The organism is uncultured Tyzzerella sp., from assembly GCF_963558545.1.
Classification (GTDB): Bacteria; Bacillota; Clostridia; order Lachnospirales; family CAG-274; genus Tyzzerella.
Map to the genome: position 1 here is coordinate 1 of NZ_CAUWHO010000014.1, position 44,373 is coordinate 44,373.

Sequence of the window (44,373 nt, forward strand, 5' to 3'; positions counted from 1 at the left end):
ACAACTATTTATTTAAGCTATTTTTAAATATTAAAATATATTGAAATATATTAATAATAATTTTATAGATTACATAAGCAACCTACATTATACACTTTATTTACATATTTTACAATATATATAATAATTTTTTGATTATTCAAAAAATAAAAATTATTATACACAAATTTTCATTTTTACTTAATTTATTATAATTATTTTTATACTGAATTTAAAATATTAGTCTTTACAGTCTTTTATAATTACATTATAATATGCTTATATAACACAATTTATTTTAGGAGAGTGATTAAATGAAATACATAGGCGTAGACCTAGGTGGTACAAATATAGTTGTTGGCCTTGTAGATAGCGAAGGTAACATTGTAAAGTCTTACACTAGACCTACATTAACTACTAGAAAAACAGAAGAAATATTTGATGATATTATTGATATGTGCCAAATAATAATAGAAGAATTTAAGCTAGATAGCACATCTTTAAAAGGCGTAGGTATGGGTATACCTGGAGAGATTGATAGTAAAAAAGGTATTATAAACTACTCTAACAATATTCCTATGAAAGATTTTAATGTTGGCTCTTATATGCAAAACCTATGTAAAAAAGTAAATATGGACATACCATTCTTTTTTGCTAACGATGCCGATTGTGCTGCTCTTGGTGAGCTTGTTGCTGGTGCTGGTAAAGGTCATAGCGACTTAATTATTCTTACATTAGGTACTGGCGTTGGTGGTGGGATAATCATTAACCATAAAATATATTCTGGTTTTTATGCTGGTGGTGCAGAGCTTGGACACCAAACTATTGTACACAATGGCGAGCCTTGTACTTGTGGAAACAAAGGTTGCCTAGAGGCTTATGCTTCTGCTTCTGCTCTTATTAGAGATGCTAAAAAAGCTGCTAAAGAAAATCCATCATCTCTTTTAAACTCTTTAACAAATAATAACCTTGAAAATATGACAGCAAAAGTTGTTTTTGATGCAAAAGACCAAAAAGATAATGTTGCTATAAAATTAGTTGATGACTATATAGAATATTTAGCAGTTGGTGTTGCTAACCTTATTAATATATTTAAGCCAGAAGTACTGCTTCTTAGTGGTGGAATATCTAAACAAGGTGAAAAATTAACAACACCTTTAAAAGAAAAAGTTTCTAAAAAAGTTTTTGGAAGCGATTTGCAAACTATTATAGACATAGCTACTCTTGGTAACGATGCTGGCTTAATAGGTGCTGCTATGCTTTCAAGATAATCATTTTCTTATACTAATTAAAAAATAGGTATTTCTTATATTATATAATATTAAGCTATACCTTTATTATAAAAATTAAAATAATTAAATTTATAAAATATTTACATTAGGAGAATTACTTATGAAAAAACAATTACCTCAATCTATGGAAAATTTACTAAAAGACGTTTATGAAAAATTAGGCAATGACGACAAATTAAAAACTATGTTTGAAAACTGCTACACAAATACATTAGATACTACTGTAAAAAAAATGGACGATGGTACTACTTATGTAATAACTGGGGATATACCTGCTATGTGGCTAAGAGATTCTGTATGTCAGTTAAGACCATACTATTTTTTAGCTGAAAAAGATGAAGAAATTGCTAATCTTATTGAAGGTTTAGTAAAACGTCAAATGAAATATATCTTATTAGACCCTTATGCTAATGCTTTTAACGAGGCAGACAATGGTAGCTGTTGGGAAAAAGATATTACAGAAATGTCTGGTTGGATTTGGGAAAGAAAATATGAGATAGATTCTCTTTGCTTCCCTCTTCAAATGTCTTATCTTCTTTGGAAAAACACAGGCAAAACATCTCACTTTGATGATACATTTAAAGAAGCTGCTTACAAAATTATTGAAGTTTGGAAAACAGAACAAAACCACGAAGAAAACTCTCCTTATTCTTTTGTTAGAAAAGATTGTTACTATACAGATACCCTTTCTAGAGATGGTAAAGGTGCTTTAGTTAAATCTAACATAGGTTTAACTTGGTCTGGATTTAGACCTAGCGATGATGCTTGTCAATATGGTTATTTAATCCCTTCTAATATGTTTGCTGTTGTAGTGTTAAAATACTTAAACGAAATAGCTTTAGAAATTCTTAAAGATGAAAAATTAGCAGAAGAAAGTATTAACCTTGCTAAAGAAATAGAAGATGCTATAGAAACTTATGGTGTAATAGAACATTATAAATACGGCAGAATGTATGCTTATGAAGTAGACGGATTTGGCCAATACAACCTTATGGACGATGCAAACTTACCTAGCTTACTTTCTATACCATACATTGGATATAGAGATGAAAATGACCAAACTTATAAAAATACAAGAGATTTTATCTTAGGTAATGGTAACCCTTACTATTATGAAGGAGAAAAAGCTAAAGGTATTGGTAGCCCTCACACTCCTATAAACTACATTTGGCATATCTCTTTAGCTATGCAAGGTTTAACAAGTAGTGATAAAGAATATAAAAAACAAATTATCGATTTAATGAAAGCTACTGATGGCAATACAAACTTAATGCACGAAGGCTTTAATGTAAATAATCCAGAAGAATTTACTAGAGAATGGTTCTCTTGGGCTAATGCTATGTTTTGTGAGCTAGTTTTAGATTATTGTGGATATACAGTAAAAAGAAAATAATAAAAATATTTACCTTTTTAATATAAAAATTAATTTATAACTTAAATAATAAATAAAAACAGGGTATAGACAAGCTATTTATCTATACCCTATTTTTATTAAATACAATTAAGATATGACTTATATTTTAAACTTTATATAAATTTTTGTAAAATCTATAAGATAGTATACCAGGAATAACAACTATTATAAAAACTCCTAAAAATATACCAACCTTTAAATTGTAATAAAACCCAGTTAAAAACATAATAATAGCTGCAGGAAAAGATAAATATCCTAAAAGTCTATGTGCATATCTCCAAGTTTCTTCATCATTAACAGTCCAAGGTAACCTAAAGCCTACATATCTGTTACAAGGTATTTTAGGGGATATATTACCAAAATATATAAAAAAAATAGTTATTATTGTTAAAACTATATTTTCAGATAGCTTATTTGAAATTTCTGTAAAACAAATAGTAAAAATTATCAAAAATAAAAACAATAAAGTCATTATAACAACATTTCTTAAAGTTTTTATTTTTATATTATCTTTAGATAGATTAGTAATTTCTGTTGCGTTTTTATAAATAATACCTACTATCACAACAACAGAACCAATTATACAAGATAATTTTATTATTGTATTATCTATTGCAAAACTAGAAATTAAAATAATAAATGTAAATATCCAAATAGTATTTTTAGTTTTATCCATAATAAAAATCTCCTTTCTAATTAAAAAAATCTAAAAATCTACCTAATACTTCTTGTAAAACAGAAGTATTAAGAGAATAAATAATAAACTGTCCCTTTTTTTCATAAGATATAAGACCTGCCTCTTTTAATACATCAAGATGTTTAGATATAGAAGGCTTAGACATATTAAAATTTTCAGATATTTCTCCAGCTGTAAGGTCTTTTTCTCTTAATAGCTTTAAAATCTCTCTCCTAGTTTCATCGCTAAGTGCTTTAAAAATTTTACTCATATTTAATCATATCCACCACCTTGTTATTATATATTTAACTAATTAGCTAAATATATAATAACATCTATTTTTACTAATGTCAATAATTTTATAAATATTAAAATATTTTTATAAAATACTTGACATTATATTAATATGTTGTTATAATATATTTTGTCGTTAGATGTGGGAGCATAGCTCAGCTGGGAGAGCACTTGCCTTACAAGCAAGGGGTCACAGGTTCGAGCCCTGTTGTTCCCATTAACGATACTGTGGGAGCATAGCTCAGCTGGGAGAGCACCTGCCTTACAAGCAGGGGGTCACAGGTTCGAGCCCTGTTGTTCCCACTTTTACTAAATATGGCGGAATAGCTCAGTTGGCTAGAGCACACGGTTCATACCCGTGGTGTCGGGGGTTCAAATCCCTCTTCCGCTATCTGTGGGAGCATAGCTCAGCTGGGAGAGCACTTGCCTTACAAGCAAGGGGTCACAGGTTCGAGCCCTGTTGTTCCCATTTTATTAAATACGGCGGAATAGCTCAGTTGGCTAGAGCACACGGTTCATACCCGTGGTGTCGTGGGTTCAAATCCCTCTTCCGCTATCTTTTAGGCTAGGTATACCTAGCTTTTTTTATGTGATAATCAATATTTTTTAGTAGTTATCTTGAAAATATAAACCTTTTATGTTAAAATAATTTGAATAAATTTATTAGAGAGTAGGAAAAAATTGTGAACAAACGAGAAGATGTAAGAAATATAGCTATTATAGCTCACGTAGACCACGGTAAAACTACACTTGTTGATGAGCTTTTAAAACAAAGTGGTACTTTTAGGTCTAACCAAGTAATTAGAGAGAGAGTAATGGACTCTGGAGATATAGAAAGAGAAAGAGGTATTACTATACTTTCTAAAAACACATCAGTATATTACGAAGATAAAAAGATAAATATTGTAGACACACCAGGACACGCAGACTTTGGTGGAGAAGTTGAACGTGTTTTAAAAATGGTAGATGGCGTTGTGCTAGTAGTAGATGCTTATGAAGGTGCTATGCCACAAACAAAATTTGTATTAAAAAATGCTCTATCTTTAAAATTACCAGTTGTTGTTTGTGTAAATAAAATAGATAAGCCAGAGGCAAGGCCAGATGAAGTTATAGATGAAATATTAGAGCTTTTTATAGAGCTTGATGCAACAGACGAACAACTTGATGCACCTTTTGTATTTGCATCTGCAAAAGCTGGTAAAGCAGCTATGGAAGCAGACAAAGCTATGGAAGCAGAAGATATGAAATGCCTTTTTGATACAATAATAGACTATATACCAGCTCCACAAGGAGATATGGAGGCAGGTGTGCAAATGCTTGTTACTACTATTGACTATAACGAATACGTAGGTAGAATAGGCATTGGTAAAGTAGAAAATGGTACTATAAAAGTAAACCAAGATGCTTGTGTTGTAAACTTTAATGACCCAGAAAAAAATTATAAAGTAAAAATAAATAAACTTTACGAGTACGAAGGCCTTGAAAGAGTAGAAGTAAAATCCTCTACAGTAGGCTCTATTGTAGCAGTTAGTGGTATACCAGATATACAAATAGGAGATACTATTGCTTGTGTAGAAAATCCACAACCTATAGAAGTTAATAAAATATCAGAACCTACAATAGCTATGACTTTTTCTGTAAATGATAGTCCATTTGCTGGTATGGAAGGGAAATTTGTTACAAGTAGGCATTTAAGGGATAGATTACAAAAAGAGTTAAACACAGATGTAAGCCTTAGGGTAGAAGATACAGAAAGCGCCGATTCATTTAAAGTAAGTGGACGTGGAGAACTCCATTTGTCTATATTAATAGAAACTATGCGTAGAGAGGGATACGAATTTCAAGTATCTCGTCCAGAAGTTTTATTTAAAGAAATAGACGGAAAACGCTATGAACCTATGGAAATAGCTACAATAGATGTACCAGAAGAATTTGTAGGAAATGTTATAGAAAAGCTTGGTGCAAGAAAAGGTGAAATGACAAATATGGTTCCATCTAAAGGTGGGTATACTAGAATAGAATTTAATATCCCAGCTAGAGGTCTTATAGGCTATAGAAGTGAGTTTTTAACAGATACTAAAGGTAATGGTATAATAAACACAATATTTAATGACTACGAGCCATATAAAGGAGAAATAGTAAGCCGTCCTCAAGGTTCTTTAGTAGCCTTCGAATCTGGAGAGGCAGTTACTTATGGTCTTTATAATGCTCAAGAACGTGGAGATTTATTTATAGGCCCTGCTACAAAAGTATATTCTGGTATGGTTGTTGGTAGAAATGCTAGAAGTGGCGATATGGAGGTAAATGTTTGTAAAAAGAAACAACTTACTAACACACGTTCTTCTGGTGCAGATGATGCTTTAAAATTAACACCTCCTATAAATATGAGCTTAGAAAAATGTATAGAATTTATTACAGATGATGAGCTTGTAGAAGTTACACCAGAAAATCTTAGAATAAGAAAAAAAATATTAGATTCTAACCTTAGAAAAAAAGCAAATAAAAATTAATAATAAATTTTATAAGTTTTATTAAAAATATAGAATTTTATATAAATAATGCTATAGACAAAGTCTATAGCATTATTTATTATTAAAATTAAAATATAACTTTAATATTTTAAATTAAAAATCTTCTTCTAAATTATTATCCTGAAAATCTTCTTCTAAATTTTCATCTAAAAGTTCAAAATCTAAGGCATCTTCTTCATTAAAATCTGCTTTAAACTCTGTATCTTCCATAGCCATTTCTACTTCTTCATCATTTATAGGCTTTGCCTCTGTATTTGCTATACTTTCTTTTATTTCATCTAATTCTGGCATTTCATAATGCTTTCTAACTGCATTTTCTATTGTTCTTAATAAATGTGGATTTTCTAAAAGAAACTTTTTAGCATTTTCTCTACCTTGTCCTAACCTTGTTTCCTCATAAGAATACCAAGCTCCACCTTTTGTAACAATGCCAAGGTCTGCACCAAGGTCTAAAACATCTCCTATATGAGATATACCCTCTCCATAAATAATATCAAATTCTGCTGTTTTAAAAGGAGGTGCTATCTTATTTTTAGCAATTTTTGCCTTTGTCCTAGCACCTATTAAATCTGTGCCATTTTTAATAGGCTCACCTTTTCTTATATCTATTCTAACACTTGCATAAAATTTTAATGCACGTCCACCTGTTGTAGTTTCTGGACTACCATAAGATATACCTATTTTTTCTCTAAGTTGGTTTATAAATATTACTATACATTTACTTTTAGCAGTAATAGCTGTAAGTTTTCTAAGTGCTTGGCTCATTAACCTAGCTTGAACACCCATATGAGAATCTCCCATTACTCCATCTATTTCTGATTTTGGCACTAAAGCTGCAACAGAGTCTACTATAATAATATCTATTGCACCAGAACGAACCATAGTTTCTGTAATATCAAGAGCTTGCTCCCCATCATCTGGTTGTGATATATAAAGCTCGTCTATATTAACTCCTATTTTTTGTGCATAAACTGGGTCCAATGCGTGCTCTGCATCTACAAAGCCTGCTATACCACCAGCTTTTTGCACCTCTGCTACCATATGTAATGCAACAGTAGTTTTCCCACTAGATTCTGGCCCAAATATTTCTATAATTCTACCTTTTGGCACACCACCTGCACCAAGGGCAACATCTAAGCTTAAAGACCCTGTTGGTATAACTTCTACTGTTTTGTTGTTAGTTTCTCCAAGCTTCATAACAGCACCTTTGCCAAATTGCTTTTCTATTTGAGCCAAGGCATTTTTAAGTGCTGTTTCTCTACCTTTAGCTATATTATCCATAACGCTATCTTTAGATTTTTTATCAGCCATTTTTAATCTCCTTTAATATTTATATTAATTTTAATAAATTACTAAAACAAATATGAACTGTTTTATCTCTTATTTTTTGTCTATCACCTTTTAACATAAGCTTTTTACAAAAAGTATCTCTACCTTCAATAGATATAGCTATATATACAAGTCCTACTGGTTTTTTATCTGTTCCACCTGTTGGGCCTGCTATACCTGTTGTAGATATACCTATTGTTGTGTTAGATTTTTTTCTAATACCCTCTGCCATTTGTATAGCCACCTGCTCACTAACAGCACCGTATTTTTCTAAGTCTTCTTTACACACGTTAAGCTCATATACTTTGCTTTCATTAGAATATGATATAACACCATTTAAAAACACTTTAGATGCCGATGCTACATTTACTATGCTAGATGCTAAAAGACCTCCTGTACAAGATTCGGCAGTAGATATTGTAATATTATTTTCTATAAGCTTATTTACTACAACCTCTTGTAATGTATCATCATCTTCTCCATATATATACTCATTAAAAATACTATATAATTTATCAACTGTAGGCTTTAAAATATTTTGAGCTTCTTCTTTTGTTTTCCCACTTGCCGTTATTCTAAATCTCATTTCATTATTACCTGCATATGGTGCTATGGTAGGATTTTTAGAAGAAAGCATTAAATCTCTTATTATCTCAGATGCGTTACTCTCCCCTATACCACATAAATTAAGATTTTTAGATACTAACACTTTATCTGTATATTTTTCTAATATAGGCTTTACCTGTTTATTAAACATAGGTATACATTCTTTTGGTGGTCCTGGTAAAATAACTGCTATTTTATTCTTTTCTTCTATAATACAGCCAGATGCTGTACCATTTTCGTTTACTAAAACTATTGCATTTTCTGGTAAATCGGCTTGTTTTAAATTTGATAAAGGCATATCTTCATCTACAAAATATGATTTTAAATTTTCCAAGCTTTCTTTATGAGTAACTAGCTTTTTATTAAAGTATTTTGCAAAAGTTTCTTTTGTCAAATCATCATCTGTAGGGCCAAGTCCACCAGTAGATATTATTATATCTGCCCTTTTATAAGCAATATCAATAGCATCTAACAATCTTTTTTCATTATCTCCAATAGACGTTTTATAAAAAACATCTATACCCATATTAGCAAGCTCACTTGCTATATATTTAGCATTTGTATCTAATATTTCACCTAATAAAATTTCCGTTCCTACAGAAAAAATTTCTGCTTTCATAAGACCACCTCTTTTTAATATTAACTATAAATATATTTTAACCTAAAAAATAAGTATTAATCTTTTAAAACATTTTTATTTTTTATAAAATATTCCATTAATGAATATATTGTTAAAATTACAGATAAAACTATTAAAATATGGCTTATATATATAAATATGATATTGTTAATATTTAATAGTAAAAATATTATCATAATCATTTGAAAAATAGTTTTTAGTTTACCAGAATTACCAGCAGCTATAACTACATTTTTTTCCATAGCAATAGTCCTAAAGCCTGTCATAAAAAACTCTCTAGCTATTATTAATATAACAACCCAAGCTTTTAATGGTACTATGGCATCTTCCATAGATATTAAAGCTATCATAGTAGATGTAACTAATAATTTATCTGCAAGAGGGTCCATAAACTTACCAAAATTTGTTATAAGATTATATTTTCTTGCTATGTATCCATCTAAAGCATCTGTTACCGATGCCACTATAAATATTGTTGTAGCTATATAACGTCTTATTTGTATGTCTAGTGGTATAAAATCGAATAATATAAATATTAATAAAAATGGTATTAATATTATTCTAAAAATAGTAAGTTTGTTAGGTAAGTTCATATTATTACCCCCCTAGTTTTATATTTGTATCTCTCCTATAAGGTCGTATTCATAGGCATCTGTAATTTTTATATTATAAAAATCTCCTGCTATAAGCTCCATATCTTCTGGTGCTTTAAAAAATACAAAACCGTCTATCTCATAGCAATCTCTATAACTTCTGCTACAATAAACATTGTCTTCACCCTCTATTTTACCCTCTACAATAACTTCTAATGTTCTACCAATAAATTTCCTACATATACTAGAAGAAATGTCTTTTTGTAATAACATAAGTTTTTCTTTTCTTTCTTCTTTAACATCTTCATCTATTTGATTATCCATATTGTAAGCTGGTGTGCCTTCTTCTCTAGAATATGTAAATATACCAAGCCTATCAAATTTCATTTTTTCTGTAAATTCATAAAGATTTTTAAATGCCTCTTCTGTTTCATTTGGAAAGCCTACTATAAATGTAGTTCTTATACATATATCTGGCATTTTTTCTCTTAATTTTGATATAGTATTTTCTAATTTTTCTCTTGTACTTCTTCTTCCCATAAGCTTTAATATTTTATCATCTGCGTGTTGTATAGGCATATCTATATATTTACATACTTTATCATTAGTTGCCATTTCTTCTATAAGCTCATCATCTATATGCTCTGGATAACAATATAAAATTCTTAACCATTTAATGTCATCTATTTCTGATAATCTTCTTAAAAGCTCTGGTAGTTTTTTCTCACCATATATATCTGTACCATATAGAGATGAATCTTGTGCAACAAGTATAATTTCTTTAACATCTTGGCTAGCTAAAAGTTTAGCTTCTTCTATAAGACTTTCTATGGTACGGCTTCTAAATTTTCCTCTTATAGATGGTATAGTACAATATGTACATCTTTTATCACAACCCTCTGCTATTTTAAGATAAGCAAATCCACCTGTTGTAGTAACTACTCTTTTAAGAGAATTTTTTTCATCTAAAGCCTTATTATTATCTGTTATAAGCTGTACTTTTTTATGCCCTTGTAATATTTCTTTTATAACATTACCTATGTTTTCAAAATCTCCAGTACCTACTACTGCATCTACCTCTGGTAAAGAATCAAATATTTCTTCTTTATATCTTTGAGCCATACACCCTGTAACTATTATACCTTGACAATTACCTGTTTGTTTATAATCTGCCACTCTTAATATATTTTCTATACCTTCTTCGCTTGCGTCTATTTTAAATCCACAACTATTTATTATTATTATATTAGCTTGTTCTTCTTGTTCTGTTATAATATATCCTTCTTCTTTTATAAGTCCAAGCATTATTTCACTATCCATAAGGTTTTTATCGCACCCTAAAGATACAAAAGCTATTTTAACTTTATTATCCAATTTAATTCTCCTCTATATTTATATTATTTTGTATTTTATATGCTATTAAGCAATTTTTCATAAGCATAGTAATAGTCATAGGCCCAACACCACCAGGTACTGGCGTAATAAGGCTAGCTTTATTGCTACAACTAAAATCTATATCTCCACATAGTTTGCCATCAAACCTATTTATACCAACATCTATAAGGATAACACCCTCTTTTACCATATGTGGCTTTAAAAAATTAGCAACGCCAATAGCAACAATAATAATATCTGCTTGTTTTGTCAAATATTCTAAATCTTTAGTTTTTGTATGTGCTGTTGTAACCGTTGCATCTTCATTTAAAAGCATCATAGATATAGGCTTACCTACAATATTACTTCTACCTATAACAAGAGCATTTTTACCTTTTATTTCTACATTATACCTTTTTAAAATCTCCATACAACCAGAAGGTGTACAAGATTTTAAAGTAGCACTATTAGTAGATAACAAGCCTATGTTATAAGGGTGAAATCCGTCTACATCTTTTAAAGGGTTTATTTTAAAAAGTATATTTTTTTCATTTATATGCTTTGGTAAAGGTAATTGTACCAATATGCCATTTACACTAGTATCGTCGTTTAGCTCTTCTATTAAACTTAAAAGCTCAACTTCTGATATACTATCATCTAAAAAATATGTATCTGTTTTTATCCCTACATAATCACAAGCTTTATTTTTATTGTTTACATATATATGGCTTGCATCATCATTACCCAATATAATAACAGCAAGGCAAGGCTTTTTACCTTGTAAATTTTCTATATCTTTTTTTATTTCATCTTTAATAATTTTAGCTATTTCTGTACCATTTATTATATTACTCATATTATGCCTTTCTAGTTTTTTATTTTTAATAGCCTAATTTATTATATAATTAATAATATTCTTTGTCAAATAAAATAAAAGCATTTTCCTAGTAATTAAAATTACATTTTTTACAAGAATTTAGACACTTTTTTAATATGTATAAATTTTTTACAGGTATAAATAACTGTATAAATACAAAATATATTAAAAGGTATAAACTAAACTTAGCCAATATTTATATATCTTAAAAAATTTAATAATAAATTATAGAAAAGAGGTTTTATATATGAAATTAAATAAAAATCAAATAGCAAAATTAATAGGTTTTACTGGTATGGCTGTTATAACAGGTGCTATTGCTAAAAAAGCTTATGATAAAAATAAATCTACCAAAACATTAAATCTACCTTTAAATACAGATAGAGAAGTTTATTTTGTAGGTGGTGGTATAGGCTCTTTAGCTGGTGCTGCTTATCTTATAAGAGATTGTAAAATGGCAGGTAAAAATATTCATATATTAGAGGGACTTCATATACTAGGTGGAAGTAATGATGGTAGTGGAAATATAGAAAATGGATTTTTATGTCGTGGTGGTAGAATGTTAAATGAAGAAACATACGAAAACTTTTGGGAACTATTTTCTACTATTCCTTCATTAGAACAAGAAGGCATTAGTGTTACAGAAGAAATTTTAAACTTTGATAAGCACCACCCAACTTGTGCTCAAGCAAGACTTGTCGATAAAGATGGGCATATATTAAATGTAAAATCTATGGGCTTTAACAATAGTGATAGATTAGCTCTTGCAAAACTTATGAAAACACCAGAAAAAAGTTTAGATAACCTTACAATAGAAGATTGGTTTAAAGATACCCCTCACTTTTTTGAAACAAACTTTTGGTATATGTGGCAAACTACATTTGCTTTTCAAAAATGGTCTAGTTTATTTGAATTTAAAAGATATATGGAAAGAATGATATTTGAATTTTCAAGGATAGAAACATTAGAGGGTGTTACTAGAACTAGATTTAACCAATATGAATCTGTAATACTTCCTTTAAAAAAATATTTAAAAGATAAAGGGGTAGATTTTAGAACAAACCAAACAGTTGTTGATATAGATTTTGAAGATGGAGAAAAAACTATTGCAAAAACTATTTATATAAAAGAAAATAATACAGAAAAACAAATTGATTTAACAGAAAAAGACCTTTGCATAATAACAAATGGTTGTATGACAGACAATGCTACCCTTGGTGATTTTAACACTGCTCCAAAATATGAACCTAAAAATCCTATGTCTAGCGAGCTTTGGAAAAAAATAGCTAAAAAAAGAGAAGGCTTTGGCAATCCAGAACCATTTTTTGATAACCCAGAAGAAACTAACTGGGAAAGCTTTACTGTTACTATGAAAGGAAACAAACTATTAAAAATGATAGAAAACTTCTCTGGTAATATACCAGGTAGTGGAGCCTTAATGACTTTTAAAGATTCAAACTGGCTTATGAGCATAGTTGTTGCAGCTCAACCTCACTTTAAAAAGCAACCTATGGATACAACTATATTTTGGGGTTATGGGCTATATACAGATAAAATAGGTAATTATATAAAAAAACCTATGAGAGAATGTACTGGTAAAGAAATATTAGAGGAGCTTTTATACCATCTACATTTTTTAAGCGAAAAAGATGAAATATTAGAAAGTATTGTAAATGTTATTCCTTGTATGATGCCTTATATAGACTCTCAATTTCAACCAAGAAAAATGTCAGATAGACCTAAGGTAGTACCTAAAAATTCTATAAATGTAGCTTTTGTTAGCCAATTTGTAGAAATACCAGAAGATATGGTGTTTACAGAAGAATACTCTGTAAGAGCAGCAAGAATAGCCGTATATGAGCTTATGGGATATAAAGGTAAAAAAATATGCCCAGTAACACCTTATAAAAAAGACCCTACTGTTATAAAAAATGCTATAAAAACATCTTTTAGATAATTTTATTACAAATAATGATATATTGTATAATTAATGGTATAATATTATTAGGTAATACTATTATAAATAATTTGGAGGTACTTTTATGGATAAGACTATATATTTTGGTGGAGATATTATAACTTTAGAAGATACACTTTATACAGATGCAGTTTTAGTAGAAAATGGTATTATAAAAGATTTAGATACATTTGATAACCTTATTAAAAATAATAAAGATGCAAATCTTATTAATCTAAATGGAGCTACTATGCTTCCTGCATTTTTAGACTCTCATAGCCATTTATCTAGCTTAGCTTTAACAACAGAATTAGTTAAGCTCCACAATGCTAAAAGCTTTGATGATATAAAAAATATAATTTTAAAATTTGCAAAAGATAATAATATCCCTAAAGATGAATGGATTATATGCTTTGGGTATGATAATAACAATCTAAAAGAAAAATCTCATCCAGACAAATTTATGTTAGATACCATTAATATAGAAAACCCAATTCTACTTACACACACATCTGGTCATATGGGAGTAGTAAACCAAAAAGGGCTAGATTTATTTAATATAGATAAAAACACTAAAGAAAAACCAGGTGGGAAAATAGGACGTGTTGGAAATACTAACGAACCTAATGGATATTTAGAAGAAAATGCCTTTATATCAAGATGTACCAATGTTTATAAAACTACCAGTGATAAAATAAAAAAATTAATTAACAACGCCCAAAATATTTACGCAAGCTATGGTATAACTACAGCTCAAGAAGGACTTTTAACACCAAAAGAACTTGGTATGCTAAAATTAGGAGATAGCATAATAGATATAATAGGTTATGTAGATATAAAAAATTACCCTGACTTATTAAACAATGAAAAAGACTATTTAAAAAAATACAATAACGGTGTTAAACTTTTAGGATATAAAGCATTTTTAGACGGTAGCCCTCAAGGTAAAACTGCCTGGCTTACAAAACCATATGAAAACGAAAAGGACTATAAAGGTTACCCTATATACGAAGATGCACAAGTAACTAACTTTTTTAAAAAAGCTATTACAGAAAATGTACAAATGTTAATACATTGTAACGGTGATGCTGCTTGTGAACAATTTATAAGATGCTATAAACAAGCTAAAGAAGAAACCAACTGTAAAAATAACATTAGACCTGTTATGATACATTCTCAAATGCTAAGAAAAGATTTACTACCTCTTGTAAAAGAACTTGATATAATACCATCTTATTTTGTAGCTCATACTTTTTATTGGGGCGATGTGCATATAAAAAATTTAGGTGAAAGAGCTTATAACATAAGTCCGTTAAAATCTTCTAGCGACCTTAATATAATATATACACTACATCAAGATGCACCTGTTATTATGCCAAATATGATAGAAACTATATGGTGTGCTACAAATCGTATTACAAAAGACGGTGTATCTATTGGAAAAGATGAAATAATAACTCCTCTTGATGCTATTAAAGCTGTAACTATTAATGCTAGCTATCAGTATTTTGAAGAAGATATAAAAGGTTCTATAAAAATAGGTAAACAAGCAAACTTTGTAATTTTATCAAAAAATCCACTAAAAATACCTACAAGCGAAATTAAAGATATAGAAATTTTAAAAACAATAAAATTAGATAAAGTTATCTTTGAAAAATAAATATTAAATATAAAAATAAAGGCTGTTAAATTAATAGTCTTTATTTTTTAGTCCATCTATAACATATGTCTTTATGTTATCTACTAAACTTTTTAATCTTTTTGTAATATCTTCTTCGTCTTCTTTCATACCATTTCTTATCCAATCTATTATAATCCCACACATACCATTAGAAAAATATGTAGCAAAAAAATCTATATTTTTTATATCCAATGTTTTTTCTCTATCTATTTTTATTATTGCCTTTACAAATAATTTTTTTACAATGTTAAAAAAATATCCCTTAAAATAATTTTCATCACATTTTACAACACAAACATAAAAGTGTTTTTGATTTTTTAAAATCTTTAGTCCTTCTAAAAGCTTTATATCCCAGTTATAGAGAGTAGTTTCACTACTTATATGTAATAAATCATTATTATATATCCATTTTATAAGCTCAAATTTATCTTCAAAATGATAATAAAATGTTTGCCTATTTAACCCACTTTTTTTGGTAATATCAAGCACAGTTATTTTATTAAATGGCTTTTCATATAACAATTCTTTTAAACTTTCTGATAAAATATTTTTTGTAATAGTAGAAGCAGTCATAACAAACCTCCTTTTAAAAATAGTATAGTATAAATACATTTTTTTGTAAAGTAACCTTGAAAAATACCCTGTATAAATATATAATATATATATTAATAAAGTATTAATATATATTAACTCTAAGCAATTTAAGGAGATATAAATATGTCTATTTATGAAAATTTTTCAGAAGTATATGACACTTTTATGGAAAATATACCTTATGAAGATTGGCTTATATACATAGAAAAAATATGGGCTAAATTTAATCTAAACCCAAAGCTAATAGCAGACCTTGCCTGTGGCACTGGCAATATAACTATCCCTTTAGCAAAAAAAGGGTACGAGCTAATAGGTATAGATAACTCTTTTCAAATGCTTGCAAAAGCTAGAGAAAAATCTATAAAAGAAAATGTAAATATACTGTATTTAGAACAAGATATGCAAGAGTTTGAGCTTTATGGAACAGTAGATTGTGTACTTAGCATATGCGATAGTATAAACTATATATTAGAAGAAGATGACCTACTGCAAGTTTTTAAACTAGTAAATAACTATCTAGACCCTAAAGGACTTTTTATATTTGATATAAACACTGTATACAAATTTAAAAACATTCTAGCTGATAATAGCTTTTCTGGAACTACCAAAAATTCTGCATATACATTAGAAAACTATTTTGATAATGAAGAAATGATAAACGAATTTTATACAAACTTTTTTATAAAAGATAAAAAAACTAATCTTTATCATAGATTTGAAGAAATACACTATGAAAAAGCATATTCTATTAAAAAAATAAAAGAGCTTATAAAAAAATCTGGCCTTGAGCTTTTAGCTGTTTATGATGAGCTTACTTTTAATGAGCCAAAAGAAGATAGCCAAAGAGTGTTTTTTATAGCTCGTGAAAATGGAAAATCAATTTTTTGAATACTTTGTATTCAAAAACAGATATTCCTATATATTTTTAAAAGTAAAATTAATACAAAAAACGTATATAATTTCCCCTTTAAAAATATAAGTCATATCTTAATTGTATTTAATCAATTTTTTGAATACTTTGTATTCAAAAACAGATATTCCTATATATTTTTAAAAGTAAAATTAATACAAAAAACGTATATAATTTCCCCTTTAAAAATATAAGTCATATCTTAATTGTATTTAATCAATTTTTTAAATACTTTGTATCTAAAAACAGATATTCCTATATATCTTAATTGTATTTAATAATATATAATAAGATATGTCTTAATTATAATAATAACTTAAATAAAAGGAGATAAAAATGGATTATATTTTAAGAGCAACTGCTGGAGAAGGTAGCGTTAGAGTATTTATAGCTAATACAAAAGAAACTGTGCAACAAGCATTTTTACATCACAAAACATCACCTGTTATGTCTGCCGCTTTAGGTAGAGCATTAACTGCTGTTTCTATTATGGGCAGTATGCTAAAGTCTGATGATGACCTTATTACAATAAAAATAAAAGGAGATGGCCCTGGCAAAGGCTTAATTGTTACTGGAGATAGTAAAGCAAGAGTTAAAGGCTATCCTTTTAACCCTATTGTAGACATTCCTTTAAAACCTAATGGCAAGCTAGATGTCCAAAATGCTTTAGGCGAAGGTAGCCTTACTGTTATAAAGGATATGGGGCTTAAAGAACCTTATGTAGGACAAATCCCCCTTGTATCTGGAGAAATAGCAGAAGATTTAACTTACTATTTTGCAAAATCGGAGCAAACACCTTCTGCTGTTAGCCTTGGTGTTTTGGTAGATAGAGATTATTCTATAAAGCAAGCAGGTGGCTTTATAATACAAGTTATGCCTAATGCTGACGAAAATATTATAAATAGCTTAGAAACTAAACTTGCTACTATAAAACCTTTTACTACACTTTTAGAAGAAGGCAACACAATAGAAGATATATTAAACATACTTTTAGGAGATTTTGGTGTTAATGTATTAGATAAAATCCCAGTAAAATTTTATTGCAATTGCTCTAAAGAGCGTGTAGAAAAAGCCTTAATAAGTATTGGTAAAGAAGAAATAGAAAATATAATAAAAGAAGATAAAAAAGCCACTTTACATTGTCATTTTTGCGATAAAGACTATAATTTTAATGAAGAAGATTTAAAAAATATTTTAAACGAATGTACAAAATAAGTAATATTAAACATTTATTAACATAAAATAAGTCTATGTATATACACAGACTTATTTTATGTTTTGTCGATTTAAAAAGCTACTAGCAACATTAATATCTTTAGCTATTTGTTCTTTAAGCTCACCTATACCACTAAATTTTTTAACACTTCTTATCCAATCATAAAAATCTACTTCTATATTTTGGTTATATATATTTTCATTAAAATCAAATATATATGTTTCCACAGTTCTATAAGCATTATTTACAGTTGGATTTTTGCCAATATTAGTAATACTATCATATATTCTATTATTATACTTAGTTTTTGTTACATACACACCATCTGGTGGCAATAGCTTATTAGGTGATGGTATAATATTAGCCGTAGGAAATCCTATTGTCCTGCCTAGCCTATTCCCCTCTACCACTTTACCAAAAATATAATAAGGCTTATTAAGTAACAAATTAGCTTTTTTAATATTTCTATTAATTAAACATTCTCTAATTATAGAGCTACTTGCCCTTTCTCCATCTATAATTATGTTAGATATTTTTATAACCTTTATACCCTTTTCATTCCCTATTTTTTTTAGTATGTCTACATTACCTGCTCTGTTTTTACCAAAACAATAATCTTCTCCTACAACAAGTATTTTACAATTTAATTTTTCTATTAAAATATCAACAAAATCTTGTGGCTCTATTTTAGAAAATTCTTTAGTAAATGGGTATTTTATAAAATAATCTATATTTTCTTTTTCCATTTCCATATTTTTTTCTTCTTCAGAAAAAATATAAAAAAATGGTGAAGCTTTTTTTATAATCTCTAATGGGTGTGGACTAAATGTTATAACTACAGATTTTAAATCTTCTTTTAGAGCATATTTTTTAGTAATATTAATAAGTTTTTTATGCCCTATATGTACACCATCAAAATTTCCTATAGTAACAACTGTCCCAAATTTATTATTGTCAAAAATATTAAAATTGTCTATTATATTCATTTTACACCTCTATAACAACATAGTTAAAGGCTTTATACAGTCTGTCAAAACAATATATATACCAATAAGATTATTATTCTCATCATATACTATTACTTTTTCATCTTGTTGCAAATTTTCTCTATCTTTTAAATAATTAAAGCTTATTTTATTACCATTATATAAAAATTTATTTGCTCTATCTAAAACAACTACCTTTTTATAATCTAATAAAACTTTATCCATAGGTATTAAAATATCATTTAATCTATTAGCTTGTAAAATACCATCTATATCCTCTAGCTTTATAGCGTTATCTATATAAAATTTTCCTGTTCTTGTTCTTAAAAGGTAGCTCATATATGCACCACAACCAAGAGCATCTCCTATATCATTACACAATGTCCTTATATAAGTACCTTTAGAGCAAAGAACTGTTATTTCAAAACTTTTGCTATCTATAAATTTAGTTATTTCTATATTGTATATAGTTATTTTACGTTGTTTTCTTTCTATTTCTTTACCTTCTCTAGCTAGCTCATAAAGTTTTTTCCCACCTACTTTTATAGCAGAATACATAGGAGGTATTTGCATTATGTCCCCTTTAAAAGAGCTAACTAGATTTTTTATTTCTTCTTTACTACACATAACAGGCTTTTCTTCTATTACCTCTCCCGAGCTATCTTGTGTAGTTGTTTTTTTGCCAAGAACAACAATAGCTTTATACTCTTTTATAGAAGATGCTATATACTCTGACAATTTAGTTGCCTTACCTACACATATAGGAAGTACCCCCATAGCATCTGGGTCTAAAGTACCTGTATGGCCTGTTTTTATTCTTCCTAGCTTTTTTCGTACAATGTTTACAACATCGTGGGAAGTAAATCCTTTTTCTTTATATATATTTATAACACCAGATATATTTTCCATTTTTATCATCTTTCTTTATAAACTATACATTTTTTATTTCTTGTAAAATAGCCTCTTTAGCTTGTTGTAGCGTCATATCTTTAATAGTTGCACCAGATGCTAATATATGTCCACCACCACCAAATTTACTTGCTATTTTATTTACATCAATAGCTTTAGACCTAAAGCTTGCCTTTATAGTGTTATCTTCTTTTTCATATAAAAATACTACTACGTTAATATCTTTTGTTTCTAGTAGATATTGTACTATACCACCTGTATTTTTACTTGTACAACCTAAATTTTGAATTTCTGCATTAGATAGTGTAGAAATAATTATATCATTTTCTATACATATATTTTCTATACTTTTAGCCAAAAGTTTACTATCTTCTAAAGAGTGCATAGTCAACACATCAGAATGTGTTTTAGAAGTATCTACACCCATTTCTACAAGCTCCCCTGCTATTTGGTGTGTTCTTTTGCTAGTACAACTAAACTTAAACCCACCTGTATCAAAAACTAACCCTGTATAAATAAATTTTGCTATATCAAAGTCTAACTTACCTATACGGTTTATTATTTCAAATACTATCTCAGATGTAGAAGATGATTTAACATTTACTATATTTAATTTCCCAAAATTATTATTACTTATATGATGGTCTATATTTACAGTATTTTTTGCTCTTTCAAAAACACTTTTAGCAAGCCCTAGCCTTTCTATATCTCCACAGTCTAAACTTACAAATAAATCTATATCTTGTAAATTATCATAGTCTTCTCTATATATCATATCGCTTTCTTCTATATATCCAAAGCTTTTTTTGTAGTCTTCTAATAATATAATAGGCTGTTTTCCCATTTTTCTTAAGGCAATACCGAGAGATAAAGATGCCGATATAGCATCTCCATCTGGAGATGTATGCCCAGCTAAGACTATATTTTTACTATTTTCTACTAACTGTATAAACGGCTCTATATTTTCATACATATTACTCACTTTTGTTTACCTCATCTATTAATTTTGATATTCTTATACTATATTCAAGAGAATCATCAAGCTCAAATTTAAATTGAGGTGTATTTCTTAAATTTATTCTAGTTGCTACTTGTTTTCTAATAAAACCACTAGAATTTTTTAATACCTCCATAGTATCTTTTTTCTGCTCGTCATCACCTAAAACACTAACATATACTTTACAGTATTTTAAATCGTTAGTAGTTTCTACTTTTAAAACACTTGTCATTATGCCAATACGAGGGTCTTTAAGCTCAGAGCGAACTATTTCTGATAATTCTCTTTTTATTTCATCATTTATTCTTATCATTCTTGTATTATTTTTCATAAAAACCATTCCTTTAATGTGGTATTTGCTCCATTACAAATGCTTCTACTTGGTCGCCTTCTTTAATATCATTAAATTTATTAAATAAAAGCCCACATTCATAACCTGCATTTACTTCTTTAACATCATCTTTAAATCTTCTAAGAGCAGCAAGCTCTCCTTCATATACAACTATACCATCTCTTATTATTCTAACTTGAGAGTTTCTAACTATTTTGCCATCAGTAACATAAGAACCACCAATAGTACCTACGCCAGATGCTTTAAATATTTGTCTAATCTCTGCGTGTCCTGTAATTTTTTCTTCATATACAGGGTCTAGCATACCTTTCATAGCAGCCGTTATATCTTCTATTGCATTGTATATTACACGATATAGCCTTACATCTACTTTTTGGTCTTCTGCCACAGATTTTGCTGTATTTTCTGGGCGAACATTAAATCCTATAATAATAGCATTAGATGCACTAGCGAGCATAACATCAGATTCTGTAATAGCACCCACGCCACCGTGTATAGTACGTATTCTTACTTCCTCATTAGATAATTTTTCAAGGCTTGAGCGTACTGCCTCAACAGAGCCTTGCACATCGGCTTTAATAACAATATTAAGTTCTTTCATATTACCAGATTGTATTTGTGTAAATAAGTCATCTAAAGATACTTTTTGTGGTGTAGACTTAATCATATCTACCCTATCTTTAGCTATAACAGCCTCTGCTACTTGTCTTGCTTGTTTATCACTTTTAGCCACATAAAAACTATCTCCTGCTAATGGCACTTCGCTAAGCCCTAATATTTCCACTGGTATAGATGGCCCTGCAGATTTTACTTTTTGCCCTTTATCGTTCATCATAGCTCTTATTTTACCATAAGAAGAACCAGCAACAATAGGGTCTCCTATTTTTAATGTACCACTTTGTACTAATATTGTAGCAACAGAACCTCTACCTTTGTCAAGCTTAGCTTCTATAACTGTACCTCTAGCTTTTTTCTTATGGTTAGCTTTAAGCTCTTTCATTTCTGCTACTAATATAATCATTTCTAAAAGGTTATCAATACCTTCTTTACTAACAGCTGATACTGGCACACAAATAGTATCTCCACCCCAGTCTTCTGCAAGAAGTCCATATTCTGTAAGCTCTTGTTTAACTCTATCTGGATTAGCACTTTCTTTATCTATTTTATTAATAGCAACTATTATCTCTACACCTGCTGCTTTTGCGTGGTTTATAGCCTCTATTGTTTGTGGCATAACGCCGTCATCTGCTGCAACAACAAGTATAGCAATATCTGTAATACTAGCACCTCTCATACGCATAGCTGTAAAGGCTTCGTGTCCTGGTGTATCTAAAAATGTAATAGGCTTGTTATCAATAGAAACTGTATAAGCACCTATATGTTGAGTAATACCACCTGCCTCTTTTTCTGTTACACGGCTTTTTCTAATAGAATCTAAAAGAGAAGTTTTACCGTGGTCTACGTGCCCCATAACAACTACAACAGGAGGTCTTTCTTCAAGATTTTTTTCATCTTCCTCCTCTTCTTTAAAAGTTTCTTCTAATATATCAATCTCAGGTGCTTCTTCTGTTAATACATCAAATTCTTCACATATAGAAGATGCTGTGTCAAAATCTATTTCTTGGTTAAGATTAGCCATAATGCCTCTTTTCATAAGACGCATAACTAAATCTGAGCTTGTTGTGTTTAGCTTTTCTGCAAGCTCTTTTACCGTTATATTTTTTTCTATTTGTATAATTTTTATTTCATCATCTTGATTTTCTAAATTTTCGTTTCCCATAACCTCTTTTTCTTTTTTACCCTCTTTTTTATTTTGCTTATTCTCTTTATTTTTTCCTTTTTTGTTAGAAACACTAGCTATTTCTACATCTGGCTTTTCTTCTTTTTTATCTTTTTTATCAGAATTTTCTTCTTGGTAATATTCTAGTATAAGCTCTGCATCTTTTTCTTCTAAGCTACTAGAATGACTTTTTACTTCTATACCAAATTCTAATAATTTTTCTATAAGTTCTTTATTTTCAATATCTTTTTTTATAGTTTCGCTTATCTTTTTTCTAAGTTCGTGTACTCTAATTTTTCCCAAATAAATCACCTCTATTTTATATCATTTTCTATATACTGTTTTATTTTATTACAAAATCCTTCATCTAATATAGCAAATACTGCTCTATTAACTTTACCTATACTATGGCTAAGCACTTCCTTTTCGCCATATATAACATAGTCTACTTTATAATAAAAAGATTTATTTTCAAATTTCTTTTTTGTATTTTCCGATACATTGTTAGCTATTATAACATATAACGCACTGCCATCTTGCAAGGCTTTTTCTACTGCAAACTCTCCAGATACTATTTTGCCTGCTTTTTGGCATATAGAAAGCATAGATAATAACTTTTTATTCATTTAAAACCAACTCATTTCTAAGTTTTTCATATATATCTTTTGGTATAGCTGATTTAAAAGAACGTTCTAGTCCTTTAGATTTGAATGCCTTTTCAAAACATTTTGCATCTTTACATATATAAGCACCACGTCCAGACATTTTACCTGTTAAGTCTATATAATACTGATTTTCATCTACTCGTACAACTCTAATGAGTTCTTTTTTTTCCTTCATTTGTTGACAACCTGTGCATTTTCTAAGAGGAATCTTCTTTTTAACCATACCTACCCTCCTATTCTTTTATATTTTACAAAAGTGTTATTTTATATATCTTCATCTTCTATATTTTCTTCTATTTGTTTTATATAAATTTCTTTATTATCAAAATCTACAAAATTTGTTAATCTAGCTTGCTCTTCACTTTTTATATCTATTTTCCAGCCAGTAAGTCTAGCTGCTAAGCGTACATTTTGCCCTTCTTTACCAATACCAAGAGAAAGTTGATTATCTGGAACAATAACTTTAGCCGTTCTTTCTTCTTGGTTTAAGTCTATTGCCAAAACATCACAAGGTTTTAAAGCCTCTGCTATATAAGATTTAGTATCTTCGCTCCAATTAATAATGTCTATTTTTTCCCCTCTAATCTCTTTTATTATAGCATTTATCCTATTGCTATTACTACCTATACAAGAACCTATTGCATCTACATTAGGATTTTTAGAATAAACTGCCATTTTTGACCTATATCCTGCTTCTCTTGCTATACCTTTTATTTCTATTGTACCATCGTATATTTCTGGAACTTCTAGCTCAAAAAGCCTTTTTACAAGGTCTGGGTGAGACCTAGAGCCTGTAATTCTAGCACCTTTTGTAACCTTAGTAACTTGAGTTATATAAACTTTTAGCCTATCGTGAACATTGTAGCTTTCTGTCGCCACTTGTTCTTTTGGTGGTATAACAACATCTATAGGGCCTAAAGATACTACTACGTTTTTATTTTCTATTCTTCTTATAACGCCTGTATCTATATCATTTTGTTTAACAACATATTGTCTATATACTTTTTCTCTTTCTGCTTCTCTAAACTTTTGTACTACAACTTGCTTTGCTGCTTGAGCTGATATACGTCCAAAATTACGAGGTGTTACAGGTATATCTACTAAATCTCCATATTCATAGTTAGGGTTTATTTCTTTAGCATCTTCAAGAGATATTTCTAAAAAAGCGTCATAAACATCTTCTGTTACTTCTTTTTGAGCATAAACATTTACTTCCCCTGTTTCTCTGTTTATATCCACCTTAATATTTTGTGATGTACCAAAATTCTTTTTACAAGCAGATATTAAAGAGTTTTCTATTGCTTGAAATATCTCTTCTCTATCTATCCCTCTTTGTTTTTCTATTAGCTGTAAAGCTTCCATAAGTTTACTGCTATCCATTATATTATCCTCCTTAAAATTATATTTATTCAATTATATAATAAACTTAAAAAATAACTGCCAAACGACATATAGCAACATCTTTTTTATCAAAGCTTATTTCTTTATCATCTTGTTTAATATATATTTTATCGTCTATAAGTCCTATAAGCTCTCCTTGAAATTCTTTAACCTTATCAATAGGTTTATATAGCTTAATATCTACAATACGTCCTTTATATTTTATATATTCACTATCCCTTTTAAGAACTCTATCTATACCAGGAGAACTAACTTCCAATATATATGCCTTATCAATAAAATCATCTTCTTCTAGCTTTTGCTCTAAATATCTACTAACCTTCTCACAGTCGTTTATAGAAAAACCACCTTCTTTATCAATATAAAGCCTTAAATAATAATTAGCACCTTCTTTTACAAACTCTGTTTCCACAAGCTCGTAATTATTTTGCTCAATAATAGGATTAACATATTCTTCCACTTTTTTAATAATATCTTTTGTTTGCATAAATAGGCTCCTTTCTAATAATTATATTTTATAATTTTAAACATAAAACTTAATTATCATACAAAATGAGAGTGGGTAAAACCCACTCTCTATATACAAATATTAATAAGTTAATTATATTATATCATCAATTAATATTTATTGCAATACCATTTTTATTAAACATTATATAGTATCCTACCACCAACAATAGTAGTAAGTACTTCTCCAAAAACTGTCATATCTTCATAAGGTGAATATTTTGCTCTAGATAAAAAATCTTTAGATTTTATTATTTTCTCTTTGTCCTTATCTATAATGATAATGTCTGCATCGTATCCTTCTTTTATCTCACCTTTATCTCTAAGACCTAAAACATTAGCTGGGTTTTTACTCATTAAAATTGTTATATCCTCTATGGAAAAATCATTTTCTTTTAAAAGCTTTGTATTAGTTATGTTAAATGCAACGTCTAAACCAGATATTCCAAATTCTGCCTTTTCAAATTCTGTTGCCTTTTTTTCATATAAAGCTGGGGAATGACCAGATGCTATAATATCTATTGTACCATCTTTAAGCCCCTCTTTTATAGCTTGTATGTCCTCTTCTTCTCTAAGAGGTGGCATAACCTTTACAAATGTGTTGTAGTTATCTACTTGTTTGTCTGTAAAAGTAAAATAATGTGGTGCTGTGCTACAAGTTATACTTACCCCTTCTTTTTTAGCCTGTCTAATAAGCTCTACTGTACCTTTTGTTGTAACATATGATACGTGTACCTTAGCACCAGTATATTTAGATAGAATAATATTTTTAGCAGCTTCTATTTCTTCTGCTTCTCTAGGTATACCTACAAGTCCTAATTTTGTAGCCATAACCCCATCATTTACCGTTCCATTTTTAGTAAGCTTTGGCTCTATTAATGTAGTCATAACGGATATATCAAACATTCTCGAATATAAAAATATATCTCTTAAAAGGTTTGCATCTTCTATAGTATTATATCCATCAGATATGGCTAAAACGCCTGTTAATATCATCTCACCTATTTCTGATATTTCCTTGCCTTCTCCACCTTTAGTCATATTACCTATAGGGTATAAGTTTACATTAGATTTATTTTTACATTTAGAATGTATATATTCTACAACTGTTTTATTATCTACTATTGGCTTAGCAGAAGATGATGTTGTAATAGTAGTATAGCCACCTTTAGCACCAGATTCAGAAATTTTTGTAATATTATCTTTACTTTCGTACCCATTTTCAAATATTTTGCACCCAATGTCTATAAATCCTGGTAAAACGTAATTATTTTTTGCATCTATTATTTCTATGTTTTCAATATTAATATTTTTATCTATTTTTTTTATAATACCGTTTTCTATGTAAATGTCCTTTATATCTTTTTGTGATACACCATTAGATACAATTTTTGCATTTTTTATTAATAAATCCATTTAATTTATACCCCCATTCCTAAAGATAATAAATATAATAAAGCCATACGAACTGCTACACCATTTGTTATTTGGTCGTCCATTAAAACACGCGTACTCTCTAATATAGATGTAGATATTTCTATACTTTTGTGTGGCATACCTGGGTGCATAACGATAGCATCTTTGCTAGCATAAGATAATAGAGTTTCATCTAGCTTAAAAAAGCTTTTATACTCATTAAAAGATGCAAGTTTACTTCCATAAGATTTTTCATCTTGTAGCCTAAGAGTCATTATAACATCAGCATCTTTTACAGCTTCTTTAGGGTCATAATAAACTTTAACACCAAATTTTTCAAAATGTCTAGGTATCATAGTAGGTGGCCCAGACACACATACATCTGCTCCCAACTTTAAAAGCCCCCATATATTACTTCTTGTAACTCTAGAGCTTTCTACATCACCTATAATAGCCACTTTAAGCCCCTTAAAGCCTCCTTTAGTATTTTTTATAGTCATAAGGTCCAAAAGAGCTTGGCTAGGGTTTTCATTTATACCATCTCCTGCATTTATAACACTAGCGTTTACATTTTCTGCTATAAATTTGGCACTACCACTCATAGGATGTCTACATATAATAAAATCTGCTCCCATTTGGTCTATTGTTCTTCCCATTTCGTGTAAATTTTCATATCTGTTATTAGTTTCTGACACTACTATATCAACTATATTTGCACTTAAATACTGTGCTGCTAGCTCATAAGATAACTTTGCTCTAACACTTCTTTCATAAAATAAAACTATTACAGATTTTCCTTCTAAATAAGGGGATTTTTTATTTTTTTTACCTATAACGTGTTTCATAGTTTCTGCTGTGTCTAATATATGTAATATTTCTTCAGCACTTATATCCATAAGGCTTATAAAATCTTTTCTTTTAAATATCATAGATTTTTCTCCTTTTATTTTATTATATTTTTTTTAAAAGCTCTTTAAAATATTGTGGAAGCTCTGTTTCAAACTCCATATACTTGTTAGTAGTTGGGTGTAAAAATCCCAAAACTTTTGCGTGTAACACTTGGCCTATTAAATTAAATGGTTGCTTTTCCTTACCATATACATTATCTCCTAAAAGAGGATTTCCTACATATGCCATATGTACTCTTATTTGATGGGTCCTACCTGTTTCTAGCCTTAATTTAATAAAAGTATATTTTTTAAACCTTTGTAACACTTCATAATGGGTTATTGCTCTTTTAGAATTTTTGTCTGTAACAGCCATTTTTTTTCTGTCAACGGGGTGTCTTCCTATAGGTGCATCTATTGTGCCTGTATCGTTTTTTAAATTATTATATACAATAGCATAGTATACCCTTGTCATAGAATGGTCTTCTAGCTGACTTGCAAGGCTTTGATGTGCTTTATCATTTTTTGCAACAATAAGTATACCAGATGTATCTTTGTCTATACGATGTACTATACCAGGACGCATAACACCATTTATACCAGATAAATTGTCTTTACAATGATACATTAAAGCATTTACTAATGTATGGCTATAATGTCCATTAGCAGGGTGTACAACCATATCTTGAGGTTTATTAATAAGTATAACATCTTCATCTTCATATACTATGTCAAGGGGTATATCTTCTGGTAAAATGTTTATTTCTTTAGGTTGTTCTATATTTACTATAATTTTGTCATTTTCTTTAAGCTTGTAATTTTTATTAATATTTTTATTATTAACTAATATTTTATTTTCTTTTATAAGCTTTTGTATTCTACTTCTTGAAATATTTTCTAAACTATCGTTTAAAAAACTATCTATTCTTTTGTCCTCATCATTTTTTAATATTAAAAACTCCAGCTGTTCCAAACTAATCTTCCTTTTCTTTTTTATCTTTTTTAGGCTCTTCTGAAAGGATAATGACTATTGCAAGTAAAAATGTACCAACACATACCAATATGTCTGCAACATTAAAAACTGCAAAATCTTTTCCCCAAAATATAAAATGAAACATATCTACTACATATCCTCTAAAAAGTCTATCTATCATATTCCCTATTGCACCTGATACAATAAATATTAAAGATAATCTAGCTAACCCTAAAAATTTATTTATAGGTAATCTATTGTAATAAACTATACATACAACAACTGCAATAAACGCTATCATTACAAATATCCACCTAGCCCCTTGTAGCACACCAAAAGCAGCACCTGTGTTTTCTACATAGGTAAGGTAAAAAAAGTCTTGTATTACTTTTATAGAACCAACAGGTTTTAGTTTTTGTAAGCAAATAAGTTTAACTATTTGGTCTATTATTATAAATATTATTGTATATATTATTGGTAGTATTTTTTTCATTTTAGCCCTCCAAAGAATATTTTATAGCATCTAATATCGTTTGTTGTGATACTTTGTTTGTAGCAAAAGCTTGCCCTATTTTTTTTAGCATAATAATTTTTATTTGTTTATTATCATTTTTTTTATCATATACCATATTATTGTATATGTTTTGTATATTAAAACTTTTAAAACTATAAATATTAAAATATTTTAGTATTTCTTTAGCTTTTTCTATATCTTCTTTTAATATATATCCCTTTTTGTATGATATATACATACTAGCTATAATACCAATGGCTACACCCTGTCCGTGTAGTATATCAAAATTACTCTCTGTTTCTATAGAATGTCCAAAAGTATGCCCAAAATTTAATATTTCTCTTATTCCTTTCTCCTTTTCATCTATAGAAACTATGTTAGCTTTTATTTTACAAGATTTATATATCATTTCTGCCAATATGTTTTTATTGTAATTTTTTATTTCTTCTTTTTTATCTATTATAAAATTTAAGTAATCTTTGTCTAATATATATCCGTGTTTTATAACTTCTGCCATACCATTTTCAAATTGCTCTTTAGGTAGTGTATTTAATGTGCTTATGTTTATATATACTAAAGATGGGTTGTAAAAACTTCCTATTATATTTTTTTTACCTAAAAAGTCTACACCTGTCTTTCCACCAATACTACTATCCACCTGTGATAGTAATGTTGTAGGTACTTGTATAAACTTTATCCCTCTCATATATGTAGCAGCTACAAAACCTGATATATCCCCTACTACTCCTCCACCAAGAGCAACTATAAGGCTTTTTCTATCTATATTGTTATTAAGTAAAAATTCATATATATTATATATTTGATTTAAATTTTTACTTTGTTCACCATATTTTATAGTATATACAAATACATTATATCCTAAAAAACTCTCTTTTATATTTTGCAAATAATATTTGCATACATTATCATCTGTAATAATTACTACATTATTGTATTCTATATTATCTTTTATTAAATATCTTTTTATATTATTAAAGTCTTTTTCTATATATATATTGTATTTTTTGTCTATATTTATAGTATACATACTTTTCTCCTTATGTTTTTTATATTTTATCATACTTTTTTGTATTTTTCTATATTTTTTATTTTATTATATATGCCTATTTTAATATTTATTAATATAAATAGGAATTTTAATAAAATACTTGTATTTTCCAGTTATTTAATATATAATTTTCATACATACAATACTTAATATGAAAGGAATGGTTAATATGGCAATTAAAAAAATAGGACTTATACCTAAGTTAATAATAGGTATTTTATTAGGTATATTTCTAGGATATGTTACAATGACTCTCTCTAACAAAGGCTTTAAAGATTTTGAAATAATTATGAAAATAATTGTTACATTAGCAAACTTTTTTAGTCTATTTTTAAAATTTGTAATACCTCTTATGATATTAGCATTTATAACAAAGGGTATTTCAGATTTAACACAGGGTGCTGGTAAATTATTAGGCTTTACAACTTTAGTTTCTTATATTTCCACATTAATAGCTGGTACGATAGCATATATAGTTGCTATAAACCTTTTCCCTCACTTTATATCTAATAACGCGTTTACTAATTTGAATGATAACAGTAATTTTATACAACCTTTATTTTATATAGATTTAAAGCCAATTTTTGATGTTACATCTGCTGTTGTGTTAGCTTTTTTACTTGGGTTATCAATTAGCACAATGAGAGGTAAAGAAATAGGAAATACTACATATGACTTTTTTACAGAATTTTCTATTATAATAACAAAAGTATTAAATAAAGTTATTATTCCTCTTTTACCATTTTATATTTTATCAACTTTTGCAAACTTAACATATAGTGGAGAAGCGTTTTCAATATTATCTGTTCTTTGGAAAGTATTTTTAACAGTAATTATTTTGCATATATTATATCTTATAGCAATTTTTATATTTGCTGGTATTACTAGTAATAAAAATCCTATTACTCTATTAAAAAACCAAATACCTGGTTATTTAACTGCCATAGGTACTCAATCATCTGCTGCTACAATCCCTGTAAATTTAACTTGTGCAGAAAAAAATAATACTTCAAAAGAAATAAGAGAATTTGTTATTCCTCTATGTGCAAATATACATTTAGCAGGTAGTATGATAACTATTACATCTTGTGTAACAAGTGTTTTATTAATGAACAATATGGATATAAATATTGGTATGATTGTTTCATTTATATTAACATTAGCAGTTGTAATGATTGCATCTCCTGGTGCTCCTGGTGGAGCTATTATGTCTGCTGTTCCATTTTTATCAATGGTTGGTATAGACCCAGACGGTGCAATAGCTGGCCTTTTAATAACATTATATATTACTCAAGATAGCTTTGGAACTGCTTGTAATGTATCTGGAGATAATGCTATTGCAATTATTGTAGATAATTTTTATAAAAAATATATAAATAAAAATTAATTTATAGGAGGAAGTAAAATGGCTTTTCTTAGTATTTTTGATGTTGTTGGTCCAAATATGGTTGGCCCTTCTAGCTCTCATACGGCTGGTGCTGCTGCTATATCTTTAATAGCAAAAAAAATGTTTGGCAAAAAGATAAGTAATGTAAAATTTATCCTTTACGGTTCTTTTGCAAAAACTTATAAAGGGCACGGTACAGATAAAGCCTTGTTAGGTGGTAGCCTTGGCTTTGTATCTGACGATTTAAGAATAAGAGATTCTTTTAATATAGCAAAAGAACTAGGTGTTAATTATTATTTTGAAGAAAGTAGTATAGAGTTAGACCACCCAAATATTGTTGATGTTTGTATGGAAAGCAAATCTGGTGATAAAATGATAGTAAGGGGAGTATCTATTGGTGGTGGCAAAGTAAAAATTGTTGCTATTGACGGTACTTCAGTAGAATTCTTTGGAGAATATCCTACACTTATTATAGACCATTTAGATAAGAAAGGTGTTATAGCATTTATATCTAACTGCTTACAAGATACTAATACAAATATAGCATTTATGAAAGTTTATAGAGATGATAAAGGCGAAAAAGCCCACTCTATTATAGAATGTGACGATAAAATAAATGAAAATATTATTAATATTCTAAAACAAAACGAAAATATTATTAATGTAATGTTATTACAAATATAAGGGGGTAATTTTGTGAATTTTAATTATGCTAAAGAGCTTCTAGACCTTTGCGAAAAAAATAATCTTCCTATATCTGAAGTAATGATTAGAAGAGAGCTTGCTAACACAGATACCACTAGAGAAGAAATTATACAAAAAATGACTAAATCTCTAAATATAATGAAAGATGCAATTAAAACTCCTTTAGAAACAACTGTTAAAACTATGGGTGGTTTAATTGGTGGAGAAGAAAAAAAACTTATTGATAGATTAAAAGAAGGTAAAACATTATCTGGTAGCCTAACAACAAAAGCTTTAGCTTATGCTCTTGGTGTTTTAGAGGTAAATACAAGTATGGGTATTATAGTTGCAGCGCCTACTGCTGGTGCTGCTGGTGTTTTACCTGGATTATTATTAGCATTGAAAGAAGAATTTAATTTATCAGATGAATGTGTATTAAACGGTTTATTTAATGCTAGTGCTATTGGATATTTATTAATGAGAAACGCGTCTGTTGCTGGTGCAGAAGCAGGTTGTCAAGCAGAGGTTGGCTCTGCATCTGCTATGGCTGCTGCGGCAGCTGTTGAAATGATGGGTGGTAGTCCACAACAATGTATGTATGCTGCATCTACTGCACTCCAAAACCTTTTAGGTCTTGTTTGTGACCCTGTTGCAGGCCTTGTAGAAGTACCTTGTCAAGCAAGAAATGGTATAGGAACTACTAATGCCTTAATATGTGCAGAAATGGCTTTAGCTGGTATATCTAATATTATCCCTTTAGATGAAATGATAGAATGTATGTATTCGGTAGGTAAAAATATGCCTTCTGAACTTAGAGAAACTGCTCTTGGTGGTTGTGCAAAAACACCTACTGGTTGTAGTAAATGCTATCTTGTTAAATAAATCTTAATCTTATAATAAACAACATTTTATAAAAATACTACGCTAATATAAAATATAAAAACTCACTTATAAAAAGTGAGTTTTTATTAAATACAGTTAAGATATTCCTATATATTTTTATTGGTAAAAATTATATAGGAATATCTGTTTTTAATACAAAGTATTAAAAACATTGATTTTAAAATTTAGTTGCTAAATATTTTTCAATAGACGTAATGGCATTAGCACCATCAGATACAGCCGTTACTATTTGTCTTAAAGCTTTTGTACGAACATCGCCAGCAACAAAAACTCCCTCTACAGATGTTTTACAATCTTCTGTTGCAACAATGTAATTACCATCATCAAGTTGTAAATGTTTTTCAAATATATGGCTATTAGGTATAATGCCTATTGCAACAAACACTCCATCTACATCTAAAGATTTTTTTTCATTTGTTTTTACATTACATACATTAATAGAACTTACTTCTCCTTCTCCACATATTTCATCTACAACTGTATCCCATATTATTTCTATATTATTTATAGAGAATACTTTTTCTTGTAAAATTTTTACCCCTCTAAATTCATCACGTCTGTGTATAAGGTAAACTTTTTTACAAAGCCTTGATAAAAATATAGCATCTTCCAAAGCAACATCTCCACCACCAACAACTGCTACTGTCTTTTCTTTATAAAAAGCTCCATCACAAGTAGCACAATAAGAAACGCCCTTTCCATAAAGCTCTTTTTCACCTTTAACATCTAAGAGCCTATGTTGAGCTCCTGTTGCTATTATAACAGTTTTTGTTAAAAATTCATTTTTTTTACAATGTACTTTTTTTATTTTATCCATTAGTTCAAGTTCTAAAACTTCATCTTTTACAAACTGAGAACCTAGCTTTTCTGCGTGTTGTCTAAATTTTTGTCCCATATCAAAACCATTAATTTCTGGCAAGCCTGGATAATTATCTACTTCATAAGTATTTAAAACTTGACCACCACTCATATATTGCTTTTCTATAGTTATAGTTTTTAATTTAGCTCTTTCTGCATATATAGCAGCTGCAAGACCAGATGGTCCAGAACCTATTATTACAACATCATATATATTATCATTATTCATAGTTATCACCTCTAATTTAATTATACTTTTTATATTACATATTTAATCTATTTATGTCAATACTTATCTTTTTATTTATTATTAATATTTATACACTAATATATATTATATAAAATTGTAATAATAATAATAATATGCTATAATAGATATATATTTATTTTAAATATTATTATTTTGGAGGTAAAAATGAATAGCTTTTTTGATTTAGATAATCCTGCTTGGAGATTTATAGGTAAAATTTTTGATGCTTGTTTTTTAAGTATTGTATATGTTATATTTTGTATACCTATATTTACAATAGGTGCTGCTAATACTGCTCTATACTATGTTTTTTTAAAACTTGCTAAAGATGAAGAAGGATATCTTGTTAGAGATTTTATAAAATCCTTCAAAAGAAACTTTAAACAAAGTACGTTAGTTTGGCTTATTCTATTTACAATTGGTTTAGTATTAATTTTAGATATTTATTACTTTAAATTTATGCCTGGTCCTAAAGGTGCTTTTATGTATTATATGTTTTGGATGTTATTTTTCTTTTATTCAATTTTAAATTTATACATATTCCCTTTAATATCTAAATTTGAAAACACTACAAGAAATATGTTTAAGTTTTCTTTTGCAATGCCTATTAAACATTTTGGTTGGACTACATTAATGGTTGTTTTTAATACAGTTGTTATATTATCTGCAATACGTATTCCACCTATATTAATTTTTGTGCCGGGTATTTTAGCATTTTTCAATTCATATATATTTAACCATATATTTGATATATATATAAGAAAAATGCAAGAAGTAAACTCTATTGAAGAAGATAAATAAAAATAATTTTTATTAAAAAAGTCATATAAAAGGTTAAAAACCCTTTTATATGACTTTTATTTTTCTTAACAATTTGATTATAAAATTTATATTATCTGTATTTCTATACCTAACCTTACTTTTAACTATTTTACTAGCATTTAAAACACCTTTTTTATGAGAAAATAAATCATAACTATATTTTCCGTGATATACACCAATTCCACTAGTACCTCTTCCACCAAAAGGTATGTTATGGTTAGCCACCTGCAATATAGTATCGTTTATACAAGCATTTCCACAAGGTATACTAAATATTAGCTTTTTAATAAATTTATCGTTTTTAGAAAATACATACATAGCCAAAGGATTTTTATTGTATTCCACTATATTATATATATTATCTATATTGTCATAAGGTATTATAGGAAGTATGGGTGCAAATATTTCTTCTTTCATAATAGAGCTATTCATAGATATATTAGTTATATACGTTGGTTCAATTTTTAAATTTTGTCTATTATATTTCCCTCCATATAAAATATCCCCATCACCTAAAAAGTTTAGTATTCTATTAAAGTTTTTATCATTTATTATCTTAGGGTAAGCCTCATTATTTAGTATGTCATCTCCCCACAACTTTTCTGTATAAAATACAATTTTTTTTATTAAATTATCCTTTATACTACTATCTACTAACAAATAGTCTGGAGCTATACAAGTTTGACCTGCATTTAATGTTTTTCCCCAAACTATACGTTTAGCTGCTTCATCTAAATCTACATCTTTATCAACAATACAAGGGCTTTTTCCTCCAAGCTCCAATGCTACTGGTGTTAATGTTTCGCTTGCCCTTTCCATTATTATTTTACCTATATGTGTACCACCTGTAAAAAATATAAAATCAACTTCATTATCTATAATATTTTCCACCACATCTGCATCACCTAGAATAACTTTACAATATTTATCTTTAAATGTTTCCTCTATTATCTTTTTTATTAAATTTGAGCTATGTATAGAATGCTCAGATGGTTTTATAATGGCACAGTTACCTGTTGCTATTGCCCCTACTAAAGGTGATATAGTAAGTAAAAATGGATAGTTCCAAGGTGATATAATAAAACATACACCATAAGGTTCTTTTATCTCGTAACTTTTATACCCTAAAAACATAAGAGGTGTTTTTTTCTTTTTTATATTTGATAATTTTTTTGTATTTTTTATAAAGTAGTCTATTTCTTGTAAAATAGGTAACATTTCTACTTGATAAGACATTACTTTAGAACGGCTTAAATCTTTTTCTAGTATATCTAAAATGTCATTTTCATATTTTAACAATGTCTTTTTTAAAGATTTAAGCATTTTTATTCTAAAATTTACATCTTTAGTTATACCTGTTTTAAAAAAATTTTTTTGTTGTTCTATTGTATTTTTATACATTTTCATTACCTTTTACATACATTTTTTTCTAAATTTTTAAGTTTTCTAAAATATGCTGGAACAACTATTAAAGCTCCACCTAACCAAGCCACTGGACAAGCAAGAGATATACCTAAATATCCTAGTCCTATTAGCCCAATAGCTACAGACACTCTACCAACAAGCTCTACAATACCTGCTACAAGTGGAAAAAAGGCATCTCCCATTCCTTGTATGGCACTTCTATAAAGTATTAAAAGCATAAGAGGTATAAAGAAAGCACAAGCCCAGAATAAATATAACCTTACATATTCTATAACTAAAGTTTTATCTTCCCCTTCTTGCATAAATAAATTGATAAGAGGTATATTAAACACATATATTATAACACTACATATAATAGCTATAACTACACCTATTATAGTCATTTTTTTCATACCTTCTTTTATTCTATCTATTTTACCAGCACCTAAGTTTTGTCCTGCATATGTTGTACCTGCAATACCAAGTGTAGAAAACGGCTGTATAGCTAGCTGTTCTATCCTACAACATATAGTATAGCTAGCAACTGCTATAGTACCTAAACTATTTACAGCACTTTGTAATAATATACTGCCTATAGCTATTACAGAATATTGAAAAGCCATAGGAAAACCAATAGAAAAAAGTATATTGGCAGACTTTTGTTTATATATAAAGTCTTCTTTTTTCATTCTTAATATTTCAAATTTTTTATACATATAAATGGTACATAATATGGCAGAAACACCTTGAGATATAACAGTTGCTAATGCTGCACCTGCCACTCCCATATTAAAGGATAATATAAATAAAAAGTCTAAAGCAATGTTTAAAAATGATGCTACTATTAAAAAATATAACGGCGTTTTAGCATCTCCTAAAGCTCTTAATATACTAGCAGTCATATTATATGCCATATTAGTAATAAGACCTAATAATATTATTATCATATAATTATATGCGTGGTTATACACATCTTCTGGTGTTTTTGTAACAGTTAATAATGGTCCTAGCCCAATTGTAGATATTATAGTTAAAATAATACCTATACCAACTGTAAGATATATACTCATAGCTACAAAATGTCTTACTCTTTTAGGGTCATTAGCACCAAACCCTTGAGCTATGGGAACGGCAAAACCACTAGTCATACCCATAGCAAACCCTAGTATGAAAAAGTTTATACCTCCCGTAGAGCCAACTCCTGCTAATGCTTGTGTTCCTACATATTTACCCACAATAATAGTATCTACCATACTATATAGTTGTTGAAAGATATTACCTATAAGAAGAGGTATAATGAATTTTATAACCAGCTTTGTAGGATTACCTACTGTCATATCATTAGTCATTTTTTAACCCTCACTAAAAAATTTATTATATATTTCTTTTAAAGTTTCTATTACGCATTTACAAGTATACTTTGCAACTTTTTTAACATCTTGGTGTGCATTTTCCATAGCATAGCTATACTTTGCATCAGCTAGCATTTCTATATCATTAAAGTTATCTCCAAAAGCTACTGTTTCTTCGCTAGAAACATTTATAACATTTTGTAATATCTTTATAGCATTTCCTTTATGTGTGTCTAAGTTCATAAAATCGTACCAAGTATGCCCAGATACTGTATGCTGAAACTTATCTCCAAAATCGCTTACAAAATATTGTATTATTTCATCATTTATGCCTTCTTTATAAAATAAAGATACCTTTACAATATCTTGGTCTATTTCATCAAATGATTTTATTTCGGTAATATGATTTTGTATTTCATTACCTACTAAATCTCCAAAATCTTTACATTTTGGCATAATATATGTAGTATGCTCCCCACATATAAATAATTCTACATTATCTTTATTTAATATTTTTTGAGATAATTTTTTTGCAATATCTATATCTATTGCCGATTTATATATTATTTCGTTATTATACTGAATTATTGCTCCATTTTCTGCAATATATCCTATTTTATCTTTAACCGGTTTAAATATCTTTTGCAAATTATAAAGCTGACGCCCACTTGTCGCAAAAAAAAGTACACCTTTTTCATAAAATTTTTCTATTAAATCAAATAACTCTGGTTCTATAGGGTCTGAATATCCATGAAGAAGTGTCCCATCTATATCACAAGTAATAAGCTTTATCATATTCCCTCTCCTTTAAAACTATAATGTTTTTGCTCTATTTTCAACATTTTTTTGAAAATTCAAAACTTTATGGTCATAGTCTTCGTTCATAAATTTAGATGTTATCATAAAATCTGCAGAAGATTTATTATTAGCAATAGGTAAATCATAAACTTGTGCTATACGAAGAAGTGCTTTAACATCTGGGTCGTGTGGTTGAGCAGTTAATGGGTCTGAAAAAAATACTATAAAATCTATTACTCCCTCCACTATTTTTGCACCTATTTGTTGGTCCCCACCCAAAGGTCCACTGTTAAATCCTTTTACTTTAAGCCCTGTATTAGCTGTTATCATTTTTGCTGTTGTACCAGTACCATAAAGCTTATGAGTTTCTAACACGTTTTTGTATTTTTTACACCATTCTATAAGTTCACTTTTTTTATTATCGTGAGCTATAAGAGCTATGTTTTTTTGTTTTTTTATAGTTAATGTAATGTATTCTTCTGTCATAACGTTACCTCTTTTCTCTATATTTTGTAATAATCTTTATTTTTAATAATATGTAATTATAAAAGATATAATATTAAATACTATATCTTTTATAATTTTTATTATGTATATACTATCTTTATTATATTATGTTACATTATAATAGAAAGTATTAATGTAACAAACATACATAAAACCAATATAATTTTAAATACTAACCAATTTATTTTTTTATAAAAAACTAAAGGAATAGCTAACAAAGGTAAAATGCTTATAACCAAACAAATTATTCTTTGTAAAATGTAGTTTGATGGTAATGCTGTAAAAGATATATAACCTATACATATTGACAATATAACCATTAGAATAGTCGCTACATTTTTTAAAATATTATTTTTAATAACAAAAATACCTATTGTACCTATTATTACTAACGCAAATATAATGCCATAAATTATTCCCAAAACAGGCATATAAATCCCCCCTATAAAATATAAATTTTATTTTTATATTACTATATATTTTTATAAAAATCAATATATTTTTATGTTGATATCTAATTGTAATAAGGCTGTAAACTTTTGTTTACAGCCTTATTACAATTAAGGTGTCTTATATTTTTATTAATCTTGAGAATATAAATGACACGCAGTATAATGTCCATCTCCATAATCTTTCCAAACAGGTGCTTGTTCTTTACAAATATCCATACATTTATGACATCTAGTATGAAATTTACAACCTTTTGGTGGGTTGGAAGCAGAAGGTATATCTCCTTCTAATATTATTCTGTTCATTTTTTTATCTGGGTCTGGTATAGGTACAGCACTTAATAAAGCCTCTGTATAAGGGTGTTTTGGGTTGCTAAAAATTTGCTCTTTAGTAGCAAGCTCTACTAAGCTACCTAAATACATAACCCCTACCATATCTGCCAAATATTCTACAACAGATAAATCGTGTGATATAAATAAATAAGTTAAGCCATTTTTTGTTTGTAAATCTTTCATAAGATTTATAACCTGTGCTTGTATAGACACATCAAGTGCAGAAACAGGCTCATCTGCTATAACTAATTCTGGACGAAGAGCTAAAGCTCTAGCTATACAAATTCTCTGTCTTTGTCCACCAGAAAATTCGTGTGGGTATCTATCTATATAATATCTCCTAAGACCACATTCTTCCATTACTTGTAATATATACTCTTTAAGTCTATCCTTTTCTACAAGGTTATGCTCACGAACAGCCTCACCTATTATCTCTCCAACAGGCATACGAGGGTTTAATGAAGAATATGGGTCTTGGAATATCATTTGTATTTTTGGCCTTAATGCTTTTAAATCTTTTTTATTTAATTTAAATATATCTCTCCCATTTAGAAGTGCTTCACCAGATGTTGGCTCTACAAGTCTTATTAATGTTCTACCAATTGTAGTTTTACCACAACCAGATTCTCCAACAAGTCCAAATGTTTTTCCTCGTTCTATAGAAAAAGATACTCCATCTACAGAACGCACTTGACCTACAGTTTTTTGTAAAACACCAGCTTTTATAGGATAATGTTTTACAAGATTTTTAACCTCTAATAAAACTCTATCTTTATTTTCCATCATTAACCCTCCTTCCTTTCGTTGTAAAGATGACAAGTAACTTTATGTGTATCGCTTATATCTGTTATATCTGGATAAATTGTGTCACAAATATCCATACAATTTTCACATCTATTTTTAAAGAAACACCCAGAAGGCATATCTATTGGGCTAGGCACAGCACCTGGTATAGAATATAACCTTGTTACCCCTTCTTTTAAAACAGGACGAGATTTTAAAAGTCCTTTTGTATAAGGGTGTTTTGGATTTTTAAATATTTCTTTAACATTTCCTTTTTCTACAACACGCCCTGCATACATTATAACAACATAGTCTGCCATTTCTGCTACAACGCCTAAGTCGTGTGTTATAAGCATAATAGACGCATTTATTCTACTTTTTAAATCACGTAAAAGGTCTAATATTTGTGCTTGTATAGTAACATCAAGAGCAGTAGTAGGCTCATCTGCCACAATAAAGTTTGGCCCACAAGCTAAAGACATAGCTATAACAACCCTTTGACGCATACCACCTGATAGCTCGTGAGGATAGCTTTTATATATTTCTTCTACACGAGATATACCTACAGCTTTTAAAAGCTCTAAAGTTCTTTGTTTTCTACCTTCTTTTGTTTCATTTTTATCGTGGTAGTAAATAACCTCTTCTATTTGTTCTCCTATTTTAAATATAGGGTTTAAGCTAGTCATTGGCTCTTGAAATATCATAGATATTTCTCCACCTCTTATTTTATTATGAATACTTTGAGGTAATTTAGCAAGGTCTACTACTTTTCCTAGCTCTTTACTATTATATCTAATTTTCCCACCAGCTATTTGTCCGTGAGGCCCTGGTAAAAGACCCATAAGAGATAAGCTAGTAACAGATTTACCACAACCAGATTCTCCAACAACACCAACTGTTTTCCCAATAGGTATATCAAAAGATACACCATCTACAGATTTTACAATGCCTTCCTCTGTATAAAAATACGTCTGTAAATTATCAAATTCTATTAAGTTATTAGAATTTTTCATCTCTGTAACATATTCTTTTTCTGGTACGTTTTTTCTATTTTTTTGCTTTCTGTATTCTTTAAATTTTTGTTTATTAAATTTTTTAATTTCTTTTTCTCTTTGTCTTATATCATTTTTATTTAAAGCCATATCTTTCACCTACCTTTTCATTTTAGGGTCAAAGGCATCTCTTAGACCATCACCAATAAAGTTAAATGCCATTACAAGAAGTAAAATAGCAATACCTGGTGGTAACCATATATTAATATAGTTTTTCATAATAACAGAGTTATTAACTGCATTAACCATATTTCCCCAAGAAGCATAAGGGAAAGACAGACCAACACCTAAGAAACTTAATGTAGATTCTGTTAGTATAACACTACCTAAATCCATTGTAGCCATAACAATTATAATAGAAGTAACATTAGGTATAAGGTGTTTTATAATTATTCTTGATGTTTTAAGCCCACAAGCTTTAGCAGCCTGCATATATTCCATTTCACGTATAGATAAAATTTGTCCTCTTACAAGCCTTGCAACAGATGCCCATTTTAAAGCACCCATTATTATCATAAGTACATATATCTTTTTTTGTGCTGGTACTTTCATACTAGCCATAACACCAGACATCATAAGCATAAGTGGTAAAAATGGTATACAATAAAATATATCTACAAGACGCATTATAACCATATCTACCCATTTACCATAATATCCTGCTATACCACCAAGAGTTACACCTATTAAAAGCTCTAGCATAACAACCCAAAAACCAAACATTAAAGATATTCTACCACCATACATAAGACGTGTAAAAACATCTCTACCATCTGCATCTGTACCTAAAAGATGCTTGCTAGATATAGGTGCTTTTAGATTTATTTCCAATCCATCTTTTTGCACACTCCCTTCTGAAGATGTAGCAACGTCCATACTAATTTCATTACCATTAGTATCTTTATAAAAAATCTCATACTCTCCATAAGGTGAGAAGAACGGTCCTATTAAACAAAATATAAATATAAATCCTATAATAACTAAACCTAATACTGCTAATTTGTTTTTAAAAAACTTTTTCATTACCAAAGAACCAGGAGTCTGTATAGATGTTATACTCTCTTGTTCATCTCTTTCTTTTAAATCTTCCATAACAATCCTCCTGTTCTAATTGTATCTAACCCTTGGGTCAGCTACTGCATATAATATATCCGAAATTAATGTTCCTAAAAGAGTTAAAACTGCTAAAAACATAAAGTATCCCATTAAAAATGGTATATCTCCTTGATTAACTGCTTTTAAAGCTATGTTACCAAGCCCATCTATAGAAAATAACCCTTCTGTTATAATAGCACCTGCAAATAATGAAGGTAAACTACCACCTATCATTGTTATAATAGGTATTAAAGTATTTCTAAAAGCGTGTTTTCCTATAACAACTTTTTCTGGAACACCTTTAGCACGTGCTGTTCTAACATAGTCTGCATTTAAAACTTCTAACATATTATTTCTTGTATATCTAAGCCAAGCACCCATACTTGTTATAACAAATACTATTATTGGTAATATAAAATGTTTTCCCATATCTAATACAAGAGCAGTCCCCTGTAAATTTTTACGTGCTGTAACCATACCTTGTAAAGGTAATATCCCTAAATCTATTGCAAATATTTTTTGTAACACAGCAGCAAAAAAGAAAGATGGAAGCGATATACCAGCAAGAGCAAAAGCAACTATAGAGTAATCTATTTTAGAGTATTGTTTTGTTGCAGCAATAGTACCTAAAGGTAACGCTATGGCAACTTGTATAACAAATGCTATAAAAGATAACCAAAATGATATCCACATTCTATCTCCTATAACTTTTGTAACAGGTTGTTGAAAAACAAAAGATGTACCTAAATCACCTTTTAAAGCGGCTATTGCCCAATCTATATATCCTTCAAAAAGTCCTTTATCTACGCCATAAAGCTCTTTTAATCTTTGTTTCATTTCTTCTGTTATAGCAGGATTACCAGATGTAACTGTTGATACAAAATCACCTGGCATAAAATAAATTATAGAATATAACAAAAATGAAACTCCAACAAGAACAATAAGACTTATTAAAATTCTTCTTATTATGTACTGCTTCATTAAAAACATTCCTTTCTTTTATATCTTAAATAGTTTTAAGATTACTGGAATATAAAAGATATATCTCACCAAAATTTTAAATATTTATTACCTCATTTAAATTTTAATATTTATAATCTCTCTAAACCACAAACCTTTTAACTTTTAGGTATATTTATACATATATTTTTATTTTTATTAAATGTATAAATTAAAAAGTATATTTATATAGTATATTTTTAAATACATTATTAGTATTTTTTTAACCCTATACTATAAAATTAAGACGCTTCTGAAAACTAAAAACAAATTTATAT

Annotated in this window: 43 protein-coding genes and 5 tRNA genes; 16 read left to right on the top strand and 32 right to left on the bottom strand. The window is 28.6% G+C overall.

Features of this window, described 5'->3' with window-relative positions; genetic code table 11:
• Window positions 1-293: 293 nt before the first annotated feature.
• Window positions 294-1,250, top strand: a complete 957-nt coding sequence (locus R5Z65_RS03430; RefSeq protein WP_317367081.1) for an ROK family protein — start codon at window positions 294-296, stop codon at window positions 1,248-1,250.
• A 121-nt stretch (window positions 1,251-1,371) separates the two neighbouring features.
• On the top strand, window positions 1,372-2,664 hold the full coding sequence (locus tag R5Z65_RS03435) for a glycoside hydrolase family 125 protein (RefSeq protein WP_317367082.1): 1,293 nt from the start codon (window positions 1,372-1,374) through the stop codon (window positions 2,662-2,664).
• Window positions 2,665-2,791: 127 nt separating this feature from the next.
• Here R5Z65_RS03435 and R5Z65_RS03440 read toward each other — a convergent pair whose 3' ends face one another.
• Entirely contained in the window at window positions 2,792-3,361 is a 570-nt protein-coding gene (locus R5Z65_RS03440; protein WP_317367083.1) for an SdpI family protein, read from the bottom strand.
• 16 nt (window positions 3,362-3,377) lie between these two features.
• Window positions 3,378-3,632: an autorepressor SdpR family transcription factor gene (locus R5Z65_RS03445; protein ID WP_317367084.1), complete on the bottom strand. Its 255-nt coding sequence runs from the start codon at window positions 3,630-3,632 to the stop codon at window positions 3,378-3,380.
• Between the two features lie 167 nt (window positions 3,633-3,799).
• On the opposite strand from R5Z65_RS03445, the gene R5Z65_RS03450 reads away from it, so the two are divergent.
• The 6 genes from R5Z65_RS03450 (at window position 3,800) to typA (ending at window position 6,165) form a co-directional block, all read left to right on the top strand.
• Window positions 3,800-3,872: transfer RNA gene (locus R5Z65_RS03450), tRNA-Val, on the top strand.
• 13 nt (window positions 3,873-3,885) lie between these two features.
• A tRNA-Val gene (locus R5Z65_RS03455) sits at window positions 3,886-3,958 on the top strand.
• Between the two features lie 14 nt (window positions 3,959-3,972).
• Window positions 3,973-4,046 (top strand) — tRNA-Met (locus tag R5Z65_RS03460).
• 5 nt (window positions 4,047-4,051) lie between these two features.
• Window positions 4,052-4,124: transfer RNA gene (locus R5Z65_RS03465), tRNA-Val, on the top strand.
• Between the two features lie 13 nt (window positions 4,125-4,137).
• Window positions 4,138-4,211 (top strand) — tRNA-Met (locus tag R5Z65_RS03470).
• A gap of 124 nt (window positions 4,212-4,335) precedes the next feature.
• Window positions 4,336-6,165 carry a translational GTPase TypA gene (typA, locus tag R5Z65_RS03475; protein ID WP_317367127.1) on the top strand — a complete coding sequence of 610 codons (1,830 nt, stop codon included), beginning with the start codon at window positions 4,336-4,338 and terminating at the stop codon, window positions 6,163-6,165.
• A 114-nt stretch (window positions 6,166-6,279) separates the two neighbouring features.
• Here typA and recA read toward each other — a convergent pair whose 3' ends face one another.
• Genes recA through folD form a run of 5 tightly spaced genes read right to left on the bottom strand, consistent with a single transcriptional unit; the run spans window position 6,280 to window position 11,584 of the window.
• Window positions 6,280-7,497 carry a recombinase RecA gene (recA, locus tag R5Z65_RS03480; RefSeq protein WP_317367085.1) on the bottom strand — a complete coding sequence of 406 codons (1,218 nt, stop codon included), beginning with the start codon at window positions 7,495-7,497 and terminating at the stop codon, window positions 6,280-6,282.
• A gap of 19 nt (window positions 7,498-7,516) precedes the next feature.
• Window positions 7,517-8,740: a competence/damage-inducible protein A gene (locus tag R5Z65_RS03485; RefSeq protein ID WP_317367086.1), complete on the bottom strand. Its 1,224-nt coding sequence runs from the start codon at window positions 8,738-8,740 to the stop codon at window positions 7,517-7,519.
• A 56-nt stretch (window positions 8,741-8,796) separates the two neighbouring features.
• Window positions 8,797-9,354 (bottom strand): CDP-diacylglycerol--glycerol-3-phosphate 3-phosphatidyltransferase, encoded by a 558-nt coding sequence (gene pgsA / locus R5Z65_RS03490; RefSeq protein ID WP_317367087.1) that lies wholly within the window; start codon window positions 9,352-9,354, stop codon window positions 8,797-8,799.
• Window positions 9,355-9,372: 18 nt separating this feature from the next.
• Window positions 9,373-10,728 (bottom strand): 30S ribosomal protein S12 methylthiotransferase RimO, encoded by a 1,356-nt coding sequence (gene rimO / locus R5Z65_RS03495; RefSeq protein WP_317367088.1) that lies wholly within the window; start codon window positions 10,726-10,728, stop codon window positions 9,373-9,375.
• A 1-nt stretch (window position 10,729) separates the two neighbouring features.
• Entirely contained in the window at window positions 10,730-11,584 is an 855-nt protein-coding gene (gene folD, locus R5Z65_RS03500) for a bifunctional methylenetetrahydrofolate dehydrogenase/methenyltetrahydrofolate cyclohydrolase FolD (protein ID WP_317367089.1), read from the bottom strand.
• 268 nt (window positions 11,585-11,852) lie between these two features.
• Between folD and R5Z65_RS03505 the strand changes: the two genes are divergently transcribed.
• Window positions 11,853-13,562, top strand: coding sequence for an oleate hydratase (locus R5Z65_RS03505; protein WP_317367091.1), 1,710 nt, complete (start codon window positions 11,853-11,855; stop codon window positions 13,560-13,562).
• A gap of 85 nt (window positions 13,563-13,647) precedes the next feature.
• Window positions 13,648-15,222 carry an amidohydrolase gene (locus R5Z65_RS03510; protein WP_317367093.1) on the top strand — a complete coding sequence of 525 codons (1,575 nt, stop codon included), beginning with the start codon at window positions 13,648-13,650 and terminating at the stop codon, window positions 15,220-15,222.
• Window positions 15,223-15,252: 30 nt separating this feature from the next.
• Here the strand turns inward: R5Z65_RS03510 and R5Z65_RS03515 are convergent, their stop codons facing one another.
• The gene (locus R5Z65_RS03515; RefSeq protein ID WP_317367094.1) at window positions 15,253-15,816 is read right to left on the bottom strand and encodes a TetR/AcrR family transcriptional regulator C-terminal domain-containing protein; all 564 of its coding nucleotides are present in this window, start codon (window positions 15,814-15,816) and stop codon (window positions 15,253-15,255) included.
• Window positions 15,817-15,960: 144 nt separating this feature from the next.
• On the opposite strand from R5Z65_RS03515, the gene R5Z65_RS03520 reads away from it, so the two are divergent.
• Window positions 15,961-16,725, top strand: a complete 765-nt coding sequence (locus R5Z65_RS03520) for a class I SAM-dependent methyltransferase (RefSeq protein ID WP_317367095.1) — start codon at window positions 15,961-15,963, stop codon at window positions 16,723-16,725.
• A 358-nt stretch (window positions 16,726-17,083) separates the two neighbouring features.
• On the top strand, window positions 17,084-17,962 hold the full coding sequence (gene hslO, locus R5Z65_RS03525; protein ID WP_317367096.1) for an Hsp33 family molecular chaperone HslO: 879 nt from the start codon (window positions 17,084-17,086) through the stop codon (window positions 17,960-17,962).
• A 51-nt stretch (window positions 17,963-18,013) separates the two neighbouring features.
• On the opposite strand, the gene R5Z65_RS03530 is transcribed toward hslO, so the two are convergent.
• The 14 genes from R5Z65_RS03530 to aroB all read right to left on the bottom strand — a co-directional run bounded on the left by R5Z65_RS03530 (window position 18,014) and on the right by aroB (window position 30,398).
• Window positions 18,014-18,949: a bifunctional riboflavin kinase/FAD synthetase gene (locus tag R5Z65_RS03530; protein WP_317367097.1), complete on the bottom strand. Its 936-nt coding sequence runs from the start codon at window positions 18,947-18,949 to the stop codon at window positions 18,014-18,016.
• Between the two features lie 9 nt (window positions 18,950-18,958).
• Entirely contained in the window at window positions 18,959-19,858 is a 900-nt protein-coding gene (gene truB / locus R5Z65_RS03535) for a tRNA pseudouridine(55) synthase TruB (protein WP_317367098.1), read from the bottom strand.
• 22 nt (window positions 19,859-19,880) lie between these two features.
• Entirely contained in the window at window positions 19,881-20,831 is a 951-nt protein-coding gene (locus tag R5Z65_RS03540; RefSeq protein ID WP_317367130.1) for a bifunctional oligoribonuclease/PAP phosphatase NrnA, read from the bottom strand.
• 1 nt (window position 20,832) lies between these two features.
• Window positions 20,833-21,186, bottom strand: coding sequence for a 30S ribosome-binding factor RbfA (gene rbfA / locus R5Z65_RS03545; RefSeq protein ID WP_317367099.1), 354 nt, complete (start codon window positions 21,184-21,186; stop codon window positions 20,833-20,835).
• Between the two features lie 13 nt (window positions 21,187-21,199).
• The gene (gene infB, locus R5Z65_RS03550) at window positions 21,200-23,290 is read right to left on the bottom strand and encodes a translation initiation factor IF-2 (protein ID WP_317367100.1); all 2,091 of its coding nucleotides are present in this window, start codon (window positions 23,288-23,290) and stop codon (window positions 21,200-21,202) included.
• A gap of 11 nt (window positions 23,291-23,301) precedes the next feature.
• Window positions 23,302-23,613 carry a ribosomal L7Ae/L30e/S12e/Gadd45 family protein gene (locus R5Z65_RS03555; RefSeq protein WP_317367101.1) on the bottom strand — a complete coding sequence of 104 codons (312 nt, stop codon included), beginning with the start codon at window positions 23,611-23,613 and terminating at the stop codon, window positions 23,302-23,304.
• Window positions 23,606-23,875 carry an RNase P modulator RnpM gene (locus R5Z65_RS03560; protein WP_317367102.1) on the bottom strand — a complete coding sequence of 90 codons (270 nt, stop codon included), beginning with the start codon at window positions 23,873-23,875 and terminating at the stop codon, window positions 23,606-23,608. Before R5Z65_RS03560 ends, R5Z65_RS03555 begins: the two co-directional genes overlap by 8 nt.
• A gap of 41 nt (window positions 23,876-23,916) precedes the next feature.
• Entirely contained in the window at window positions 23,917-25,032 is a 1,116-nt protein-coding gene (nusA, locus tag R5Z65_RS03565) for a transcription termination factor NusA (RefSeq protein WP_317367103.1), read from the bottom strand.
• 46 nt (window positions 25,033-25,078) lie between these two features.
• Window positions 25,079-25,540, bottom strand: coding sequence for a ribosome maturation factor RimP (gene rimP / locus R5Z65_RS03570; protein ID WP_317367104.1), 462 nt, complete (start codon window positions 25,538-25,540; stop codon window positions 25,079-25,081).
• A gap of 158 nt (window positions 25,541-25,698) precedes the next feature.
• The gene (locus R5Z65_RS03575; RefSeq protein WP_317367105.1) at window positions 25,699-26,976 is read right to left on the bottom strand and encodes a dihydroorotase; all 1,278 of its coding nucleotides are present in this window, start codon (window positions 26,974-26,976) and stop codon (window positions 25,699-25,701) included.
• Between the two features lie 5 nt (window positions 26,977-26,981).
• Window positions 26,982-27,905, bottom strand: a complete 924-nt coding sequence (locus R5Z65_RS03580) for an aspartate carbamoyltransferase catalytic subunit (protein ID WP_317367106.1) — start codon at window positions 27,903-27,905, stop codon at window positions 26,982-26,984.
• A 22-nt stretch (window positions 27,906-27,927) separates the two neighbouring features.
• On the bottom strand, window positions 27,928-28,836 hold the full coding sequence (locus R5Z65_RS03585) for an RluA family pseudouridine synthase (protein ID WP_317367107.1): 909 nt from the start codon (window positions 28,834-28,836) through the stop codon (window positions 27,928-27,930).
• Between the two features lies 1 nt (window position 28,837).
• Complete coding sequence (lspA, locus tag R5Z65_RS03590) at window positions 28,838-29,329, bottom strand: signal peptidase II (RefSeq protein WP_317367108.1); 492 nt, start codon at window positions 29,327-29,329, stop codon at window positions 28,838-28,840.
• Between the two features lies 1 nt (window position 29,330).
• Window positions 29,331-30,398, bottom strand: a complete 1,068-nt coding sequence (gene aroB / locus R5Z65_RS03595; RefSeq protein ID WP_317367110.1) for a 3-dehydroquinate synthase — start codon at window positions 30,396-30,398, stop codon at window positions 29,331-29,333.
• 190 nt (window positions 30,399-30,588) lie between these two features.
• Here aroB and R5Z65_RS03600 point away from each other — a divergent pair, with 190 nt between their 5' ends.
• Genes R5Z65_RS03600 through sdaAA form a run of 3 tightly spaced genes read left to right on the top strand, consistent with a single transcriptional unit; the run spans window position 30,589 to window position 33,372 of the window.
• Window positions 30,589-31,806: a dicarboxylate/amino acid:cation symporter gene (locus R5Z65_RS03600; RefSeq protein WP_317367111.1), complete on the top strand. Its 1,218-nt coding sequence runs from the start codon at window positions 30,589-30,591 to the stop codon at window positions 31,804-31,806.
• An 18-nt stretch (window positions 31,807-31,824) separates the two neighbouring features.
• Window positions 31,825-32,490 carry an L-serine ammonia-lyase, iron-sulfur-dependent subunit beta gene (sdaAB, locus tag R5Z65_RS03605; protein WP_317367112.1) on the top strand — a complete coding sequence of 222 codons (666 nt, stop codon included), beginning with the start codon at window positions 31,825-31,827 and terminating at the stop codon, window positions 32,488-32,490.
• Window positions 32,491-32,502: 12 nt separating this feature from the next.
• Window positions 32,503-33,372 (top strand): L-serine ammonia-lyase, iron-sulfur-dependent, subunit alpha, encoded by an 870-nt coding sequence (gene sdaAA, locus R5Z65_RS03610; protein ID WP_317367113.1) that lies wholly within the window; start codon window positions 32,503-32,505, stop codon window positions 33,370-33,372.
• A gap of 178 nt (window positions 33,373-33,550) precedes the next feature.
• Here sdaAA and trxB read toward each other — a convergent pair whose 3' ends face one another.
• On the bottom strand, window positions 33,551-34,480 hold the full coding sequence (trxB, locus tag R5Z65_RS03615) for a thioredoxin-disulfide reductase (protein ID WP_317367114.1): 930 nt from the start codon (window positions 34,478-34,480) through the stop codon (window positions 33,551-33,553).
• A gap of 186 nt (window positions 34,481-34,666) precedes the next feature.
• Here trxB and R5Z65_RS03620 point away from each other — a divergent pair, with 186 nt between their 5' ends.
• Window positions 34,667-35,302: a DUF624 domain-containing protein gene (locus R5Z65_RS03620; protein ID WP_317367116.1), complete on the top strand. Its 636-nt coding sequence runs from the start codon at window positions 34,667-34,669 to the stop codon at window positions 35,300-35,302.
• Window positions 35,303-35,347: 45 nt separating this feature from the next.
• On the opposite strand, the gene R5Z65_RS03625 is transcribed toward R5Z65_RS03620, so the two are convergent.
• From R5Z65_RS03625 to R5Z65_RS03665, 9 genes are all read right to left on the bottom strand, one after another.
• Window positions 35,348-36,730, bottom strand: a complete 1,383-nt coding sequence (locus R5Z65_RS03625; RefSeq protein ID WP_317367117.1) for an aldehyde dehydrogenase family protein — start codon at window positions 36,728-36,730, stop codon at window positions 35,348-35,350.
• Entirely contained in the window at window positions 36,730-38,076 is a 1,347-nt protein-coding gene (locus R5Z65_RS03630) for an MATE family efflux transporter (RefSeq protein WP_317367118.1), read from the bottom strand. Before R5Z65_RS03630 ends, R5Z65_RS03625 begins: the two co-directional genes overlap by 1 nt.
• A gap of 3 nt (window positions 38,077-38,079) precedes the next feature.
• Window positions 38,080-38,874, bottom strand: coding sequence for an HAD family hydrolase (locus R5Z65_RS03635; RefSeq protein WP_317367119.1), 795 nt, complete (start codon window positions 38,872-38,874; stop codon window positions 38,080-38,082).
• A gap of 18 nt (window positions 38,875-38,892) precedes the next feature.
• Window positions 38,893-39,363, bottom strand: coding sequence for a methylglyoxal synthase (locus tag R5Z65_RS03640; protein WP_317367120.1), 471 nt, complete (start codon window positions 39,361-39,363; stop codon window positions 38,893-38,895).
• 131 nt (window positions 39,364-39,494) lie between these two features.
• A complete protein-coding gene (locus tag R5Z65_RS03645; RefSeq protein WP_317367121.1) occupies window positions 39,495-39,815 on the bottom strand; it encodes a hypothetical protein in 321 nt (106 codons plus the stop codon).
• Window positions 39,816-39,965: 150 nt separating this feature from the next.
• Window positions 39,966-40,949: a dipeptide ABC transporter ATP-binding protein gene (locus tag R5Z65_RS03650; protein WP_317367123.1), complete on the bottom strand. Its 984-nt coding sequence runs from the start codon at window positions 40,947-40,949 to the stop codon at window positions 39,966-39,968.
• Between the two features lie 2 nt (window positions 40,950-40,951).
• The gene (locus R5Z65_RS03655; protein ID WP_317367124.1) at window positions 40,952-42,091 is read right to left on the bottom strand and encodes an ABC transporter ATP-binding protein; all 1,140 of its coding nucleotides are present in this window, start codon (window positions 42,089-42,091) and stop codon (window positions 40,952-40,954) included.
• A 9-nt stretch (window positions 42,092-42,100) separates the two neighbouring features.
• The gene (locus R5Z65_RS03660) at window positions 42,101-43,093 is read right to left on the bottom strand and encodes an ABC transporter permease (protein ID WP_317367125.1); all 993 of its coding nucleotides are present in this window, start codon (window positions 43,091-43,093) and stop codon (window positions 42,101-42,103) included.
• A 15-nt stretch (window positions 43,094-43,108) separates the two neighbouring features.
• A complete protein-coding gene (locus R5Z65_RS03665; RefSeq protein ID WP_317367126.1) occupies window positions 43,109-44,077 on the bottom strand; it encodes an ABC transporter permease in 969 nt (322 codons plus the stop codon).
• Window positions 44,078-44,373 lie beyond the last annotated feature (296 nt).

What these genes read in the sequence shown, in the direction of transcription:
- R5Z65_RS03430 (WP_317367081.1), top strand. Translation starts at nt 294, where the DNA reads ATGAAATACATAGGCGTAGACCTAGGTGGTACAAATATAGTTGTTGGC.
- R5Z65_RS03435 (WP_317367082.1), top strand. Translation starts at nt 1,372, where the DNA reads ATGAAAAAACAATTACCTCAATCTATGGAAAATTTACTAAAAGACGTT.
- R5Z65_RS03440 (WP_317367083.1), bottom strand. Translation starts at nt 3,361, where the DNA reads ATGGATAAAACTAAAAATACTATTTGGATATTTACATTTATTATTTTA.
- R5Z65_RS03445 (WP_317367084.1), bottom strand. Translation starts at nt 3,632, where the DNA reads ATGAGTAAAATTTTTAAAGCACTTAGCGATGAAACTAGGAGAGAGATT.
- recA (WP_317367085.1), bottom strand. Translation starts at nt 7,497, where the DNA reads ATGGCTGATAAAAAATCTAAAGATAGCGTTATGGATAATATAGCTAAA.
- R5Z65_RS03485 (WP_317367086.1), bottom strand. Translation starts at nt 8,740, where the DNA reads ATGAAAGCAGAAATTTTTTCTGTAGGAACGGAAATTTTATTAGGTGAA.
- pgsA (WP_317367087.1), bottom strand. Translation starts at nt 9,354, where the DNA reads ATGAACTTACCTAACAAACTTACTATTTTTAGAATAATATTAATACCA.
- folD (WP_317367089.1), bottom strand. Translation starts at nt 11,584, where the DNA reads ATGAGTAATATAATAAATGGTACAGAAATAGCTAAAATTATTAAAGAT.
- R5Z65_RS03505 (WP_317367091.1), top strand. Translation starts at nt 11,853, where the DNA reads ATGAAATTAAATAAAAATCAAATAGCAAAATTAATAGGTTTTACTGGT.
- R5Z65_RS03510 (WP_317367093.1), top strand. Translation starts at nt 13,648, where the DNA reads ATGGATAAGACTATATATTTTGGTGGAGATATTATAACTTTAGAAGAT.
- R5Z65_RS03515 (WP_317367094.1), bottom strand. Translation starts at nt 15,816, where the DNA reads ATGACTGCTTCTACTATTACAAAAAATATTTTATCAGAAAGTTTAAAA.
- R5Z65_RS03520 (WP_317367095.1), top strand. Translation starts at nt 15,961, where the DNA reads ATGTCTATTTATGAAAATTTTTCAGAAGTATATGACACTTTTATGGAA.
- hslO (WP_317367096.1), top strand. Translation starts at nt 17,084, where the DNA reads ATGGATTATATTTTAAGAGCAACTGCTGGAGAAGGTAGCGTTAGAGTA.
- R5Z65_RS03530 (WP_317367097.1), bottom strand. Translation starts at nt 18,949, where the DNA reads ATGAATATAATAGACAATTTTAATATTTTTGACAATAATAAATTTGGG.
- truB (WP_317367098.1), bottom strand. Translation starts at nt 19,858, where the DNA reads ATGGAAAATATATCTGGTGTTATAAATATATATAAAGAAAAAGGATTT.
- R5Z65_RS03540 (WP_317367130.1), bottom strand. Translation starts at nt 20,831, where the DNA reads ATGTATGAAAATATAGAGCCGTTTATACAGTTAGTAGAAAATAGTAAA.
- rbfA (WP_317367099.1), bottom strand. Translation starts at nt 21,186, where the DNA reads ATGAAAAATAATACAAGAATGATAAGAATAAATGATGAAATAAAAAGA.
- R5Z65_RS03555 (WP_317367101.1), bottom strand. Translation starts at nt 23,613, where the DNA reads ATGAATAAAAAGTTATTATCTATGCTTTCTATATGCCAAAAAGCAGGC.
- R5Z65_RS03560 (WP_317367102.1), bottom strand. Translation starts at nt 23,875, where the DNA reads ATGGTTAAAAAGAAGATTCCTCTTAGAAAATGCACAGGTTGTCAACAA.
- nusA (WP_317367103.1), bottom strand. Translation starts at nt 25,032, where the DNA reads ATGGATAGCAGTAAACTTATGGAAGCTTTACAGCTAATAGAAAAACAA.
- rimP (WP_317367104.1), bottom strand. Translation starts at nt 25,540, where the DNA reads ATGCAAACAAAAGATATTATTAAAAAAGTGGAAGAATATGTTAATCCT.
- R5Z65_RS03575 (WP_317367105.1), bottom strand. Translation starts at nt 26,976, where the DNA reads ATGGATTTATTAATAAAAAATGCAAAAATTGTATCTAATGGTGTATCA.
- R5Z65_RS03580 (WP_317367106.1), bottom strand. Translation starts at nt 27,905, where the DNA reads ATGATATTTAAAAGAAAAGATTTTATAAGCCTTATGGATATAAGTGCT.
- lspA (WP_317367108.1), bottom strand. Translation starts at nt 29,329, where the DNA reads ATGAAAAAAATACTACCAATAATATATACAATAATATTTATAATAATA.
- aroB (WP_317367110.1), bottom strand. Translation starts at nt 30,398, where the DNA reads ATGTATACTATAAATATAGACAAAAAATACAATATATATATAGAAAAA.
- R5Z65_RS03600 (WP_317367111.1), top strand. Translation starts at nt 30,589, where the DNA reads ATGGCAATTAAAAAAATAGGACTTATACCTAAGTTAATAATAGGTATT.
- sdaAB (WP_317367112.1), top strand. Translation starts at nt 31,825, where the DNA reads ATGGCTTTTCTTAGTATTTTTGATGTTGTTGGTCCAAATATGGTTGGC.
- trxB (WP_317367114.1), bottom strand. Translation starts at nt 34,480, where the DNA reads ATGAATAATGATAATATATATGATGTTGTAATAATAGGTTCTGGACCA.
- R5Z65_RS03620 (WP_317367116.1), top strand. Translation starts at nt 34,667, where the DNA reads ATGAATAGCTTTTTTGATTTAGATAATCCTGCTTGGAGATTTATAGGT.
- R5Z65_RS03625 (WP_317367117.1), bottom strand. Translation starts at nt 36,730, where the DNA reads ATGAAAATGTATAAAAATACAATAGAACAACAAAAAAATTTTTTTAAA.
- R5Z65_RS03630 (WP_317367118.1), bottom strand. Translation starts at nt 38,076, where the DNA reads ATGACTAATGATATGACAGTAGGTAATCCTACAAAGCTGGTTATAAAA.
- R5Z65_RS03635 (WP_317367119.1), bottom strand. Translation starts at nt 38,874, where the DNA reads ATGATAAAGCTTATTACTTGTGATATAGATGGGACACTTCTTCATGGA.
- R5Z65_RS03640 (WP_317367120.1), bottom strand. Translation starts at nt 39,363, where the DNA reads ATGACAGAAGAATACATTACATTAACTATAAAAAAACAAAAAAACATA.
- R5Z65_RS03645 (WP_317367121.1), bottom strand. Translation starts at nt 39,815, where the DNA reads ATGCCTGTTTTGGGAATAATTTATGGCATTATATTTGCGTTAGTAATA.
- R5Z65_RS03650 (WP_317367123.1), bottom strand. Translation starts at nt 40,949, where the DNA reads ATGGAAAATAAAGATAGAGTTTTATTAGAGGTTAAAAATCTTGTAAAA.
- R5Z65_RS03655 (WP_317367124.1), bottom strand. Translation starts at nt 42,091, where the DNA reads ATGGCTTTAAATAAAAATGATATAAGACAAAGAGAAAAAGAAATTAAA.
- R5Z65_RS03660 (WP_317367125.1), bottom strand. Translation starts at nt 43,093, where the DNA reads ATGGAAGATTTAAAAGAAAGAGATGAACAAGAGAGTATAACATCTATA.
- R5Z65_RS03665 (WP_317367126.1), bottom strand. Translation starts at nt 44,077, where the DNA reads ATGAAGCAGTACATAATAAGAAGAATTTTAATAAGTCTTATTGTTCTT.